Source organism: Luteimicrobium album (genome assembly GCF_030161555.1).
In the GTDB taxonomy this organism is placed as follows: Bacteria; Actinomycetota; Actinomycetes; order Actinomycetales; family Cellulomonadaceae; genus Luteimicrobium; species Luteimicrobium album.
The window spans coordinates 2781304-2838328 of record NZ_BSUK01000001.1 but is presented as its reverse complement, the minus strand read 5'-3'; the positions used below and the strand labels follow the sequence as shown (position 1 = coordinate 2838328).

General features: G+C 72.9%; 51 protein-coding genes, 1 tRNA gene and 10 pseudogenes (2 of these 62 running past the window's edge). 17 read left to right on the top strand and 45 right to left on the bottom strand.

The genetic code is table 11. The features are described 5' to 3' along the window. The 3 genes and pseudogenes from QQK45_RS14525 to QQK45_RS14515 form a co-directional block, all read left to right on the top strand. A pseudogene (locus QQK45_RS14525) lies at nucleotides 1–459 on the top strand (alpha-1,4-glucan--maltose-1-phosphate maltosyltransferase) (it extends 1563 nt beyond the left edge of the window). 110 nt (nucleotides 460–569) lie between these two features. Next, nucleotides 570–2251 (top strand): annotated as a pseudogene (gene treS, locus QQK45_RS14520) (maltose alpha-D-glucosyltransferase). Beyond that, nucleotides 2248–3666: a maltokinase N-terminal cap-like domain-containing protein gene (locus tag QQK45_RS14515; RefSeq protein ID WP_284293914.1), complete on the top strand. Its 1419-nt coding sequence runs from the start codon at nucleotides 2248–2250 to the stop codon at nucleotides 3664–3666. The pseudogene treS and the gene QQK45_RS14515 overlap by 4 nt, the downstream one beginning before the upstream one ends. A 12-nt stretch (nucleotides 3667–3678) precedes the next feature. On the opposite strand, the gene QQK45_RS22415 is transcribed toward QQK45_RS14515, so the two are convergent. Continuing rightward, complete coding sequence (locus QQK45_RS22415; protein ID WP_348525368.1) at nucleotides 3679–4146, bottom strand: GH36 C-terminal domain-containing protein; 468 nt, start codon at nucleotides 4144–4146, stop codon at nucleotides 3679–3681. Nucleotides 4147–4178: 32 nt separating this feature from the next. Continuing rightward, nucleotides 4179–6028, bottom strand: a pseudogene (locus QQK45_RS14510) (alpha-galactosidase); the annotation flags it as partial. Between the two features lie 97 nt (nucleotides 6029–6125). Here QQK45_RS14510 and glgB point away from each other — a divergent pair. Beyond that, nucleotides 6126–8367, top strand: a pseudogene (gene glgB / locus QQK45_RS14505) (1,4-alpha-glucan branching protein GlgB). A 67-nt stretch (nucleotides 8368–8434) separates the two neighbouring features. On the opposite strand, the gene QQK45_RS22410 reads toward glgB, so the two are convergent. The 4 genes and pseudogenes from QQK45_RS22410 to QQK45_RS14490 form a co-directional block, all read right to left on the bottom strand. Then, nucleotides 8435–8767, bottom strand: coding sequence for a tetratricopeptide repeat protein (locus QQK45_RS22410; RefSeq protein ID WP_348525367.1), 333 nt, complete (start codon nucleotides 8765–8767; stop codon nucleotides 8435–8437). 243 nt (nucleotides 8768–9010) lie between these two features. Next, a pseudogene (locus QQK45_RS22405) lies at nucleotides 9011–9193 on the bottom strand (thioredoxin domain-containing protein); the annotation flags it as partial. 189 nt (nucleotides 9194–9382) lie between these two features. Further along, complete coding sequence (locus QQK45_RS14495) at nucleotides 9383–10285, bottom strand: DUF8094 domain-containing protein (protein WP_284293912.1); 903 nt, start codon at nucleotides 10283–10285, stop codon at nucleotides 9383–9385. Between the two features lie 7 nt (nucleotides 10286–10292). Further along, on the bottom strand, nucleotides 10293–11636 hold the full coding sequence (locus tag QQK45_RS14490; protein ID WP_284293911.1) for a hypothetical protein: 1344 nt from the start codon (nucleotides 11634–11636) through the stop codon (nucleotides 10293–10295). Nucleotides 11637–11936: 300 nt separating this feature from the next. Between QQK45_RS14490 and QQK45_RS14485 the strand changes: the two genes are divergently transcribed. Further along, a complete protein-coding gene (locus QQK45_RS14485; RefSeq protein WP_284293910.1) occupies nucleotides 11937–13319 on the top strand; it encodes a coiled-coil domain-containing protein in 1383 nt (460 codons plus the stop codon). A gap of 40 nt (nucleotides 13320–13359) precedes the next feature. After that, nucleotides 13360–13737 carry a hypothetical protein gene (locus QQK45_RS14480; protein WP_284293909.1) on the top strand — a complete coding sequence of 126 codons (378 nt, stop codon included), beginning with the start codon at nucleotides 13360–13362 and terminating at the stop codon, nucleotides 13735–13737. 10 nt (nucleotides 13738–13747) lie between these two features. On the opposite strand, the gene QQK45_RS14475 is transcribed toward QQK45_RS14480, so the two are convergent. Genes QQK45_RS14475 through QQK45_RS14465 form a run of 3 tightly spaced genes read right to left on the bottom strand, consistent with a single transcriptional unit; the run spans nucleotide 13748 to nucleotide 15654 of the window. Continuing rightward, nucleotides 13748–14563 carry an alpha/beta fold hydrolase gene (locus QQK45_RS14475; RefSeq protein WP_284293908.1) on the bottom strand — a complete coding sequence of 272 codons (816 nt, stop codon included), beginning with the start codon at nucleotides 14561–14563 and terminating at the stop codon, nucleotides 13748–13750. After that, nucleotides 14560–15315 carry an alpha/beta hydrolase gene (locus QQK45_RS14470; protein ID WP_284293907.1) on the bottom strand — a complete coding sequence of 252 codons (756 nt, stop codon included), beginning with the start codon at nucleotides 15313–15315 and terminating at the stop codon, nucleotides 14560–14562. The genes QQK45_RS14475 and QQK45_RS14470 overlap by 4 nt, the downstream gene beginning before the upstream one ends. A 45-nt stretch (nucleotides 15316–15360) precedes the next feature. After that, nucleotides 15361–15654: a hypothetical protein gene (locus QQK45_RS14465; protein WP_284293906.1), complete on the bottom strand. Its 294-nt coding sequence runs from the start codon at nucleotides 15652–15654 to the stop codon at nucleotides 15361–15363. A 123-nt stretch (nucleotides 15655–15777) separates the two neighbouring features. On the opposite strand from QQK45_RS14465, the gene QQK45_RS14460 reads away from it, so the two are divergent. From QQK45_RS14460 to QQK45_RS14450, 3 genes and pseudogenes are all read left to right on the top strand, one after another. Further along, nucleotides 15778–16788 carry an FKBP-type peptidyl-prolyl cis-trans isomerase gene (locus QQK45_RS14460; protein WP_284293905.1) on the top strand — a complete coding sequence of 337 codons (1011 nt, stop codon included), beginning with the start codon at nucleotides 15778–15780 and terminating at the stop codon, nucleotides 16786–16788. Between the two features lie 134 nt (nucleotides 16789–16922). Continuing rightward, complete coding sequence (locus QQK45_RS14455; RefSeq protein WP_284293904.1) at nucleotides 16923–17594, top strand: TetR/AcrR family transcriptional regulator; 672 nt, start codon at nucleotides 16923–16925, stop codon at nucleotides 17592–17594. Between the two features lie 30 nt (nucleotides 17595–17624). Further along, nucleotides 17625–18020 (top strand): annotated as a pseudogene (locus QQK45_RS14450) (phosphoribosyltransferase); the annotation flags it as partial. Nucleotides 18021–18197: 177 nt separating this feature from the next. On the opposite strand, the gene nrdF reads toward QQK45_RS14450, so the two are convergent. From nrdF to rpmE, 22 genes are all read right to left on the bottom strand, one after another. Next, nucleotides 18198–19178, bottom strand: coding sequence for a class 1b ribonucleoside-diphosphate reductase subunit beta (gene nrdF, locus QQK45_RS14445; RefSeq protein ID WP_284293903.1), 981 nt, complete (start codon nucleotides 19176–19178; stop codon nucleotides 18198–18200). Nucleotides 19179–19399: 221 nt separating this feature from the next. Continuing rightward, nucleotides 19400–21562, bottom strand: coding sequence for a class 1b ribonucleoside-diphosphate reductase subunit alpha (gene nrdE, locus QQK45_RS14440; RefSeq protein WP_431310283.1), 2163 nt, complete (start codon nucleotides 21560–21562; stop codon nucleotides 19400–19402). After that, nucleotides 21559–21990: a class Ib ribonucleoside-diphosphate reductase assembly flavoprotein NrdI gene (nrdI, locus tag QQK45_RS14435; protein WP_284293902.1), complete on the bottom strand. Its 432-nt coding sequence runs from the start codon at nucleotides 21988–21990 to the stop codon at nucleotides 21559–21561. The genes nrdE and nrdI overlap by 4 nt, the downstream gene beginning before the upstream one ends. Nucleotides 21991–22053: 63 nt before the next feature. Beyond that, nucleotides 22054–22296: a glutaredoxin-like protein NrdH gene (gene nrdH, locus QQK45_RS14430; RefSeq protein WP_284293900.1), complete on the bottom strand. Its 243-nt coding sequence runs from the start codon at nucleotides 22294–22296 to the stop codon at nucleotides 22054–22056. 508 nt (nucleotides 22297–22804) lie between these two features. Beyond that, complete coding sequence (locus QQK45_RS14425; protein ID WP_348525366.1) at nucleotides 22805–23683, bottom strand: N-acetylglucosamine-6-phosphate deacetylase; 879 nt, start codon at nucleotides 23681–23683, stop codon at nucleotides 22805–22807. Beyond that, the gene (locus QQK45_RS22400; protein ID WP_348525242.1) at nucleotides 23575–24144 is read right to left on the bottom strand and encodes a hypothetical protein; all 570 of its coding nucleotides are present in this window, start codon (nucleotides 24142–24144) and stop codon (nucleotides 23575–23577) included. Before QQK45_RS22400 ends, QQK45_RS14425 begins: the two co-directional genes overlap by 109 nt. A 350-nt stretch (nucleotides 24145–24494) precedes the next feature. Then, entirely contained in the window at nucleotides 24495–25190 is a 696-nt protein-coding gene (nucS, locus tag QQK45_RS14420; protein ID WP_284293899.1) for an endonuclease NucS, read from the bottom strand. A 65-nt stretch (nucleotides 25191–25255) separates the two neighbouring features. Then, entirely contained in the window at nucleotides 25256–25675 is a 420-nt protein-coding gene (locus tag QQK45_RS14415; protein ID WP_284293897.1) for a DUF2550 domain-containing protein, read from the bottom strand. A gap of 12 nt (nucleotides 25676–25687) precedes the next feature. Beyond that, the gene (locus tag QQK45_RS14410) at nucleotides 25688–25972 is read right to left on the bottom strand and encodes a F0F1 ATP synthase subunit epsilon (RefSeq protein ID WP_284293896.1); all 285 of its coding nucleotides are present in this window, start codon (nucleotides 25970–25972) and stop codon (nucleotides 25688–25690) included. A gap of 33 nt (nucleotides 25973–26005) precedes the next feature. Further along, nucleotides 26006–27487, bottom strand: coding sequence for a F0F1 ATP synthase subunit beta (gene atpD / locus QQK45_RS14405; protein ID WP_284293895.1), 1482 nt, complete (start codon nucleotides 27485–27487; stop codon nucleotides 26006–26008). 13 nt (nucleotides 27488–27500) lie between these two features. Next, the gene (locus QQK45_RS14400) at nucleotides 27501–28397 is read right to left on the bottom strand and encodes a F0F1 ATP synthase subunit gamma (protein ID WP_284293894.1); all 897 of its coding nucleotides are present in this window, start codon (nucleotides 28395–28397) and stop codon (nucleotides 27501–27503) included. Between the two features lie 3 nt (nucleotides 28398–28400). Next, on the bottom strand, nucleotides 28401–30029 hold the full coding sequence (gene atpA, locus QQK45_RS14395; protein ID WP_284293893.1) for a F0F1 ATP synthase subunit alpha: 1629 nt from the start codon (nucleotides 30027–30029) through the stop codon (nucleotides 28401–28403). Nucleotides 30030–30108: 79 nt separating this feature from the next. Continuing rightward, on the bottom strand, nucleotides 30109–30957 hold the full coding sequence (locus tag QQK45_RS14390; protein WP_348525241.1) for a F0F1 ATP synthase subunit delta: 849 nt from the start codon (nucleotides 30955–30957) through the stop codon (nucleotides 30109–30111). Then, nucleotides 30954–31562, bottom strand: a complete 609-nt coding sequence (locus QQK45_RS14385; RefSeq protein ID WP_284295062.1) for a F0F1 ATP synthase subunit B — start codon at nucleotides 31560–31562, stop codon at nucleotides 30954–30956. Before QQK45_RS14385 ends, QQK45_RS14390 begins: the two co-directional genes overlap by 4 nt. After that, complete coding sequence (atpE, locus tag QQK45_RS14380) at nucleotides 31562–31792, bottom strand: ATP synthase F0 subunit C (protein ID WP_284293892.1); 231 nt, start codon at nucleotides 31790–31792, stop codon at nucleotides 31562–31564. The genes QQK45_RS14385 and atpE overlap by 1 nt, the downstream gene beginning before the upstream one ends. A gap of 92 nt (nucleotides 31793–31884) precedes the next feature. Further along, nucleotides 31885–32688: a F0F1 ATP synthase subunit A gene (gene atpB, locus QQK45_RS14375; RefSeq protein ID WP_284293891.1), complete on the bottom strand. Its 804-nt coding sequence runs from the start codon at nucleotides 32686–32688 to the stop codon at nucleotides 31885–31887. 258 nt (nucleotides 32689–32946) lie between these two features. Then, entirely contained in the window at nucleotides 32947–33210 is a 264-nt protein-coding gene (locus tag QQK45_RS14370) for a Cg1360 family ATP-synthase-associated protein (protein ID WP_284293890.1), read from the bottom strand. 190 nt (nucleotides 33211–33400) lie between these two features. Next, nucleotides 33401–34528 carry an MraY family glycosyltransferase gene (locus QQK45_RS14365; protein ID WP_284293889.1) on the bottom strand — a complete coding sequence of 376 codons (1128 nt, stop codon included), beginning with the start codon at nucleotides 34526–34528 and terminating at the stop codon, nucleotides 33401–33403. Continuing rightward, nucleotides 34525–35217, bottom strand: coding sequence for an L-threonylcarbamoyladenylate synthase (locus QQK45_RS14360; protein ID WP_284295061.1), 693 nt, complete (start codon nucleotides 35215–35217; stop codon nucleotides 34525–34527). Before QQK45_RS14360 ends, QQK45_RS14365 begins: the two co-directional genes overlap by 4 nt. A 115-nt stretch (nucleotides 35218–35332) precedes the next feature. Continuing rightward, on the bottom strand, nucleotides 35333–36280 hold the full coding sequence (locus QQK45_RS14355) for a N5-glutamine methyltransferase family protein (RefSeq protein WP_348525240.1): 948 nt from the start codon (nucleotides 36278–36280) through the stop codon (nucleotides 35333–35335). Beyond that, nucleotides 36273–37397, bottom strand: coding sequence for a peptide chain release factor 1 (prfA, locus tag QQK45_RS14350; protein ID WP_284293888.1), 1125 nt, complete (start codon nucleotides 37395–37397; stop codon nucleotides 36273–36275). The genes QQK45_RS14355 and prfA overlap by 8 nt, the downstream gene beginning before the upstream one ends. A gap of 123 nt (nucleotides 37398–37520) precedes the next feature. Further along, complete coding sequence (gene rpmE, locus QQK45_RS14345) at nucleotides 37521–37739, bottom strand: 50S ribosomal protein L31 (protein WP_284293887.1); 219 nt, start codon at nucleotides 37737–37739, stop codon at nucleotides 37521–37523. Between the two features lie 274 nt (nucleotides 37740–38013). On the opposite strand from rpmE, the gene QQK45_RS14340 reads away from it, so the two are divergent. Further along, the gene (locus tag QQK45_RS14340; protein ID WP_284293886.1) at nucleotides 38014–39279 is read left to right on the top strand and encodes a glycosyltransferase family 4 protein; all 1266 of its coding nucleotides are present in this window, start codon (nucleotides 38014–38016) and stop codon (nucleotides 39277–39279) included. A gap of 132 nt (nucleotides 39280–39411) precedes the next feature. On the opposite strand, the gene rho is transcribed toward QQK45_RS14340, so the two are convergent. The 6 genes and pseudogenes from rho to QQK45_RS23325 all read right to left on the bottom strand — a co-directional run. After that, nucleotides 39412–41382, bottom strand: a complete 1971-nt coding sequence (rho, locus tag QQK45_RS14335; protein ID WP_284293885.1) for a transcription termination factor Rho — start codon at nucleotides 41380–41382, stop codon at nucleotides 39412–39414. Between the two features lie 174 nt (nucleotides 41383–41556). Continuing rightward, the gene (gene thrB / locus QQK45_RS14330) at nucleotides 41557–42630 is read right to left on the bottom strand and encodes a homoserine kinase (protein WP_284293884.1); all 1074 of its coding nucleotides are present in this window, start codon (nucleotides 42628–42630) and stop codon (nucleotides 41557–41559) included. Between the two features lie 24 nt (nucleotides 42631–42654). Then, nucleotides 42655–43754 (bottom strand): annotated as a pseudogene (gene thrC / locus QQK45_RS14325) (threonine synthase). Next, nucleotides 43754–45085, bottom strand: coding sequence for a homoserine dehydrogenase (locus QQK45_RS14320; protein ID WP_284293883.1), 1332 nt, complete (start codon nucleotides 45083–45085; stop codon nucleotides 43754–43756). The pseudogene thrC and the gene QQK45_RS14320 overlap by 1 nt, the downstream one beginning before the upstream one ends. A gap of 60 nt (nucleotides 45086–45145) precedes the next feature. After that, nucleotides 45146–45325: an alpha/beta hydrolase family protein gene (locus QQK45_RS22395; protein ID WP_348525239.1), complete on the bottom strand. Its 180-nt coding sequence runs from the start codon at nucleotides 45323–45325 to the stop codon at nucleotides 45146–45148. An 83-nt stretch (nucleotides 45326–45408) separates the two neighbouring features. After that, nucleotides 45409–45803: pseudogene (locus QQK45_RS23325) on the bottom strand (alpha/beta hydrolase fold domain-containing protein); the annotation flags it as partial. Here QQK45_RS23325 and QQK45_RS14310 point away from each other — a divergent pair. Next, nucleotides 45802–45948, top strand: coding sequence for a hypothetical protein (locus QQK45_RS14310; RefSeq protein WP_284295151.1), 147 nt, complete (start codon nucleotides 45802–45804; stop codon nucleotides 45946–45948). The pseudogene QQK45_RS23325 and the gene QQK45_RS14310 sit on opposite strands and share 2 nt — an antisense overlap. Nucleotides 45949–46138: 190 nt before the next feature. Here the strand turns inward: QQK45_RS14310 and lysA are convergent. Together lysA and argS are read right to left on the bottom strand one after the other, a co-directional pair. Next, nucleotides 46139–47454 (bottom strand): annotated as a pseudogene (gene lysA / locus QQK45_RS14305) (diaminopimelate decarboxylase). Nucleotides 47455–47513: 59 nt separating this feature from the next. Further along, a complete protein-coding gene (gene argS / locus QQK45_RS14300) occupies nucleotides 47514–49190 on the bottom strand; it encodes an arginine--tRNA ligase (RefSeq protein WP_284293882.1) in 1677 nt (558 codons plus the stop codon). A 129-nt stretch (nucleotides 49191–49319) separates the two neighbouring features. Here argS and QQK45_RS14295 point away from each other — a divergent pair. Beyond that, nucleotides 49320–49392: transfer RNA gene (locus QQK45_RS14295), tRNA-Arg, on the top strand. A gap of 101 nt (nucleotides 49393–49493) precedes the next feature. Next, nucleotides 49494–49907 (top strand): annotated as a pseudogene (locus QQK45_RS23320) (GNAT family N-acetyltransferase); the annotation flags it as partial. An 84-nt stretch (nucleotides 49908–49991) separates the two neighbouring features. Here the strand turns inward: QQK45_RS23320 and QQK45_RS14290 are convergent. Next, nucleotides 49992–50471 (bottom strand): GNAT family N-acetyltransferase, encoded by a 480-nt coding sequence (locus QQK45_RS14290; RefSeq protein ID WP_284293881.1) that lies wholly within the window; start codon nucleotides 50469–50471, stop codon nucleotides 49992–49994. Between the two features lie 124 nt (nucleotides 50472–50595). On the opposite strand from QQK45_RS14290, the gene QQK45_RS14285 reads away from it, so the two are divergent. Both QQK45_RS14285 and QQK45_RS14280 read left to right on the top strand, forming a co-directional pair. After that, on the top strand, nucleotides 50596–50988 hold the full coding sequence (locus tag QQK45_RS14285) for a DUF1304 domain-containing protein (RefSeq protein WP_284293880.1): 393 nt from the start codon (nucleotides 50596–50598) through the stop codon (nucleotides 50986–50988). 171 nt (nucleotides 50989–51159) lie between these two features. Next, nucleotides 51160–51765, top strand: coding sequence for a DUF899 family protein (locus QQK45_RS14280; protein ID WP_284293879.1), 606 nt, complete (start codon nucleotides 51160–51162; stop codon nucleotides 51763–51765). A gap of 54 nt (nucleotides 51766–51819) precedes the next feature. On the opposite strand, the gene QQK45_RS14275 is transcribed toward QQK45_RS14280, so the two are convergent. From QQK45_RS14275 to QQK45_RS14270, 3 genes are read right to left on the bottom strand one after another with little or no spacing between them, the layout of a single operon-like run. Then, nucleotides 51820–52368, bottom strand: coding sequence for a response regulator (locus tag QQK45_RS14275; RefSeq protein WP_431310344.1), 549 nt, complete (start codon nucleotides 52366–52368; stop codon nucleotides 51820–51822). Nucleotides 52369–52377: 9 nt separating this feature from the next. Then, complete coding sequence (locus QQK45_RS23315; RefSeq protein WP_431310282.1) at nucleotides 52378–52521, bottom strand: response regulator transcription factor; 144 nt, start codon at nucleotides 52519–52521, stop codon at nucleotides 52378–52380. Then, nucleotides 52518–53306 carry a sensor histidine kinase gene (locus QQK45_RS14270; protein ID WP_284293878.1) on the bottom strand — a complete coding sequence of 263 codons (789 nt, stop codon included), beginning with the start codon at nucleotides 53304–53306 and terminating at the stop codon, nucleotides 52518–52520. The genes QQK45_RS23315 and QQK45_RS14270 overlap by 4 nt, the downstream gene beginning before the upstream one ends. Before the next feature lie 216 nt (nucleotides 53307–53522). Between QQK45_RS14270 and QQK45_RS14265 the strand changes: the two genes are divergently transcribed. Next, nucleotides 53523–55037 carry an MFS transporter gene (locus QQK45_RS14265; RefSeq protein WP_284293877.1) on the top strand — a complete coding sequence of 505 codons (1515 nt, stop codon included), beginning with the start codon at nucleotides 53523–53525 and terminating at the stop codon, nucleotides 55035–55037. Nucleotides 55038–55117: 80 nt separating this feature from the next. On the opposite strand, the gene QQK45_RS14260 is transcribed toward QQK45_RS14265, so the two are convergent. Continuing rightward, nucleotides 55118–55627, bottom strand: a complete 510-nt coding sequence (locus tag QQK45_RS14260; protein ID WP_284293875.1) for a mycothiol transferase — start codon at nucleotides 55625–55627, stop codon at nucleotides 55118–55120. Nucleotides 55628–55729: 102 nt separating this feature from the next. On the opposite strand from QQK45_RS14260, the gene QQK45_RS14255 reads away from it, so the two are divergent. Then, nucleotides 55730–56374, top strand: coding sequence for a CYTH domain-containing protein (locus QQK45_RS14255; protein ID WP_284293874.1), 645 nt, complete (start codon nucleotides 55730–55732; stop codon nucleotides 56372–56374). 42 nt (nucleotides 56375–56416) lie between these two features. Here the strand turns inward: QQK45_RS14255 and QQK45_RS14250 are convergent, their stop codons facing one another. Beyond that, nucleotides 56417–57025, bottom strand: the final stretch of a protein-coding gene (locus QQK45_RS14250) for a D-alanyl-D-alanine carboxypeptidase family protein (protein ID WP_284293873.1). 783 nt of this gene lie beyond the right edge of the window; 609 of the gene's 1392 nt are visible here — the last part of the coding sequence; its start codon lies off the right edge, out of view — the gene reads right to left on this strand; the stop codon is at nucleotides 56417–56419.

The following is a 57025-nucleotide window of genomic DNA, read 5'->3' as shown; positions in this document are numbered from 1 at the left end:
TACGAGTACAAGCCGCGGGACTGGTCGCGCGGCGACGACCTCGGCATCGCGCTCCTGATCGGGCGGCTCAACGAGATCCGCCGGGAGCACCCCGCGCTGCGCCAGCTCCGCAACCTCACGGTGCACCCGACGGCGAACGACCAGGTGCTCGCGTTCTCGCGCCGCCTCCCGCCGTCGTCGGAGTCGGGGGCCAGCACGGGGACCCGCGCGGACGCCGTCGGCGACACCGTGCTCGTCGTCGTGAACCTCGACCCGCACCACGTGCAGGAGACGACGGTGTTCTTGGACCTCGACGCGCTGGGCATCCCCGCGGACAGGCAGCACGACGACCCGTGGTTCCCGGTGATGGAGGCGCACGACGAGCTGTCGGGCGCGTCGTTCACGTGGGGGCGGAACGCGTACGTCCGGCTCGACCCGGCGGTCCAGGTGGCGCACGTCGTGCACGTGAGGCCCTCGTGAGCGCCGACCGGACGACGGGCCTGACGCCCCAGCACCTCGTCTCGGCGCCGCCCACGGCGCCCATCCCGACGTGGGCACTGCCGCCCGCGCAGCAGCCGCACCCGCCGGGCATGGAGCGCAACGGACTGTCCGACGACCCCGAGTGGTACAAGACGGCCGTCTTCTACGAGGTCATCACGCGCGCGTTCTCGGACGCCGACGGCGACGGCACGGGGACCTGCGGGGCCTGATCGAGCGGCTCGACTACCTGCAGTGGATCGGGATCGACTGCCTCTGGCTGCCGCCGTTCTACCCGTCGCCGCTGCGCGACGGGGGCTACGACGTCTCCGACTACACGGCGATCGCGCCGCAGTTCGGCACCATGGCCGACTTCCTGGAGCTCGTGGAGAAGTCCCACGAGCGGGGCATCCGGGTGGTGATCGACCTGGTGATGAACCACACGAGCGACGCGCACCCGTGGTTCCAGGCGTCGCGCAACGACCCGGACGGGCCGTACGGGGACTTCTACGTGTGGAGCGACGACAACACGCGCTACGCGGACGCCCGGATCATCTTCACGGACACCGAGACGAGCAACTGGACGTTCGACCCGGTGCGCCGGCAGTACTTCTGGCACCGGTTCTTCTCCCACCAGCCGGACCTCAACTTCGACAACCCGCACGTGCAGGACGCGATGGTCGACGTCGCGCGGTACTGGCTGCAGGTGGGCGTCGACGGGTTCCGCCTGGACGCGGTGCCGTACCTGTTCGAGCGCGAGGGCACGAACTGCGAGAACCTCCCGGAGACGCACGCGTTCCTGCGCCGCCTGCGCACGATGGTGGACACGGAGTTCCCGGGGCGGATCCTGCTGGCCGAGGCGAACCAGTGGCCCAACGACGTGGTCGAGTACTTCGGCACCGAGGAGGAGCCGGAGTGCCACATGTGCTTCCACTTCCCTGTGATGCCGCGCATCTTCTACGCGATCAAGGACCAGCGCTCGACGCAGCTCGTCGACATCCTCGCGGACACCCCGGAGGTGCCGGCGGGCGGCGCCCAGTGGAGCACGTTCCTGCGCAACCACGACGAGCTGACGCTCGAGATGGTGTCGACGGAGGAGCGCGCCGCCATGTACGGCTGGTACGCGAAGGACCCGCGCATGCGCGCGAACATCGGGATCCGGCGACGCCTGGCGCCCCTGCTCGACAACTCGCGCAAGGAGATCGAGCTCGCGCATGCCCTGCTGCTCAGCCTCCCGGGCAGCCCGTGCCTGTACTACGGCGACGAGATCGGCATGGGCGACAACATCTGGCTGCCCGACCGTGACGCGGTCCGCACGCCGATGCAGTGGACGCCGGACCGCAACGCGGGCTTCTCGACCGCCGACCCGGGCAAGGTGTACCTGCCGCTCGTGCAGTCGCTCGTCCACCACTACGCGCACACGAACGTCGAGGCCCAGCTCGCCCAGCCGACGTCGCTGCTGCACTGGCTGCACGGCATGCTCAAGGTGCGCCGCCTGCACCGGGCGTTCGGGTGCGGGTCGTTCACACAGGTCACGACGACCGAGGAGGCCGTGCTCGCGTACCTGCGGGCGACGGACGACGAGACGATCCTGTGCGTGGCGAACCTGTCGTCCACGGCGTCGTCGGCGACGCTCCGGCTGCCCGGCCACGCGGGCGCCGTGCTCGCGGACGTGTTCGGGGGCGCGACGTTCCCGCCGGTCGGTGAGGACGAGCGCGTCCACCTGACGCTCGGCTCGCGCGACTTCTACTGGCTCGTCCTGACCGACGGCCGGCAGGAGGCGCCCCTGCCGTGACATCACCCCCGGAGCAGTCCCACGACGGCGCGGTCGGGCCGGTGCCCGCCGCGGCCGTCGTGCCGGTCCTCGCGCCGTGGCTGCCGACCCAGCGCTGGTACCCGGTCAAGGGCGTCGCGACGCGCGTGCGGCTCGTGCGCACGGTCCCGCTCGCGCCCGGTGTGGCGTCGCTGCTCGTCGACGTCGCGCGCGCCTCGGACGACGACACCGCCTCCGCCGGCACACCGCTCCTGCACGTGCCCGTGGTCGTCGAGCCCGCCCCGACGGACGGTCGGGCGGCGCCCGCGAGCGCCGTCGGGACGCTCGTCCGCGACGGCGTCGAGCACGTCGTGCACGACGGCGCACGCCACCGGGCGTTCTGGGCGGCGGTCCTCGCGGGGGCGCGCTGGGAGGACGGTGGCGGCGTGCCCGGGGGCGCACCGGGGACGCACGGCGAGCCCGACCTCGCGGGCGCGCGCGTGGTCGCGGGCGAGCAGTCGAACACGTCGGTGCTGATGCCGCAGGTGGCGGGCGGCGCGATCCTCAAGATCCTGCGGACGGTCGCGCCCGGGCCGAACCCGGACCTCGACGTCCCGCGGGCGCTCGCGCGCACGGGCTGGCACGGGGTGCCGCGCCCGCTCGCGTGGTGGTCGGTCGACGAGGCCGGCGCCTCCGACGAGCCCGTCGAGCTGCACCTCGCGATCCTGTCCGAGCTGGTGCCGCGCGCCGACGACGGGTTCGAGCTCGCGTGCGCGTTCGCGGGCCGGGCGGCGTCGTTCGCGGAGCACGCGGGAGCGCTCGGGACGCTCGTCGCGCAGCTCCACGCCGCCCTGCGGCGCGCGTACGGGACGGGTCCGGTCGTGGACGCGGCATGGCTGGTCGACGACCTGCGGGCGCGGGCGGTGCGGGCGGCCGGCGAGGCGCCCATCCTGGCCCGGCGCGAGGACGCGATCGCGCGCGTGCACGCCCGGGCGGAGGCCGCGCTGGCGGCGGCGGGTGAGCGGCACACGCTCCCGCGGCTCCAGCGCATCCACGGCGACCTGCACCTCGGTCAGGTGCTGCACGGGACGGACGGCTGGCGGGTGCTCGACTTCGAGGGCGAGCCGCTGCGGCCGGTCGCCGAGCGGACCCGCCCCGACCTCGCCCTGCGCGACGCCGCGGGGATGCTGCGCTCGTTCGACTACGCGGCCGCCGTCGGGCGCGCGCACGGGACCCGGTGGGCCGCCGACGCGCGGGACGCGTTCTGGACGGCGTACCGGGCGGCGAGCGGCGGGGACGCCCCGACGCCGGGCGGCGCGGGGCAGGACGACCTCCTCGCCGCGCTCGAGCTCGACAAGGCGCTCTACGAGGTGGTCTACGAGGTGCGGAACCGCCCCGACTGGGTGGGCATCCCGCTCGCGGGCGTCGACCGCGTGCTCGAGCGCACCACGGCCTGAGACGTGCACGGCTCAGGTGGGTTGGACCCGCTGAGCCCGCAGCAGCACGGACCGCTCGGGGAACAGCACCGGCAGCGCCACGCCGACGTCGGTGAGGACCGATCCGGGCACCACGACGCCCGCCGTGGCGCGGGCACCACCCGCCGCGCCCCACCACGGCAGGTCGACCCCCCACCGGCTCGCGTTGCCCTCGATCGGGGCGTCCGGCAGCAGCGGCCGGAGCCGGTAGACGGCGGCCGGGTCGAGCCCCGGCAGCGGGACGGCGGGCGGCGGGTACGACGTCGACGACGCCGTCGCGACCCACGCGAAGACCGCGTCCGACCCGTCGGGCGCGACCACCCCGTGGAGCGCGTACGCGGGGTCCACGAGGTCCGCGTGGACGGCGGTCCCCGTGTGCAGCAGGGGCCGGAGCTCGCGGTAGGTCGCGACCCAGCCGGCGAGTTCGTCGAGCTCCCCTCGGACGCCGACGTGAGGTCCCACTCGATCCCCAGGTGCCCGAACAGCGCGGTCGCGCCACGGAACGACAGCGGCAGCGTCCGGTCCGTCGTGTGCGCCACGGGCGCCCCGACGTGCGCGCCCATGAGCTCGTACGGCACGAGCAGGTTCGTCGAGCCCTGGATCTGCTGCCGCTCCACGGCGTCGATGCAGTCCGAGACCCAGATCCGGTCGGTGCGGGCCAGGATCTCGAGGTCGACGCGCCCGCCGCCCGACGAGCACGACTCGATCTCGAGACCAGGGTGACGCCGTCGCAGCTCGTCGAGCAGGGCGTAGACCGCAACCGTCTGGTCGTGGACCCCGGGCACGCCCGACGCCCGGTGCCCCGCCTCCACGAGGTCGCGGTTGTGGTCCCACTTGAGGTACGCGATCGGGTACCGGGTGAGCAGCGCGTCGAGCCGTTCGAGGATCCAGGCGGAGGCGTCTGGGTTGCCGAGGTCGAGCACCTGCTGGTTCCGCGCGCGCCCCGGGAGCCGCTCCCCGGCGCCATGATCCAGTCCGGGTGCGCCCGCGCCAGGTCGGAGTCCTCGTTGACCATCTCGGGCTCGACCCACAGCCCGAACTCCATCCCCAGCCCGTGCACCACCTCGATCAGGGGGTCGAGGCCGCCCGGCCAGGCGTCGTCGGACACGTACCAGTCGCCCAGCGCGCGGCGATCGTCGCGGCGCCCGCCGAACCAGCCGTCGTCGAGCACGAAGCGCTCGGCCCCCACCCGGGCCGCATCCCGTGCGAGCTCGGTGAGCCGCCCGAGGTCGTGGTCGAAGTACACCGCTTCCCAGGTGTTGGCGACGACCTTGCGCGGCGTGCGCGGGTGCCCCGGGCGGGCGCGCAGCATCGCGTGGAACCGCGCGGACACGGCGTCAAGCCCCACGCCGTAGGCGCCGTAGACCCACGGGCCCGCGTAGTCCTCGTCCGCGGCGAGCACCACCTCGCCCGGCAGGAGCAGCTCGCCGCCCGCGACGAGGCTCACGCCGTGGTAGCTCCGCTCGGCCAGCGTCACGTGGTTCCCGGACCAGGCCGTGTGGACCGCCCACACCTCGCCCGAGCGGTGGCCGAAGCCTGCCGTCCCCGCCGCCAGGACGAACGCCGCGTCGTACCCGGTCCGCCCGCGCCGGCTCTCGCGCAGGTGCGTCCCGTGCGTGAACGCGGTGCGCTGCGGGCTGCGCTCGCGCAGGTGGTGACCCGTGAAGTCGAGGATCTCGGTGGCCCGGCCGGGCACCGGGAACGCGACGAGGAGGCGCTCGAGCGCGTAGTCCGGGACCGGGTCGCCAGGCTCGCTGCGCACGGACGCGCGCTGGCGCACCACGCCCGACGCCGCCTGCTCGACCTCGAGCCGGAGCCCCAGGCCGGCGTCCTCGTCGTCCGCGTCGACGACGAGCCGGTGCACCCAGCCGGCCGGCGCGGGCTCGAGCCGGACGTCGCGGACGGTGAAGCACGTCGAGAACCCGGCGCCCCGGCGGCTGCCCGCGAGACCCGGCGTCCCCAGCCAGCCCGACGACTGCTCCGGCACGACCGACACCAGCATCTCGCCGTCGACGGGGTTGCCGATCGGCTGCAGGCGCGTGACCTCGCGGAGGGCGTCGAGGCCGGCGTCGTCGAGCGGGCCCAGGTCCTCGCCCCAGTGCGCGACGCGCGGCAGGCGTGCCTCGTCGTCGAGCGCGAGCACGAGCGAGACGCCGCCGGCGCGCAGGTGGACCGCACGGGCTCCGCGGCGCGCCTCGGCCGGGGCGAGCGCGGGGTCGGGCGCGCTCGTGGGGGTGTGGCTGCTGCGCTCTGAGCGCACGATCGAGCGTGGGGCGTTCGCCACCGAGTCCTCCTCTTCCGTACGGCGTCCGTGCCGCCGGTGCCGGTCCGTCGTCCACCCCATCACGAAAGCCTCGGGGAAGGCGGCCCGACCCACAGGTGGCACGGACCGGATCGTGCCTCGTCGGGCCGTGTCGTCCGCTTTCGAGAGCAGGGCGGGCGTGGCAGGGTGTGGGCATGTCAGGCGCCGATCCGCATCCCTCCCCCGAGGTCCCCCGCTCCCGGCCGACGACGGCGCACTCGACGCCCTCGCTGAGGGCCGCCACCACGACCCGCACGCCGTGCTCGGCCCGCACCTGCACGGCTCCGGGGATCGTGCGACCGTGCGCGTCCTGCGGCCGCTCGCCGACGCCGTGACGGTGCTCGTCACCGGCCCCGACGCACGGACCACCGAGCACCCGGCCCGGCACGAGCGCGCGGGCGTGTGGGTCGCCGTCGTGCCGACGACGGGCGGCCACGCGCCGGACTACCGGGTCCGCACCCGCTACGGGGACGGCGAGAGCACCGAGGACCACCCGTACCGGTTCCTCCCTACGCTCGGCGAGGTCGACCTGCACCTGATCGCCGAGGGGCGGCACGAGGAGCTGTGGCACGTCCTCGGCGCGAACCTCCACCGCTACCCGTCGGTGCACGGCGACATCGACGGCACAGCTTTCGCCGTGTGGGCGCCGAACGCCCAGGCGGTGCGCGTCGTCGGCGACTTCAACGCGTGGGACGGACGGCGGCACGCCATGCGCTCGCTCGGGACCACCGGGGTGTGGGAGCTGTTCGTGCCCGGGCTCGGCCCGGGCGCGCTGTACAAGTTCGAGCTCCTGACGGGCGACGGCTCGTGGCGACAGAAGGCCGACCCGCTCGCGAAGGGGACCCAGGTGCCGCCCGCCACGGCGAGCGTCGTCGTCGAGTCACGGTACGTGTGGGAGGACGCCGGCTGGATGGACGCCCGCGCGCACCGCGACCCGCACAACGGGCCCATGAGCGTCTACGAGGTGCACCTCGGGTCGTGGCGGCAGGGCCTCGGCTACCGCCAGCTCGCCGACGAGCTCACCGCCTACGTGACGGACACGGGCTTCACGCACGTCGAGCTCCTGCCCGTCGCCGAGCACCCCTTCGGCGGTTCGTGGGGCTACCAGGTCACCGGGTACTACGCGCCGACCTCGCGGTTCGGCCACCCCGACGACTTCCGCTACCTCGTCGACCGCCTCCACCAGGCCGGGATCGGCGTCATCCTCGACTGGGTGCCCGCCCACTTCCCGCGCGACGAGTGGGCCCTCGCCCGGTTCGACGGCACCCCCTGTACGAGGACCCCGACCCGCTGCGCGGCGAGCAGCCCGACTGGGGGACCTACGTCTTCAACTTCGGGCGCAACGAGGTCCGCAACTTCCTCGTCGCCAACGCGACCTACTGGTTCGAGGAGTTCCACGTCGACGGGCTGCGCGTCGACGCCGTCGCCTCGATGCTGTACCTCGACTACTCGCGCCAGCCCGGCCAGTGGCGGCCCAACGTCCACGGCGGCCGCGAGAACCTCGAGGCCATCGCGTTCCTGCAGGAGGCCAACGCCACCGCGTACCGGCGCACCCCGGGCGTCGTGATGATCGCCGAGGAGTCGACCGCCTGGCCCGGCGTCACCAAGCCCACCGACGCGGGCGGCATCGGGTTCGGCCTCAAGTGGAACATGGGCTGGATGAACGACACCCTCCGCTACGTGGAGGAGGAGCCCATCAACCGCCGCTACCACCACAACCTGCTGACGTTCTCGCTCGTCTACGCCTACTCCGAGCAGTTCGTGCTGCCCATCAGCCACGACGAGGTCGTGCACGGCAAGGGCTCGCTCGTGCGCAAGATGCCCGGCGACCTGTGGCAGAAGCTCGCGAACGTCCGCGCCTACCTCGCCTACCAGTGGTCCCACCCCGGCAAGCAGCTCCTCTTCATGGGCTGCGAGATCGCCCAGTGGGACGAGTGGTCCGAGGCCCGCAGCCTCGACTGGGCCACCCTCGGCGACCCCGGGCACGCGGGCGTCCTCCAGACCGTGCGCGACCTCAACGCCTTCTACCGTGCGACCCCCGCCCTGTGGGAGCTCGACCACGACCCCGCCGGCTTCCAGTGGCTCGTCGCCGACGACGCCGGGCACGACGTCGTCGCGTACGTCCGGCGCGACAGACGCGGCGGCGAGGTGGTGGTGGCCGTCAACTTCGCGGGCATCCCGCAGGAGGAGTACCGCCTCCCCTGCCCCGGGCCGGCGTGTGGCGCGAGGCCCTCAACACCGACGCGCAGACGTACGGCGGTTCCGGCGTCGGGAACCTGGGCTCCGTGACCGCGGAGGAGGTCGACGCGGACGGGTTCACGCACTCCGCGTCGGTGCGGCTGCCCCCGCTGGGCGCGCTGTTCCTCGTCCCCGAGGAGTGACCGCGAAGTAGTACGGCGGGGACGCCTACCTCGCGAGGTGGGCGCCGTGCTCGACGGCGCGCGACGCTCAGTAGAGCGCGTTCGCGAGCGCTCGGCGGGCCGCCGCGACGCGCGGATCCTGCGTCCCGACGATCTCGAAGTAGTCGACGAGCCGCTTGCGCAGGCGCTCCCGGTCGTCCCCGCTCGTGGTGCGCACGAGGTCGATGAGGCGCCCGAACGCGTCGTCCACCTTCCCGCCGGACAGGTCGAGGTCCGCGACGTCGAGGGCCGCGTCGAGGCTCGTCGGGTCGGCGGCCGCGGCGGCACGCACCGCCTGGAGGTCGAGGTCGCGGGTGCGCTGCAGCAGCTCGACCTGAGCGAGCCCCGCCTTCGCGAGGGCGTCGGACGGGTCCTGCTTCATCGCCTTGGTGTACGCGGCGACGGCGGCGTCGAGGTCGTCGCGCTCGATGGCGTCGTACGCCTCCTGGTGCAGCGGCGGCAGCGGTTCCTCGACGGGCTCCGGCTCGACCTCGGGCTGCGAGCCGTCGCCCGCGGGCACGGTGCCGGTGACGCCGTTCTGCTCGGCGGCGGCGAGCACCTGGTCGAGGACGCCCTGGATCTGCTCGGGCGAGGCGTTCCCCTGAAAGAGCGGCAACGGCTGGCCCTGGAGCACCGCGACGACGGTCGGCACACCCTGGACCTGGAACGCCGCGGCGACCGACGGGTAGGCCTGGACGTCCACGCGGGCGAGGAGGAACCGCCCCCGGTACTGGGTCGCGAGGGAGCCGAGCGTCTGCGCGAGGGTCGCGTTGGCCTCGTCCGTGGGGAGCCACAGCAGGACGACGACGGGGTACCGGGCCGAGTCTTCGACGAGGCGCTGGAAGGTCTCGTCGGTGACGTCGACGACGTAGCCGTCGGCGACGGGCGCACCGCCCGGCTCGCCGGGGGCGGGACGGTGGGCCGCTGGAGGGCGGAGAGGTCCACCGCTCCGCGCACGTCGAACGAGGGTCCGGTCGGCTGGCTCATGGCCACCATCTTAGGAGTGCGTGGCGACCTTCACCGGCACGTGCTCGACGCCCAGGACCGTGACCTTCGTGTCCGACGCTCCGGCCGGCGGGACGTACAGCGCGAACACGTCGCGGTAGGTCACGACCAGCGTGTTCGTGGGCTTGGCGTCCCCGAACAGAGCCTTGGTCGCGGCGGTCGACGGGACGATCTTGGCCTTCGACTCGGCGGACGTCTTCTCGACGGCGGACGCGTCCGCCATCACGAGCGCGCCGCCGTCGGCGGTACGCACCGCGACGGGCGCCGACTTCGCGGCGGTGAAGGTCTCGCCGTACTTGCCCTTCGCGGACTTGAAGTTCTTGTTCTTGTCGAGGCCGGCCGCCTTCGTCGCCAGGCCCGTGCGGAACGCGTCCTGGGCGAAGCTCGTGGCGTACTTCGACTTGCTGCCCTTGTTGAGCACGTCCACGTAGTGCGACACGGCCGACTTGGGCGCGAGGACGAGCGACGCGTCGTCGGACGCGACCGCCGCGCTGCCCGTGCCGGGTGCGGCGAACGTCGGCATCGTGATGCCGGGGAACAGGCGCGCCCAGCCCCAGAGGGCGTAGTTGTCGCGCGCGGTGCTCTGCTCGAACGCCATGAGGCGCGGCGGCTCGGTGTTCGACGGCTGCGCGGACACCGCGAACGCGGCTCGCGGCCACGCCGTCGACGTCGGCACCACGACCGTCTGCACCTTGGTGGGGAGCGCGGTGACGTCGTCGTCGGACTTCGTGGCCTTGGCGACCTGGAGCTCTGCGGTTCGCATGGCGAGCGCCGGCCCGGACAGGCGCTGCGAGAGCGCCTTCGAGTCGCGCTTCTTGTCCGCGACGGTGAGCACGTCGCCGACCTTGCCGAGGATCTCGGTGTCCTGGTCGAGACTGAGCGCGGGCTGCGTCACGGTCGCCTCAGGCGTGGGCTTGGGCACCGGGGTCGCGCACGCGGTCGCGACCAGGCCGACGGCGACCGCGACGGTGGTCGGGAGCGCGAGGCGGCCGAGCCGGCGCGCGGGGCGCGGCCGGCGGCCGTGGGCTGCTGCGTCGTGGTTCACGGGGTTGCTCATGGAGTTCTCGCGGTCCTGTGGGGGTGCGGTGGTCACTTGCGTGCTCGACGTCGCTGCTCGCCGCCGCCGACGATGTCGTCCCAGCCGGGGACGCCGGGGGCGCCGGCGGGGGCGCGGGCTGGTCCGGGTGCGGCGCGGTCCCGGGGGCCGGCGCAGCGGACCCGGCGCTCGGGCCAGAGACGTCCTGCGGAGCGCTCGGTGCACCGGGCTGCTGCCGCGCACCGGGCTGCTGCTGGATCGGCGGGATGCGGGCCGGGACGTTCCAGCGGCGGCGCCACGCGTCGGCGGCACCCTTCGCGGTCTCGTCCACGGGGATCGCGACGGTGGACGTCGCGGGCTCGTCGGCGGGCGGGGCCGGGACGCCGGCCGCCGGGTCGAGCGGGGCCTCATCACCGGTCTTGCCACGCCGGCCGCCGCGACGACGCTGCTGGTTCTGGGCCTCGCGCAGCGCCTGCTCGCGCAGCTCGCGCCGGGTGAGGGTCGTCGTCGTGCTCGGGGAGGCCTCGCCGACGCCCGCCGGGGCGGGCGCGGGCGGTGCGTTGGTCCGCGCGGCCGCGAGCACCGCCTCCTGGTGGCGGTTGCGCGTCCGGAGCCGGCCGAGGGACATCACGACCAGCCCCACGACGACGAGCACCAGACCGACGAGCACGAGCGGCCACAGCCAGGGCGTGGTCACCTCACGGTCCCAGGTGAGGGCGAGGGTCGGCGCCTGGGCGTCGTCCCCGACGGCCGCCACGAGCACCGACCACCGGCCGTCGCGCGCGGTCCACGGCAGCGTCACCTCGCCCGAGCCGGACGTCGAGGAGACCCACATGTCCGACGACGACGGGTCGGGCGCCGTCTTGGGCGCCTCGCCGCTCGTGGTCTTCGTGGCGAGCGTCGACCAGTCGGTCATGCCGGTCACCTGGGTGACCGGGTCGTCGCCGACCCAGCCGGCGACGTCGTCGGCGCGGCCGACGGCGATCACGACGTCCCCGCCGTCCGCGGCGCGCGCCGTGATGCTCACCTTGTCGTCGACGAGCCCGAGCACGCCCGGGCCGGTCGTGACGAGCGTGGGCGCGTCGGAGGCGGGGTGGGTGCTGGCGGTGACGGTGGAGTCGGCGCGCCACACGGTCGCGGAGGCGACGCCGAGGGCCGCGGACACCACGCCGAGGACGACGAGGGCGAGCCCGATGATGCGGTACGGCACTCGTTTCCTTCCGGTCGGGGGTCTCGAGGGTGCTCGAGGCTCAGGGCGGGACACCTCAGGATAGGGGCGCCGCGCGGAGGCTCGTCCCGTATGCCCGATCCACGAGGTCGCGCGCACACCCTTCGGCGCTGACGTTCACGGCCCCTCCACAGGCGCAGGCTCGCCATGTATCCTTCCCAATCGGGCCGTACGAACACGACCGAGCCGGCAGATCCGGTGCAGCCGCTCGCGCGCGGAGGTGGGCGCGCGGCCGGTCCGGGGGACGTAGCGTGCGGCCGTCACGCACCCGTGGAGGTCTTCGTGTCCGACGAGCAGTCCCTGTTCCCGATCGTCATGCGCGGTTACGACCGCGGTCTGGTCGACAACCGCATCGCCAACCTCGAGAAGTCGCTCGACGAGGCCCACGGCCAGGTCGAGTCCCTCGACGTCCGGGTCCAGCAGCTCACTGCCGAGGTCGCCGACGCGCAGCGGCAGGCGCGCGAGGTCGAGCGCCCGTCCTACTCGGGCCTGGGCTCCCGCATCGAGCAGCTCCTGCGGACCGCGGAGGAGCAGTCCTCGGACATCCTCGCGCAGGCCAACCAGCAGGCGTCCGACATCATGGCGCGCGCCAACCTCGCCGCGGGACAGATCCGCAACCGCGCCGAGACGGAGGTCGCCGAGCTCGTCGCCGACGCGCGGCGCGAGTCCGACGAGATCCGATCGGCCGCGACCAGCGAGGCCGAGACGACGCTCGTGAACGCACAGCGGCGGGCGGAGGAGCTCGTCGGGTCCGCGGAGCGCGAGGCCTCCCGCATCCAGAGTGCGCTCGCCACCGAGGAGCACGAGCGCCGCACCACGCTCGAGCGTGAGCTCGCGCAGGCCAAGGCGGTCACCGAGCGCGAGACCACCGAGCTCCGAGTCAAGACGGAGAACGAGGCGGCGGCGCTGCGCGCGGAGGTCGCCGCGGAGACGACGGCGCTGCGCGAGGCCGCGGAGAAGGAGACCAGCGAGCTGCGCGAGCGGACGCGCGCCGAGGCCGAGCGCCAGCTCGCGGACGCGAAGCGCGCCGGCAAGGAGGCTGCGGCCGCTGTCACCGCGGAGACCGAGGAGCTGCACGAGAAGGCGCGCGTCGCGCTCGCCGAGGCCGAGATGGCCATCGTGTCCCGGCGCGAGGAGGTCGAGCGTGAGGCCGCCGAGCGGCACGCGAGCGCCCAGAAGGAGACCGCGGCGCTCGTCGCGGCCGCCGAGTCGCAGGCCGCGGAGGCCGAGGAGCGCGTGGCCGCGGCCCTCGAGCACGCCGAGAAGGTGCGCAGCGAGTCCGACGAGTACGCGAAGGACCTGCTGGCGACGGCCCGAGCCAACGCGGACCGGATCCTCGCGGATGCTCGCACGTTCGCCGACCAGACGGTTGCGGACGCGACGCTCGAGGCCGAGCAGCACCGCCTCGCAGCGACGCGGCAGCTCCAGGACCTCAGCCGCCAGCACGAGTCGATCACGACGTACCTCGACGAGCTGCGTGCGCTGCTGTCCGAGCGGGTCGAGACGCCCGCGATGCTCACCCCGCCGCTGCCGCCCAAGCCGCCGACCGCGTCGGGCACCCGGGCCCAGCGCGCGCGCGCCGCGGCAACCGTCGTGACGGCGGACGACACCGACGACGCCGGGGAGCCCGTGAAGGACGAGGCGGAGGAGCAGGCTCACGCCTGACGCGCCCGACGCCTCCGAGGAGCGGGCCCGCCGTGCGCGCATGGCGCACGAGCTCGCGGCGCGGCTCGACGCCCGCCGGGCCGCCGAGTCGGCTGCCGCGCGACGGATGGTCGAATCGTTCGTCGAGCGGGCCCGCGAGCGCGGGATCGCCCCGGCGCCGCTGCGCGTCCGGGCGTACGGCGGGCGCGGCTCGTACCGGACGCCGCTGCACGGCTGGTACCTGCGCGCGGACCGGACGGCCGCCGTCGGCGAGGACGGGGAGTTCTACGTCCTGACGGCGCCCCGGAGCCTCCGGGCGCGGCTGGCGGGGACCACACCGGTGCCGAGCGACCCGCCGCTCGTGCTGGGCGCGGGCGGTCGGGACGGCGAGTCGGTCGACCTGGACGTGGCGCTCGAGCGCGCGCTCCGGCCCTCCTGACCGCTCGGGATCAGGCTGACGCTCGCCGGTGCAGGCGCTCGAGCGCGCCCGCGACGTGCGCGGGGGCCTCGAGGGGCGCCAGGTGCCCGGCCTCGGGCGCGAGCACGAGAGCCGCGTCGCTGGCCGCGCTCGTGTGCTCGAGCGTGTGCTCGGCGTCCTCGACGGGCGTGAGCTCGTCCTCCGTCCCGACGACGACGGTCACCGGCCCCTCGTACGCCTCGAGGACGGCGGTGCGGTCGGGCCGGGCGGCCATGGCACGCTGCGCCCAGGCGACCGAGGCGGGCCGCTGCGCGTCGATCCAGCCCGCGACGGTCGAGACGAGGTCGGGGCGGGTGCGCCGGGACGTCTCGCCGAGCATGGTCTCGCTCATGCCGCGGACCGCGTCGACGGTACCGCTCGCCTCCGCCTCGGCCGCGATGCGGAGGCGGTTCTCGCGCGCGGCGGGCGCGTCGTCGACGGTCTTCGTGTCGACGAGCGCGAGGCCGGCGACCAGGTCGGGACGTCGCTCGGCGAGCGCCAGCGCGACGTAGCCGCCCATGGACATGCCCGCCACCACCGCACGGCCGACGCCGTGCGCGTCGAGGGCCGTCGCGACGGCGTCGGCGAACGCCTCGACCGACGGCTCGCCCGTCGCGTCGGGCGCGTCGCCGAACCCCGGCAGGTCGACCGCGAGGGTCGCGACGCCGAGCTGGTCGATCGTCTCGTCCCACATGCGGTGGTCGACGGGGAACCCGTGCACGAGGACGACGGGCAGCTCGTCGCCGTCCGTCGCGCCGCTCGCGTGGAGCACGGCGGTGAGCACGTCGTCGGGGTGCTGGTCGGTCATCGGTCTGCTCCGTTCGGGACGTACTCGGTCGGGACGTACTCGGTGGACAGCGGCACGGGGCACGCCGGGTTGACGCGCCGGACGATCTCGTCGAGCACACGGCGCACGTGGCTCTCCCCCACCCACAGGTGCTTGCCGCCGTCGACGGCGATCACCTCGGCCTGCGGGACGCGCGCGAACCGCCGGCGCGCCTCGTCGGGGCGCAGGTAGTCGTCGTGCTCGGGGGCGAGGACGACCAGCGGGCGCCCGAAGGCGGCCCAGGCGTCGAGGTCCGCGTCGGTGGCACGGTGCAGCGGCGGCGAGAGCAGGATCGCGCCCTCCACGGCCGGGTCGGCGCCGTGCCTGAGCGCGAGCTCGGTGCCGAACGACCAGCCGACGAGCCACGGGTGCGGGAGGTCGCGCTGCTCGACGAGCTCGACGGCCGCCTCGACGTCGAACCGCTCCGCGTCGCCGCCGTCGAACGCGCCCTCGCTCATCCCGCGAGGGGACGACGTGCCGCGCGTGTTGAACCGGAGGACGGCGAGGTCCGCGAGAGCGGGCAGCCGCCAGGCGGCCTTCCGGAACACGTGCGAGTCCATGAAGCCACCGTGCGTGGGGAGCGGGTGGAGCGTCACGAGCGTCGCCGCGGGGTCCCGGTTCGCCGGGAGGGCGAGCTCGCCCACGAGCGTCAGGCCGTCGGCGGTGTGCAGCTCGACGTCCTCGCGGCGCGCGGGCAGGACGGTCATGGCCCGGACGGGCTCGGTGCTGGTCATCGCCCCCGAGCCTACCGACGACGGCGCGCCGGGCCCGGTCGTGGGCTACCGCCGACGCAGCCGGGCGGCCCAGCAGGCGGTGTGCCAGTGGCGTCGAGCGTCGAGGGCGGCGTCGGCACCGAACATCCCGTCGTTGGCCCAGGCCACGACGTGCTCGACGCCGGGCGGGATCACCTGCCGGCAGCCGGGGCACGTGTAGCTCTTGTCGGCCGACCGGACCGTCCGCACGGTCCACTCGCCGTCGGGCCCGTGCTCGACGCGCGCACCCCCGCGGGCGCGCGTCTCGTCGAGCGGGCGGTGGCCGGGCTGGTGCCGGCGCGAGCGACGGGAGGTGGGCACCCACCGATTCTGGCAGACGCCCCGTCCCCGGTTCGCGGCCAGGGACCTCACAGACTGGGCCGCTAAGGTAGCCCGAGCCTCGCAGCCGGAAGGCCGCGTCCACGACCCGAAGGATCACCCCTCGTGAAGAACCGCACCGTGCTCCGCGCCCGGAGCGTGACGGGCCTCGCCGCCGTCGTCGCGCTCGCCGGGTCGCTCGCCCTGGCCGGCTGCTCGAGCGACAGCGACGGCGGCTCGTCGTCGACGCCGTCCGGCACCTCGACCACCGCCGCTGCGAGCGACACGGCCACCGCGAGCGCCGCCGACGTGGCCGCGCTCAAGGAGGTCACCGTCAAGGGCGACGTCGGCAAGAAGCCGACCGTGACCGTCCCGAAGAACTTCTCGGTGACGGGCGCCGTGGCCCGCGTGGACACGCCCGGCACGGGCGCCACGATCAAGGAGGGCGAGGTCGTCCTCCTGAACAGCATCGCCCTGCAGGGTGACGGCACGGCGCTCGGCGACACGTACTCGGGCAAGCCGCAGGCCATGTACTTCGACAAGACGACGATCGTCCCGCAGCTCGCCGCGGCCCTCGACGGCCAGAAGGCCGGCGCGCGCATCGTCTACGCCGCGCCGTCGCAGGACTCGTCGGGCAACCCGACGACCTATGTGTACAGCCTGGACGTGGCGTCCGTGAAGGAGGTCGGCACGCGCGCCGAGGGGACGGCCGTGAAGCCGAAGTCGGGCCTTCCCACCGTGAAGGTCGACTCCAAGACCGGCGAGCCGAGCATCACCATCGCCAAGGGCTACAAGGCACCGTCCAAGGTCACCGCGCAGACGCTGATCAAGGGCGACGGCGCGAAGGTCAAGGCGACGGACACCGTGATCGCGCAGTACTCCGGCTGGACGATGGACGGCAAGTCCTTCGACTCGAGCTGGTCGCGTGGCGCCAAGCCCGCCACCTTCTCGCTCGCCGGCGGGGTCATCGAGGGGTGGACCACGGGCCTCACCGGCCAGACGGTCGGCAGCCAGGTCCTGCTCGTCATCCCGGCGGACAAGGCCTACGGCGCCAACCCGCCCGAGGGCTCGAACATCCCGAAGAACGCGCCGCTGGCCTTCGTGGTCGACATCCTCGACGCCGAGCCCGGCGCCTGATCGCAGGCCGGCGCCCGACGGCGCCGTTCCCCACCCGGGGAGCGGCGCCGTCGTCGTCTCCGGGACCGTGTCGTCGGCGACGGCCGCACGGCGCGCGCTTGGAACGTGATTCCAGTGGTGCCACGATGGTGGGCATGGCGACCACCACGCGACGCACGGAACGACGGACGGACGCACTCTCCCGCGCGCGCATCGTCGAGGCGGCGATCGAGATCCTCGACGCCGACGGCGAGAGCGCGCTGACGTTCCGTGCGCTCGCTGCGCGGCTCGCCACCGGCAGCGGGGCGATCTACTGGCACGTGGCGAACAAGAGCGAGCTGCTCGCGGCCGCGACCGACGACGTCGTCGCTCGCGCGCTGGGCGGAGCCGCGAGCGAGGCGGACCCCGAGCAGGAGGTCCGGACGCTGGCGCTGCGGATCTTCGACGCCATCGACGCCCACCCGTGGGTGGGCAGCCAGCTCGCGCGCGAACCTCTCCAGCTCGCGATGCAGCAGATCCTCGAGGCCATCGGGCAGCGGCTCGAGTCGTTCGGCACGCCCGACCGCGCCCTCTTCGACGCCGCCTCCGCGCTCACGAACTACATCGTCGGGGTCGCCGGCCAGAACGCGGCGAACGCACGCCTCCACGTCCACGACGAGGGCCGGACCGCGTTCCTCGAGCAGGTCGCGACGCGCTGGACCGACCTGGACGCAGAGCAGCACCCCTTCCTCAGCAAGGTCGCGCCCCAGCTCGCGGACCACGACGACCGCGAGCAGTTCCTCGCGGGGGTCGACCTCATCCTCGCGGGCATCAGGACGCCGCACTGACGCACCCGCCGCGGCCGATAGGGTCGGGGCATGACGGTGTCCTTCGAGCGAGAGGTCCTCACCTGGGACCTGTTCGGCCGCGCATCGCGCGAGCTCGCCCTCCAGGTGACCGACAGCGGGTGGTTGCCCGACGTCGTCGTCGCGGTCGCGCGCGGCGGCCTCGTCCCGGGCGGCTCGCTCGCCTACGCGCTCGGCTCGAAGGGCGTCGGCACGCTCAACGTCGAGTTCTACACCGACATCGGCCGTACGCTCGACGACCCGCGCGTGCTCCCGCCCCTCATGGACGTCGAGGACCTGGGCGGCAAGCGCGTGCTCGTGGTCGACGACGTCGCCGACTCCGGGCGGACCCTCCGGCTCGTCCTCGACATGCTCGCGGGGCACGGCGCCGACGTCCGTTCCGCGGTGCTGTACACGAAGCCGCGATCGATCGTGAAGCCCGAGTACTCGTGGCGCGACACGGACCTCTGGATCACGTTCCCGTGGTCCGCGCTCCCCCGGTCACGGAGGATCGTTCGCTCGCCTGATCGGCTGGACTCCTGGGCCACCGGCCCGCCGGAGGGGCGGGCGGCCGAGCGCGCCGCCCCTCCGGGGAGCGCGAGGGTGTCAGAACTCCCAGTCCTCGTCCTCGGTGGCCACGGCCTTGCCGATGACGTACGAGGAGCCGGAGCCGGAGAAGAAGTCGTGGTTCTCGTCGGCGTTGGGGCTCAGCGCGGCGAGGATGGCCGGGTTGACGTCGGTCTCGTCCTTGGGGAACAGCGCCTCGTAGCCCAGGTTCATGAGGGCCTTGTTGGCGTTGTAGCGCAGGAACTTCTTGACGTCCTCGGTGAGCCCGACACCGTCGTAGAGGTCCTCGGTGTACTGGACCTCGTTCTCGTAGAGCTCGAAGAGGAGCTCGAACGTGTACGCCTTGAGGTCGTCGCGCTCGGCCTCCGTGAGGAGCTCGAGGCCCTTCTGGTACTTGTAGCCGATGTAGTACCCGTGCACGGCCTCGTCGCGGATGATGAGGCGGATGAGGTCGGCGGTGTTGGTGAGCTTGGCGCGGCTCGACCAGTGCATCGGCAGGTAGAAGCCGGAGTAGAACAGGAACGACTCGAGCAGCGTCGAGGCGACCTTGCGCTTGAGCGGCGAGTCGCCCCGGTAGTACTCGAGGACGATCTCGGCCTTGCGCTGCAGGTTCGGGTTCTCCTCGGACCAGCGGAACGCCTCGTCGATCTCCTGCGTCGAGATCAGCGTCGAGAAGATCGAGGAGTACGACTTCGCGTGCACCGACTCCATGAACGCGATGTTCGTGTAGACGGCCTCCTCGTGCGGCGTCAGAGCGTCCGGGATGAGGCTCACGGCCCCCACGGTCCCCTGGATCGTGTCGAGCAGCGTCAGGCCGGTGAACACGCGCGTGGTGAGCTCCTGCTCCTGCGGCGTGAGGCTGTGCCAGCTCTGGATGTCGTTCGACACCGGCACCTTCTCGGGCAGCCAGAAGTTCCCGGTCAACCGCTCCCAGACCTCGAGGTCCTTGTCGTCCTCGAGCCGGTTCCAGTTGATCGCGGTGACACGATCGATGAGCTTGAGCTTCCCAGAGGGTGACATCTTCGACTTCTTCTTTCCTCTGCCCCCGGGGAACCGAGGCGGCTGACGATCTGCGGACCTGTGCTGCGTCGTCGTGCACGAGGGTGACCGGACGGGCGAGCGGTGACACGGGGACGATGTGCCCGGTCGTGGTGGGACTGACGGGGGCCGCGAGGAACGAGCGGCCGGATGGAAGACCCGGCGCATCGTTCCCCGCGGCACCGCGGACCCGATTTAGTTGCTCAGAGCATGCACGAGACGCAACCGTCCACCTCGGTCCCCTCCAACGCCATCTGGCGGACCCGGATGTAGTACAGGGTCTTGATGCCCTTCTTCCAGGCGTAGATCTGCGCCCGGTTGACGTCGCGCGTGGTCGCGGTGTCCTTGAAGAACAGCGTGAGCGACAAGCCCTGGTCGACGTGCTGCGTTGCGGCCGCGTAGGTGTCGATGATCTTCTCGTAGCCGATCTCGTACGCGTCCTCGTAGTACTCGAGGTTGTCGTTCGTGAGGTAGGGCGCCGGGTAGTAGACGCGCCCGAGCTTGCCCTCCTTGCGGATCTCGATCTTCGAGGGCACCGGGTGGATCGACGACGTCGAGTTGTTGATGTACGAGATCGAGCCCGTCGGCGGGACGGCCTGCAGGTTCTGGTTGTAGAGGCCGTGCTCCATGACGGAGGCCTTGAGCGCGCGCCAGTCGTCCTGGGTCGGGATGCGCACGCCCGCCTCCGCGAAGAGCTCGGCGACGCGCGGCGTCGCGGGCTCCCACACCCGGTCGGTGTACTTGTCGAAGTACGCGCCGCTCGCGTAGGTCGACTTCTCGAAGTTGTAGTACTTCTGGCCGCGCTCGATGGCGAGCTTGTTGGAGGCCGCGATCGCGTGGAACGCGACCGTGTAGAAGTAGATGTTGGTGAAGTCGACGCCCTCCTCGGACCCGTAGTGCACGCGCTCGCGGGCGAGGTAGCCGTGGAGGTTCATCTGGCCGAGGCCGATGGCGTGCCCGAGGTCGTTCGCGCGGCGCACGGACGGCACCGAGTCGATCGCGGTCTGGTCGGCGACGGCCGTGAGCGCGCGGATCGCGGTCTCGACGGTCTTCGCGAGGTCCGGCGAGTCCATCGTCTTCGCGATGTTCAGCGAGCCGAGGTTGCACGAGATGTCGCGGCCGGTGTGCGCGTAGGACAGGTCGTCGTTGAACGTCGACGGCGTCGAGACCTGGAGGATCTCCGAGCACAGGTTCGAGTGGGTGACCTTGCCCTCGTTGGGGTTGGCCTTGTTCACCGTGTCCTCGAACATGATGTACGGGTACCCGGACTCGAACTGCAGCTCGGCGAGCGTCTGGAAGAACTGGCGCGCGTTGATCTTCGTCTTCTTGATGCGCGGGTCGTCGACCATCTCGTCGTACTTCTCGGTGACCGAGATGTCGGCGAACGCCTTGCCGTAGATCCGCTCGACGTCGTACGGCGAGAACAGGTACATGTCCTCGTTCTTGCGCGCGAGCTCGAACGTGATGTCGGGGATGACGACGCCGAGCGAGAGCGTCTTGATGCGGATCTTCTCGTCCGCGTTCTCGCGCTTGGTGTCGAGGAACCGCATGATGTCGGGGTGGTGCGCGTTCAGGTAGACCGCGCCCGCGCCCTGGCGTGCGCCGAGCTGGTTCGCGTAGGAGAACGAGTCCTCGAGGAGCTTCATCACGGGGATGACGCCCGACGACTGGTTCTCGATCTTCTTGATCGGCGCGCCGTGCTCGCGGATGTTGCTGAGCAGGAGGGCCACGCCGCCGCCGCGCTTGGAGAGCTGCAGCGCGGAGTTGATGCCGCGCGCGATCGACTCCATGTTGTCCTCGATGCGCAGCAGGAAGCAGGACACGGGCTCGCCGCGCTGCTTCTTGCCGGCGTTGAGGAACGTGGGCGTCGCGGGCTGGAACCGGCCCGAGATGACCTCCTCGACGATCTCGGTCGCGAGCTGCTCGTCGCCGGCGGCGAGGCTCAGCGCGACCATGCACACGCGGTCCTCGAACCGCTCGAGGTAGCGCTTCCCGTCGAAGGTCTTGAGCGTGTAGCTCGTGTAGTACTTGAACGCACCGAGGAACGTGTCGAAGCGGAACTTCTTGGAGTAGGCGAGCTCGAAGAGCTGCTTCACGAACTGCCGCGAGTACTGCTCGAGGACCTCGGACTCGTAGTAGTCGTTGTCGACCAGGTAGTCGAGCTTCTCGTCGAGGTCGTGGAAGAAGACCGTGTTCTGGTTGACGTGCTGCAGGAAGTACTGCCGCGCGGCCTGACGGTCACGGTCGAACTGGATCTTCCCGTCCGCGCCGTAGAGGTTCAGCATCGCGTTGAGCGCGTGGTAGTCGAGCTCCACGAGACCGGGGGCCGAGACCTCGCCCGGGGCGGTGGCGAGGCTGGTGCTCACGCCGGGATCTGCTGCTGTCGTTGCCAAAATCGCCCCAATCCGTCGCGGACGCGTGTGACGTCCTCGGCTGTCCCAAGCAGTTCGAAGGCATACAGGTACGGGACCTGGCACTTCGCGGAGATGATGTCGCCGGCGATGCAGTACGCCTCGCCGAAGTTGGTGTTCCCGGCCGCGACGACGCCGCGGATGAGGGAACGGTTGTGCGGGTCGTTGAGGAACTTCACGACCTGTCGCGGCACCGCGCCGCCCTCGTTCCCCCCGCCGTACGTCGGGACGAGGAGCACGTAGGGCTCGTCGACCCGCAGGAAGCCCTCGGTGGGCCGCAGCGGGATCCGCCGGACGCCCATCCCCAGCTCGGAGAGCCGCAGCTTCTGGACGAAGCGGTGCGTGTTCTCCGAGACGCTGGAGAAGTAGACGAGGTCACCCATGGTGTCCTCCCTGCGACGGCGGTGGATCAGGTGGTGCGGTGCCGCTCGGGCGAGCGGTGCGCGTCAGGCGAGCGTGGCGACCTTCACGGCGAGCGCGGTGATCTGGTCGGGGCGGAAGCCCGACCAGTGCGTGTCGTCCGCCACCACGACGGGCGCCTGGAGGTAGCCGAGCTCACGGACGAGGGCCAGCGCCTCGGGGTCCTCGGTGACGTCCACGACGTCGTACTCGAGGCCCTTCTTGTCGAGCGCGCGCTTGGTCGCCTCGCACTGGACGCACGCCGGCTTGCTGTAGACCGTGATGCTCATCGCTGTCCCCTTCGTGTCTTCGTGGTGCCCGACTGTGGTGGCGAGGTCGGCCGACGGTTCGCGGTGGGTCGCTTCCCAGCCCCTCGTGGGGTGGCCGGGAGGCCCTCTGACCTCGAACGACGCCGGTGGAACTACGTCTGTGTCATTCGTTCGGGAGTGTGATGCTCCCTCGGTGCAGAACACTATACCTAGGGGTCGATGGCCGCGCGGGCACTAGATGCTGTGGTCGAACTTCACCCATCGGCGTTCGTCACCACCTTCCGACGCGGACTTCAAGGGCCCTGTCGAGTCCTTCTTCGAGGGTCCCAGGAGCCACTGACACACCGCGTTGTCCACCGCTCGATCGGCGTCCCTCTGCGCCCCGACCGGCACCGTCCACAGGGTGTGCAGGATGGTGTTCCACACCCTGTGGGGTGCTGCGTCCGGGGCGATTTGCCCCGTTCCGCGGAGCACGACGAGGCCGCCGTAGATCCGGACATAGCGGACCTGCGACGGCCTCGAGGGCGGCTCAAATTCTTCTCGCCGACCGGCGTGTCGCACGTGTCGGCGTGTCGCGGGTGCTGCCAGGGTCAGGCCACGGCCTCCCCGCCCGCACGACCGCGCGCACGGTGAGGTCGGCGTCGGTCACCACGAGGTCGGCACGCCGGCCCGCCTCCAGGGCGCCGACGTCGGCCCGGCCCAGGACGCCGGCGGGCGTCAGCGAGGCCGCACGGACGGCGTCGGGCAGGGCGATGCCCGCCGCCACGGTGTGCCGCACGACGTCGATCAGGTGCGCCGTGCCGCCCGCGATCGCCCCGCCCTCCGCGGTGCCGTCCGCCAGGCGCGCCACGCCGTCCGCGACGACGACGGCCATCGGGCCGAGCTGGTACGAGCCGTCGGGCATCCCCGCGGCCGCCATGGCGTCCGTCACGAGGGCGATCGCGTCGGCCCCGACGAGCTCGAAGACCGTCGCGACGGTCCCCGGGTCGAGGTGCGTGCCGTCGCCGACGAGCTCGACGACGACCTTGCCGCGCTTCGCGGCCTCCAGGCAGGCCGCGATCGGGCCGGGGTCCCGGTGGTGCAGCGGACGCATGCCGTTGAACAGGTGCGTGGCCGTCAGCCGGCCGGAGCGAGCGGTGACGCCCGCGCCGTCCAGCGCGGCGGACCCGACGGCGATGGCGGCCTCGGTGACGCTCCAGTGCGCGTCGGTGTGCCCGACCGACGGGACGGCACCGACCTCGACGAGCGTCTCGATCACCCCGCCCGGCTCCTGGACGCCCACGACCTCCGGCGCCACGGTCATGGTGACGAGGTGCCCGCGCGCCGCGGCGGCGATCGCGCGGACGAGCTCCGGGTCGCCCGCGAGCATGTCGGCGGGGTTCTGGGCGCCGCAGCGGTCCGGGGACAGGAACGGGCCCTCGAGGTGGATGCCGGCGACCTCCCCGCGTCCGCGAGGTCGGCGAGCATCGCGGTCCGTTCGAGGAGCACGTCGCGGGGGGCCGTGACGAGCGAGGCGACGAGGCTCGTCGTCCCGTGCGCCAGGTGCTCGCGGACGGCCACACGGGCGGTGTCGGCGTCGCCCGCGTCGGGGAAGCTCGCACCGCCGCCGCCGTGGTCGTGCAGGTCCACCAGTCCCGGCAGCACCGTCGTGCCGGGCTCCGGCTGCCCCGCGGCCGCGACGGCCTCGCCGTAGCCCGCCGCACCGGCATCAGCGGTGCGTCCCACCCAGGCGATGGTCGCCCCGTCGACGATGACCGCACCGTCGTCGAGCACCTCGTGCGGCAGGACGACACGGCCCCGGAACGCGCGCCTCCCCTCGGCCGAGGTCGACGTGGGAGCGGGCACGGACGGAGCGGCGTCGGACGTCATGGTCCGATTCTCGCGCATTCGGCAGGGGTCCTCACAACCCACGTGGGTACAGTCCGGCGCCCGTGGTCCAGTCCGGGGCGGGAGGGCGACGCTGCGAACGCCGACGGTGACGCGGGCAGGGTGCTGAGCGGTCATGATCGGCACCGTTGAAGCCGATTCGATGCCGATCGTGCCCGGACACGCCGCGCGACGTGTCGGCGATGGAACGGTCGAGCGGGTGGGTGCGGGGAGGTGGTGAAGGGCGTAAGAGAGTGCGCACGGCCCCCAGGGCCGAAGCACGACAGCCCGAACCACCTCGCCGCACCCACCCGCGAACCCGACCACAACACGTACCGTCGGCGAACAGGCGCTCAGAAGAGCCGCGACTCCACGTCGTCGACGCCGCGCATCGCGTCGTAGTCCAGCACGAGGCACCGGATGCCCCGGTCCGTCGCGAGGACGCGCGCCTGCGGCTTGATCTCCTGCGCGGCGAACACGCCTCGCACCGGCGCGAGCAGCGGGTCACGGTTGAGCAGCTCGAGGTACCGCGTGAGCTGCTCGACGCCGTCGATGTCGCCCCGTCGCTTGAGCTCGACGGCCACCGAGCCGCCCTGCGCGTCGCGCGCGAGGATGTCGACCGGGCCGATCGCCGTCGGGTACTCGCGGCGCACCAGGGTGTGCCCCGAGCCCAGCAGCTCGATCTGCGCGGCCAACAGCTCCTGCAGGTGCGCCTCGACGCCGTCCTTGATCAGCCCCGGGTCCACGCCCAGCTCGTGCGCCGAGTCGTGGTGGACCGCATGGAGCTCGATCTCGAGGCGGTCGTCGGACTTGTGGTGCTGGACCGTCCACACCTGTGTGACGCCCTGCGCGGCCTGCTCCTCGGACGGCTCGTGCACGAGCAGGGTGCACGGCGGGCTCATCCAGTTGAGCGGCTTGTACGAGCCGCCGTCCGAGTGGAGCAGCACGCTGCCGTCCGCCTTGACCACGAGCAGGCGGGTCGCGAAGGGGAGCTGGGCGGCGAGCCGGCCGCTGTAGCGTGCCGAGCAGTCGGCGACGACGAGACGCACGGAGGATCCTTCCGGGGAGGTTCGGCGGGGCGGACGGGACGACGAGGGACCCGCAGCCGTCGAGCCTAGACGACCATGCCGTGGACGGACGGCGGCGCCGCCTCGAGCCACGCCGCGAGACCCGCGTACGCGCCGGGCGCCATGGTCAGCTCGAACGCGACGCCCTCGTGCTCGCACCGGACGACGACGACGTCGCCCCGCGGGCCTCCCGTGACGAGCGCACGGGAGACGACGTGCAGACGGTCGCGCCGCCACGACCGCTTCGGCCGCGGGAACAGCGACCAGCACCGCCACCAGTCGACGCGCTGCGCGCGGAACTGCGCGAACCCGAGCGACACGTGGCTGCCGCGTCGCGTCGTCGTGCGGAAGCCGCACTCGAACGTGCCCGTACGGCCGGCGAGGGTGCGCAGACGAGACGCCCCCAGTCCGATCACCGCGAACGCTGCGACGAGCAGCGCGAGCAGGATCCAGACCAGGGGCGTCACGTCAGGCGGTCCTCAGTGCGCCTCGGTTACCGAACCGGTGCGCAGGGTGGCGCCGTCGACGACCGCGGTGAGGCGGTTGGAGTCGACGGAGATGAAGCCACCCTCGATGTCGGCCTCGACCGAGCCGCCCTCGGCGAGGCGGACCCGGATGGTGCCCGGCTTGAGCACCGACAGGAGCGGCGTGTGCCCTGCGAGCACGCCGATCTCGCCGTCGGCCGCGGGCGCCACCACGAGCCGGGCCTTGCCGGCCCAGATCGTGCGGTCCGTGGTCACGAGGTCCACGTCAAGCTCTGCCACTGCTGCTCCTCAGTCGATGCGGTCCGGACGGCGTCAGACGCCGTACTCCTTCTGGATGCGGGCCCAGTTGCGCTCCAGGTCCTCGAGGCCACCGATGTTGAAGAAGGCCTGCTCGGCGATGTGGTCGAACTCGCCGGCCGCGATCTTCTGGAAGGCCTCGACGGTCTCCGAGAGCGGCACGGTCGAGCCGGGCACATTCGTGAACTGCTCCGCCATGTACGTGTTCTGGGAGAGGAACTGCTGGATGCGGCGCGCACGCGCGACGATCGTCTTGTCCTCCTCCGAGAGCTCGTCCACACCGAGGATCGCGATGATGTCCTGGAGCTCCTTGTTGCGCTGCAGGATCGACTTCACCTGGGTCGCGACCTCGTAGTGGTCCTTGCCCACGTAGCGCGGGTCGAGGATGCGGCTGGTCGAGGCCAGCGGGTCCACCGCGGGGTACAGACCGCGCGAGGCGATCTCGCGGCTGAGCTCCGTGGTGGCGTCGAGGTGCGCGAACGTCGTCGCCGGCGCCGGGTCGGTGTAGTCGTCCGCCGGCACGTAGATCGCCTGCAGCGAGGTGATCGAGTGGCCGCGCGTCGAGGTGATGCGCTCCTGGAGCACGCCCATCTCGTCGGCGAGGTTCGGCTGGTAGCCCACCGCGGACGGCATGCGGCCGAGCAGCGTCGACACCTCGGAACCCGCCTGGGTGAAGCGGAAGATGTTGTCGATGAACAGCAGCACGTCCTGCATCTGCACGTCGCGGAAGTACTCCGCCATCGTCAGGGCGGACAGCGCGACGCGGAGGCGCGTGCCCGGCGGCTCGTCCATCTGGCCGAACACGAGGGCCGTCTGCTTGATGACGCCCGAGTCGGTCATCTCCTCGATGAGGTCGTTGCCCTCACGGGTGCGCTCGCCGACGCCCGCGAACACCGACACACCGTTGTGGTTGTTGGCGACGCGGTAGATCATCTCCTGGATGAGGACGGTCTTGCCGACGCCCGCACCACCGAAGAGGCCGATCTTCCCACCCTGCACGTACGGGGTCAGGAGGTCGATGACCTTGATGCCCGTCTCGAACATGGTGGTCTTCGACTCGAGCTGGTCGAAGGCCGGGGGCTTGCGGTGGATCGGCCAGCGCTCGGTGACCTCGATCTTCTCGCCCGGCTCGGCGTTCAGGACCTCACCGGTCACGTCGAAGACGTGGCCCTTGGTGACGTCGCCGACGGGCACCGAGATGGGCGCGCCCGTGTCGGTGACGACGGCGCCGCGGACGAGGCCGTCGGTCGGCTTGAGCGCGATGGCGCGCACGAGCGAGTCGCCCAGGTGCTGCGCGACCTCGAGCTTGAGCGTGAAGGCCTTCTCGCCCTCGCCCTGCGAGGAGAGGTCGATCTCGACCGTCAGCGCGTTGTAGATGTCGGGGATGGCGTCGACGGGGAACTCGATGTCGACGACGGGGCCGATCACACGCGCGACGCGACCCGTGGCGGGTCCGCTGGCGTGCTGGGCCGTGGCTTCCACGGTGGTGGCGGTCATGATGTCCTCTTCCTCACGACGCAGCGAGCGCGTCGGCGCCCGACACGATCTCGCTGATCTCCTGGGTGATGTCTGCCTGACGGGCCTGGTTCGCGAGCCGCGTGTACATGCGGATCAGGTCCTCGGCGTTCTCGGTCGCGGTGTGCATCGCCCGCTGGCGCGCGGCGAGCTCCGACGCCGCCGCCTGCAGCAGGCAGTTGAAGATCCGGGTGCGCACGTAGCGCGGCAGGATCGCGTCGAGCACCGCCTCGGCGGACGGCGCGAAGTCGTACACGGGGAGGATCTCGCCCTCCTGGGCCGGCACGACCTCCTCGACGACCTCGAGCGGCAGCAGCCGGATCACGCGCGGCGTCTGCGTGACCATGTTGACGAACTGCGTGTACGCGACGTGCAGCTCGGCGACCCCGCCCTCGTCCGCCGGCGCACGGAACGCGCGCAGGAGCTCGGTGGCGATCTCCTCCGCCGTCTCCGGCGTCGGGGCGTCCGAACCGCCCACCCACTGGCCCGCGAGCTCGCGCCCACGGAACGCGTAGTACGAGACCGCGCGGCGACCGGCGACGTAGAGCCGCACCGTCTTGCCCTGCGACTGCAGGTGGTCGATCAGGCGCTCCGTCTCGCGGATCGCCGACGCCGCGTAGGCGCCCGCCATGCCGCGGTCCGACGTGACGATCAGCACGGCCACCGCGTCGGTGTCCGTGCGCGGCGTCGTCAGCGGGTGCGAGACGCGAGCGTGCGTCGCGACCGCGGACACCGCGCGCGTGATCGCGCGGGCGTACGGGGTCGAGTCCGCGACCCGGTCACGCGCCTTGCCGATGCGCGAGGCCGCGATCAGCTCCATCGCCCGGAAGATCTTCTTGAGCGACTGCGTCGACTTGATGCGCGCCTTGTAGACGCGCTGGGAACCTGCCACGGGTCACGCCCTCTTCTGGCGGACGATCTGCTCCTGCTCGACCTCGGGCACCTCGTCCTCGGCGGCCTCGCCGACGAGCGGCGTGCCGTCACCCTTGAGGAACGTCTCGCGGAACGCGTCGACGCCCGCCGCGAGGGACTCCTCGGTGTCCGACTCGAGCTTGCCCGTCCCACCGATGATGCTCAGCACCTCGGTGTGGCGGCGCAGGTAGTCCAGCAGCTCGGACTCGAAACGACGCACGTCCTCGAGCGGGACGTCGTCGAGCTTGCCCTTGGTGCCGGCCCAGATGGACGCGACCTGGTCCTCGACCGGGTACGGCGAGTACTGGCCCTGCTTGAGCAGCTCGGTGAGGCGGGCGCCCCGGGTGAGCTGCGCGCGGGACGCCGCGTCGAGGTCGGACGCGAACATCGCGAACGCCTCGAGCGAGCGGTACTGCGCCAGGTCGAGCTTCAGCGTGCCGGAGACCTTCTTCATGGCCTTGACCTGCGCCGAGCCGCCGACGCGGGACACCGAGATGCCGACGTCGACCGCGGGGCGCTGGTCCGCGTTGAAGAGGTCCGACTGCAGGAAGATCTGGCCGTCGGTGATGGAGATGACGTTGGTCGGGATGTACGCCGACACGTCGTTGGCCTTGGTCTCGATGACCGGGAGGCCCGTCATCGAGCCCGCGCCCAGCTTGTCCGAGAGCTTGGCACAGCGCTCGAGCAGGCGGGAGTGCAGGTAGAAGACGTCGCCCGGGTAGGCCTCGCGGCCCGGCGGGCGGCGGAGCAGCAGCGACACGGCACGGTAGGCCTCGGCCTGCTTCGACAGGTCGTCGAACACGATGAGGACGTGCTTGCCGCCGTACATCCAGTGCTGGCCGATGGCCGAGCCGGTGTAGGGCGCCAGGTACTTGAAGCCCGCCGGGTCGGACGCGGGGGCCGCGACGATCGTCGTGTACTCGAGCGCGCCGGCCTCCTCGAGGGCGCCACGCACGCCCGCGATGGTGGAGCCCTTCTGGCCGATCGCGACGTAGATGCAGCGGACCTGCTTCTCGGGGTCGCCCGAGTCCCAGTTCGCCTTCTGGTTGATGATCGTGTCGATCGCGATCGCCGTCTTGCCGGTCTGGCGGTCGCCGATGATGAGCTGGCGCTGGCCGCGCCCGATCGGGATCATCGCGTCGATGGCCTTGAGGCCGGTCTGGAGCGGCTCGTGCACGCTCTTGCGGTCCATGACGCCGGGCGCCTGGAGCTCGAGCGCACGGCGGCCCTCGGTGGCGATCTCGCCGAGGCCGTCGATCGGCTGGCCGAGCGGGTCGACCACGCGACCGAGGTAGCCGTCGCCGACGGCGACCGAGAGCACCTCGCCGGTCCGGCGGACCTCCTGGCCCTCCTCGATACCGGTGAACTCGCCCAGGACGACCACACCGATCTCACGCACGTCGAGGTTCAGCGCGAGACCGAGGGTCCCGTCCTCGAAGCGCAGGAGCTCGTTCGCCATGGCGCCGGGCAGGCCCTCGACCTGCGCGATGCCGTCCGCGGCGAGGGTCACACGGCCGACCTCTTCGGCGACCGCGTTCTCGGGCTCGTAGGACTTCACGAAGCTGTCCAGCGCGGCCCGGATCTCGTCGGGCCGGATCGTCAGCTCAGCCATGGGTTCTTCTCCTGTCGTGACCGCACGGGCTGTGCGGCCTGAGTTCTGTCGGGGTGCCGTGAGGCGGTGGGCACCCGGGTCAGCTCACGAGCCGCCGACGGGCGTCGGCGAGGCGCGAGAGCATGGTCGAGTCGATGACGTCGGCGCCGACCTGGACCCGCAGTCCCCCGAGGACTGCGGCGTCGACCGTGACGTTGAGCTGGACGGGGCGGCCGTATGCACGCTCGAGGATCCCGGCGAGCCGGTCGAGCTGCGCGGGCGTGAGCTCGACCGCCGACGTGACGCCGGCGACGAGGCGACGACGTCGCTCGGCCGCGATGTCCGAGTACGCCAGCAGGTTCGGCACGAACCGTCGGTGACGCAGGTTCGTCGTCGCCCGGTGCGCGAGCAGCAGGGTGACGTCGTCGACCTTGCCCGCGAGGAGCGTGTCGACGAGCGTGGTCCGGTTCTCCAGGGTGGCCTGCGTGTCGGAGAGCGCCGTCCGGAGCTCGCGCTGGCCGGAGAGCAGCCGCGTGATGCGGAACAGCTCGTCCTCGACCGTCACGAGCGCCTCGCGGGCCTGGGCCGACGCGAGCACCGCCTCGAGGGCGAGGTGCTCGACCGCGTGGCCGAGGTCCAGCTCGTGGGTCCAGCGCGCGGACACGAGGGACTCCACGAGGTCGCGGACGCGCTCGTCGAACGCACCGAGGAGCTGGCGGGCCACCGCGGCCTTGGCCTCGGCGGGCAGCGACGGGTCGGTGAGCGTGCGGCGCAGGCTCCCGGACCCGTCGAGCGCGTCGGAGAGCGCGAAGAGCTGCTCGCCGAGCGCCCTCGCGTCCGCGCCGGCAGCTCCGAGCACGGGCTCGAAGCGCTCCTGGGCGCCCGCGAGCGAGGCGCCCGAAGCGCCGCGCATGACGGCGTTCGTGGTGCTCGTCGCGTCCGTGGTCATCGCGCTTCCCCACCCGTCGTCGTCGCCTCGGCCTCGACCTCGGCGGCACCGCTCTCGAGGTCGTCGAGGAAGCGGTCCACCACGCGGGACTGGCGCGCGCTGTCGGCGAGCGACTCGCCGACGATGCGCGACGCGAGCTCGGTGGCGAGCTGGCCGACGTCGTTGCGCAGCGAGACCGACGCAGCCTGACGCTCCGCCTCGATCTGCCGCTGGGCGGAGCCCACGATGCGCTCGGCGTCGGCGGACGCCTTGCGGCGCAGGTCCTCGATGATGGCCGAGCCCTCGGCGCGCGCCTCCTCGCGGATGGTCGCGGCCTCGGTGCGGGCCTCCTGGAGCTGCTGGTGGTACTGCGCCAGCAGAGCGTCGGCCTCCTCCTGGGACTTCTCGGCCTTCTCGAGGCCGCCCTGGATCTTCTCCGCGCGCTCGTCGAGCACGGCCTGGAACTTCGGCAGGACGTACTTGATGAAGACGAAGCCGATCACCAGCACGATGACCAGCGACCAGATGATGTCGTAGGTCTCGGGCAGGAGCGGGTTCTGGTCCGAACCGGAGTCCTCGGCGGCGAGCGCGAGGCCGCTCGCGGCGGAGGACAGCTGCGCGCCGATCACTTCAAGAAGAACGGCGTCACGATGCCGAGGAGCGCGAGCACCTCGATGAACGCCAGGCCGATGAAGGTGAACGAACGCAGCTGGCCGGACATCTCGGGCTGGCGCGCCATGCCCTCGATCGTCTTGCCGAACAGGATGCCGAGGCCGATGCCCGGGCCGATCGCGGCGAGGCCGTACCCGACCGTCGAGAGGCTACCCGTGACGGCGGCGATGTTCGTCGTGTCCACTGGTTCTGTTTCCTTTCGTCAGCGCGCCGCGCGGCGCGTCGAGTGGTGCGCGACGGCCCGTCCGTCGGCCCGTCGTTGTGTCTGGCGAGCCGTCAGTGCTCGGACTCGATCGACATGTTGATGTACACGGCGGCGAGGATCGCGAAGACGTACGCCTGCAGGCAGGCCACGAAGACCTCGAGGAGGAAGGCCGCGAAGCCGCCGACGAACGTCACGAGACCGAACGCCTTGAGCGCGGGGGTCGCGGAGAAGAGCAGGTACTGCGTCGCGGCGAAACAGAGCGCGATGAGCAGGTGCCCGGAGATCATGTTCGCCAGGAGTCGGATGACCAGCGTGGCCGGGCGGATCACGAAGACCTGGAGGAACTCGAGCGGCGTCAGCAGGATGTAGATGGGCCACGGGGTGCCGGCCGGGAACAGGTTGTTCTTGAGGAACCCGCCCACGCCGAACTTCTTGACGCCCGCGCCGAGGTACATGCCGTAGACCCAGAGGGCGAAGACGAGCGGCAGACCGACGACGCCCGTTCCGGCGATGTTGAGGAAGGGCACCACGCCGGTGAGGTTGAAGAAGAGGATCCCGCAGAAGATCGTCGTGATCACGGGGACGTACTTCTTGCCCTCCTTCTCGCCGAGGATCTCGTAGACGATCTGGCGACGGGCGAAGTCGAGGACGAACTCGACGCTCGCCTGGAACCGGCCCGGGACGAGCTTGGCGCGCTTCGCTGCGAGCACGAACACGAGGAGGAGAGCGACGACCGCGACGAAGCGGACCAGCATGATCCGGTTGATCTCGAACGCGGTCCCCTCGAAGAGGAAGCCGTTCGGGAAGAAGTCGTCCAGGCTCGGGGCATGGAAACCGTCCGCGGCGAGGGTAGGCGTCGTCGCAAGGAAGGACAAGACATGCTCCCGGTTGGTCGTGCGGTCCGGACATGGGTGCGGCCGACCCCGGTACACCACACCTCGAAGGAGGGTTCAGCGCTCACGGGATGGCACGACGTCGGACCTAGGCCGTCATGGATTCGGGCATCATCCTAACCCATGCTGTGCCTCGGTCATGACGGGAACCTCACCAACTCCGCCCGTCCGCCGAGGGGTGTGAGCCACCCCACAGGCCCCCACCACGAGGACTGTCGAATCCTTTGCCGGCAGGCAATCTCACTGCGGTTCGACGTAGGGGACGCGTGCGCGCTGGTAGTTGATCGTGTCGAGCGCGACCGAGCCGAGGACGCCCACCAGGACGACCACGAGGAAGACCGGCTTGGAGTAGAAGTCGTGACTCTGCAGCGCCACCAGCGAGACGATGAGGACGATCATCTTGGCGAGCCACGAGCCGGCCACGATGCCCAGCATGGCCGCCGGCGAGCTGTGCGACGACCGCCACATGGACCACACGGTCGTCCCCGAGAAGACCAGTGCCACGGCGGCGCCCAGGAGCGCCCCCAGACGCCCTTCGTGCCGGCGAAGATCGCGCCCAGGACGACGCCGACGACCGTCACGGCGGCCAGGAAGACGAGGACGTCGCGCAGCGCGCGCCGGAACAGCGCCGTCGCGGCCTCCGAGCTCACGACCTTGCGCGCGGGGTTCGGGGCGGGGGTCTCGTCGGGACGGCTCATCGGATGCCTCCGGGGTTGGTGCGGCGGGCGCGGACACGGCCGCGCAGCGGGCCGAGGGTCAGGACCAGGGCGAGGACGACGGCGACCACGAGGCCGACGGCGACCTTCCGGGCCGGCCACACGGCCAGCGCGGCGGCGCCGAACGCGAACACCGCGGTCCACAGGTACATGATGACGACCGCGCGCTGGTGCGAGTGACCGAGCGCGAGCAGCCGGTGGTGCATGTGGAGCCGGTCGGGGTGGAACGGCGACTTGCCAGCCGCGAGCCGTCTGACCACGGCCATCGTCATGTCGAGGAGCGGGAGCAGGATCACCGCGAGCGGCAGCAGGATCGGGATGAAGGCCGGCAGCTGCTGGCCCACCGACACCTTCTCGGGGTCGATCTGCCCGGTCACGATGATCGCGGCGGAGGCCAGGACGAGCCCGAGCAGCATCGAGCCGGAGTCGCCCATGAAGATCCGGGCCGGGTGCGTGTTGTAGGGCAGGAAGCCCAGACAGACGCCGACCAGGCCGGCCAGCACGACGGTCGCGCGGTTCGAGTAGTCGCCGGGGTTCTGGGCCTGCGTGAGCAGGTAGGTGTAGAGGAAGAACGCCGTGCCGCCGATCGCGATCATCCCCGCGGCCAGGCCGTCGAGGCCGTCGACGAAGTTCACGGCGTTCATCGCGACGACGATGACGATCACCGTTGCGAACAGGCTCAGGCGAGCCGACGCGATCGTCACGCCCCCGATGGGCACGGTGATGAGCTGGACGCCGCGCCACGCCACGAAGCCCGCGGCGAGCACCTGTCCGACGAGCTTGGTCAGCCAGTCGAGGTCCCAGATGTCGTCGGCCATGCCGAGCGCGCACACCATGCCCGCGGCGATGACGATCGCCCACAGCTCCTGACCACCGGGCCCCGCGAACGTCGAGCGCAGGAACGGGGTGCCGGACGCGAACGTGACCGCCACCGCGAGGCCGCACCACATCGCGAGGCCACCGAGCCGCGGCGTCGGGATGGTGTGGACGTCGCGGTCGCGGACCGCCGTGATGGCGTTCGTGCGCAGCGCGACCCAGTGCGCGAGGGGAACGGTCAGGAGCGTGACCGCCAGGGCGACGAGCAGGACGAGCAGGTAGACCCTCACGCGCCCGGGGCCCCCACCCCGCCCGCGTCGGACGTACCCGCGGCGTCCTCCGTCTCGCCCGGGCCGAGCACGCCCGGCACGACGGCGCGCAGGGCCTCGAGCGAGAGCGCACCCTGGCGCACGACGCGCGGACGGGTCCCGGTCGCGTCGACGATGGTCGACGCGACGCCGCCGGGCGCCTGGCCGCCGTCGAGGTAGAGGGTGACGGAGTCACCGAGCTGGTCGCGGGCGTCCTGCGCCGTCATCGCAGCCGGGTTGCCGGTGAGGTTCGCGCTCGAGACCGCGAGCGGCCCGGTGCGGCGCAGCAGCGCGAGCGCCGCGGGATGGTCGGGCATGCGTAGCGCGACGGTCCCGTGCGTCTCCCCCAGGTCCCACATGAGCGAGGGCTGGGCCGCGAGGATGATCGTGAAGCCGCCGGGCCAGAACGCCCCGACGAGCGCGCGCGCGTCGTCGGACACGTCGGTCGCCAGGCCGTCGAGGGTGCGCACGTCGGGCACGAGGACGGGAGGCGGCATCTGGCGGCCGCGACCCTTCGCGGCGAGCAGGGCCGCGACGGCCTCGGGGCTGAACGCGTCCGCGCCGACCCCGTACACCGTGTCCGTCGGCAGGACGATGAGACCGCCCCGCCCGACGACGTTGACCGCCTCGTCGATCCCGGGGCCCCGCGAGGCCTCGTCGCTGACGTCCATGAGGGTGCTCGAGGTCACGGTGCCCAGTCTCCCACGCCGTCGGTGGTGGCCGTGCGCGGGTTCGTCTGATTCGTCCCGGCCGTGCGCCGTGCCACGACGGCCCGCGCGCGGCCCGTCAGGTCGTCGACCGTCCGCACGTCGGTGAAGCCACCCGTGCCCGTGACCGCCGCGCGCACGGCGGCGGCCTGCACCTCGGCGTGCTCCATGACGAACAGGCCCCCCGGCACGAGCAGCCGGGTCGCCGCCCGCACGACGGCGCGCGGGACCTCGAGCCCGTCCGTCCCGCCCCCGTACAGGGCCAGGTCGGGGTCGTGGTCGCGGACCTCCGGGTCGCGCGGGACCGCGTCGGGGGGATGTACGGCGGGTTCGAGACCACGACGTCGACCGTGCCGTCGAGCTCCGCCAGGAGCGTGTCGTCCCGCACGTCGCCGACGAGCGTGCGCTGGGTCCCCGAGCCCACCGCCGCCGCGTTCGCCGCCGTCGCCCGGACCGCGGCCTCCGACGCGTCGGCCGCGACGACCCGCGCCCCCGGCACCTCCACATCCACGCTGATCCCGATCACGCCCGACCCGCAGCACAGGTCCACCACGAGCGGCCCGGGTGCGTCCGTGCCGGCGCGGCCCGCCGCGAGGCGCGCAGCCTCGTCGACCGCGACCTGCGCCACGACCTCGGTCTCGGGCCGCGGCACGAACACGTCGTCGAGCACCCGCACCGTGACGTGCCGGAACACGGTCGACCCCACGATCCGCTGCAACGGCTCGCGCGCCCGACGACGCTCCACGACCTCGGCGAGCTCCGCGAGGAACGCGGGCGCCGCCGCGTCGCCGACGACCGGTCCCGCCGCGGGCAGGCGCACCCACTCCAGGCGCGGCAGCCCCAGCGACCAGGCGACGAGCGCCTCCGCGTCGACGCGCGGCGACGGCACCCCGGCGTCCTCGAGGAGGTCCGCCACGCGGGCGACCAGCCCCCGCAGCCCGCGCGCGGAGAGGTCGACCGCGGCCGCACCCGCGACCGCGGCTGCGTCGTCGGGCACGGGAACGGCGGCGCCGCCGGTCTCAGGCACGCCCGTCCCCGCCGCCCGCGGCCGCGAGGCGCGCGGCCTCGTCCGCGTCGATCGCCGACCGGACCACCGGGTCCAGGTCGCCGTCGAGCACGTGGTCCAGGTTGTAAGCCTTGTAGCCCGTGCGGTGGTCCGCGATCCGGTTCTCCGGGAAGTTGTACGTCCGGATCCGCTCCGAGCGGTCCACGGTGCGCACCTGCGAGCGCCGGATGTCCGCCGCTGCGGCGGCCGCCTCCTCCTGCTGGGCTGCGAGGAGCCGGGCGCGGAGCACGCGCATCGCCTGCTCACGGTTCTGCAGCTGCGACTTCTCGTTCTGCATCGAGACCACGAGGCCCGTCGGCAGGTGCGTGATCCGCACCGCCGAGTCCGTCGTGTTCACGGACTGGCCGCCCGGGCCCGACGACCGGAACACGTCGATCCGCAGGTCGTTCGGGTCGATCTCGACCTCGCCCGGGTCGTCGACCTCCGGGAACACCAGCACCCCCGCCGCCGACGTGTGGATCCGCCCCTGCGACTCCGTCACCGGCACCCGCTGGACCCGGTGCACGCCGCCCTCGTACTTCAGGCTCGCCCACACGCCGTCCGCCGGGTCCGACGGGACACCCTTCGACTTCACCGCGACCTGGACGTCCTTGTAGCCGCCCAGGTCCGACGGCGTCGCCTCCAGGACCTCCGTCTTCCAGCCGCGTCGCTCCGCGAACCGCAGGTACATGCGCAGGAGGTCGCCGGCGAACAGGGCCGACTCCTCGCCGCCCTCCCCCGCCTTGACCTCGAGGATCACGTCGCGCGCGTCGTCCGGGTCACGCGGCACCAGCACGCGCCGCAGCCGCTCCGACGCCGCCTCCTCCGCCTCGCGTAGGCCCGGCAGCTCCGCCGCGAAGTCGTCGGCTCCCTCGTCCCCCAGCTCGACGAGCTCGGCCGCCGCAGCCGCGTCGTCCGCCGCCGCACGCCATGCCCGGTACGCGCCCACCACCTGGTTCAGCTCCGCGTACCGGCGCCCCAGCCGGCGCGCCCGCGACGCGTCCGCGTGCACCGACGGGTCCGCGAGCTGACGCTCGATCTCCGCGTGCTCCACCAGCAGCGGCTCCACGGCCTCGAACGGGCCGGTCGCGTCAGTCACAGGGAAGCTCCTCGCTCGAGGGGGTGTCGCAGGATCCGGACAAAGCAACAGCGCCGGTGGTGCGGCCGTCCGACTGTCCCTGGAGAGATTGTCGGACGCCGCACCACCGGCGCTGCGAAGACGCTACTTGCCGGCGTCGCGCTTGCCGTAGCGAGCCTGGAACCGGGCCACGCGGCCACCGGTGTCGAGGATCTTCTGCTTGCCCGTGTAGAACGGGTGGCACGCGCTGCACACGTCGGCGTGGATCTCGCCGGTCTCCGACGTGCTGCGGGTCGTGAACGTGTTGCCGCAGGTGCAGGTCACCTGGGTCACGACGTACTCGGGGTGGATGTCAGCCTTCACGGTTCTCCTTGGTCGTCTTCCCCCGGGTCGGAGCACGAGGTGTCGCGCGACCGTGAACCGGAGGCCAGCCAACGGGCCATTCTGCCAGATCGTCGGTCGTGGTCCCAAACCCGCACGGTTCAGTCCGGGGCGGGAGGGCGGGGATGTGCGCCGTGTCGCCTTCGCCTGCTCGTCGAGCAAGCGGGTTTCACCTCGAGCAAGCAGAAGGCGTCCGCTTGGTCGGCGCGAGAGGCGCTTGCTCGGCGTCGGGCGCCGCGTTCGTAGGATGGGAGCGATGAGCACCACGCCCCGCACCCGCCCCCACGACGACGCCCGCCTCCCCCGGACCGAGGGCGTTCCCGACGACGGCGGGGCGGCCGCGGACGGCACTCCGCCGCTGACCGTCGGGCTGCTGATCGACGACTCGCTCGACCGGCCCGACGGCGTGCAGCAGTACGTGCTGACGCTCGGCGCGTGGCTGGCCGCGCGAGGGCACACCGTGCACTACCTGACGGCGTCGAGCGAGCGCACGGACCTCGAGAACCTGCACGTGGTGGGGCGGACCGTGAACGTGCGGTTCAACGGGAACCGGCTGGGCACGCCGCGCCCCGTGCCGCGGGCCGAGGCACGCGAGCTCGTGGAGCGCCTCGGGCTGGACGTCCTGCACGTGCAGATGCCTTACAGCCCCTTCCTCGCCGGGCGCGTGATCGCCGCGGTGACCCAGCAGGACGGGCACCGGGCCGCCGTCGTCGGGACGTTCCACATCTACCCGCAGTCCCGGCTCGTGTCCGCGGGCACGCGGGTGCTCGGGGTTCTCGAGCGCAGGCGGCTCGCCCGGTTCGACGCCGTCCTCGCGGTCTCGGAGGCCGCGCAGGAGTTCGCGCACGACGCGTTCGGCCTTGATCCGCGTGTCGTCGGGAACCCGGTCGACACGGCGCGGTTCGTGCCAGCGCCCGACCGTCCCCTGGTCCCTCATCGCCCCGAGGGCGCCGTCCCGCACGTCGCGTTCCTCGGTCGGCTGGTCGACCGGAAGGGCCCGCGCGAGCTCGTGGACGCGCTCGTGCGCCTCCACGCCGGCGTCCCCGGCCTCCCGTGGCGCGCCACGATCGCGGGCCGCGGCCCGCTGCTCGACGAGCTTCGCACCGCCACCGAACGCGGGGGGATCGGCGACCGGGTCACGTTCCCCGGATTCCTCGCCGAGGAGGACAAGGCCGCGTTCCTCCAGGACGCCGACGTCGTCGCGCTGCCGTCGACGGGCGGTGAGAGCTTCGGCATCTCCGTCGTCGAGGCGCTCGCGGCGTCGCGCGGCGTCGTCCTCGCCGGCGACAACCCCGGCTACCGAACCGTCATGCGCGGCCTCGAGGACCAGCTCGTCGACCCGCGCGACACCGCCATCTTCGCCGGGACGCTCGCGACCTGGCTCGCCGACCTCGACGACGACGTCACGCGCGAGCAGACCGTCGCTCGCCAGCGCAGCGCGGCGGCCCGGTTCGACGTCGACGTGATCGGAGCCCGGGTCGAGGAGACCTATCGGGCCGCGCTCACCGCCGTCGTCCGCTGACCCGAGCACCCCGGCTCCCACCCGCCCCCTCCCGCGTGCGGGCGCGGCGGAAGTGCCGGCCCACGAACGGCGGGAAGACGAGAACGGCCGCCCCGGTCGGAACCGGAGCGGCCGTCGTCGTGCGCGGGGACGTCAGATGGTGCGTCCGGCGTTCTCGTCGCCGAGCGCGCCCGGCGTCGTCTTCTGCACCTGGAGCAGGAACTCCACGTTGGACTTGGTGTCCTTGAGCTTGCCCAGCAGGAGCTCGATGGCCTGCTGCTGGTCGAGCGCACCGAGCACGCGGCGCAGCTTGTAGACGATCTGCAGCTCGTCGCGCGGCATGAGGATCTCCTCGCGCCGGGTGCCCGAGCCGTTGACGTCGACGGCCGGGAAGATCCGCTTGTCCGCGAGCGAGCGGGAGAGCCGGAGCTCCATGTTCCCGGTGCCCTTGAACTCCTCGAAGATGATCTCGTCCATCTTCGAGCCGGTCTCGACGAGCGCCGAGCCGAGGATCGTCAGCGAGCCGCCGTTCTCGATGTTGCGCGCCGCGCCGAAGAACTTCTTGGGCGGGTACAGCGCCGCGGCGTCCACACCACCCGACAGGATGCGGCCCGACGCCGGCGCGGCCAGGTTGTAGGCGCGCGACAGACGGGTGATCGAGTCGAGCAGCACGACGACGTCCTGGCCGAGCTCCACGAGGCGCTTGGCGCGCTCGATGGCGAGCTCCGCGACGATCGTGTGGTCGGACGCGGGGCGGTCGAAGGTCGAGGCGATGACCTCGCCCTTGACCGTCCGCTCCATGTCCGTGACCTCTTCGGGCCGCTCGTCGACCAGCACGACCATGAGGTGGACCTCAGGATTGTTGGTCGTGATCGCGTTCGCGATCTGCTGCATGATGATCGTCTTGCCGGCCTTGGGCGGCGCGACGATGAGGCCGCGCTGGCCCTTGCCGATCGGAGCGACGATGTCGATGACGCGCGGCGTGAGGCGCGTGTTCTCGGGGTTCTCGAGGCGCAGGCGCTCCTGCGGGTACAGCGGCGTCAGCTTGGAGAACTCGGCGCGCTGACGCGCCTCCTCCGGCGTCTGGCCGTTGACGGTGTCGAGACGGACCAGGGCGTTGAACTTCTGGCGGTTGGTGCCGCCCGCCTGCTGCTCGCCGTCGCGGGGCTGGCGGACCGCGCCGGTGACGGCGTCACCACGGCGCAGGCCGGACTTCTTGACCTGGCCGAGCGAGACGTAGACGTCGTTCGGGCCGGGCAGGTAGCCGCTCGTGCGCACGAACGCGTAGTTGTCGAGGATGTCGAGCACACCGGCGACGGGCAGCAGCACGTCGTCCTCGGCGAGCTCGACGTCGTCGAGGCTCGCGAGGTCCGCCGGGGCGCCGCCGCGGCCCGTGCGGCCCCGCTTGTTGCGGTCGCGGTTGCGCTCGCGCGCCCGACGACGACGGCCGGGCCGCTCGTCGTCCTGGACGTTGCCGCCCCCGCCGCCCTGGCCGGCGTTGCCGCCCTGCTGGCGCTTCTCGCCGCCCTGGCCGGAGCCCTGACGGTCGCGCTGCCGCTGCGAGCCGTCGCCGTCGCGGCGCTCGGCCTGGCCCGTGCTCGCGTCGTCGCGGCGCTCGGCGCCGTCCCGCTTCACGGGCAGGGTGTCCAGCAGGTCGCTGGTGTCGACGTTGCGGGGCGGCGCGCCCGCGTCGCGGCCGGAGCGGCGCGAACGACGCTCGCCGGTCACGCCGGCCGCGGCCGCAGCAGCGCGCGCCGCACGCTCGTCGGTGTTCTCGCCGTCGGCGAGGCGTGCCTCGACCGGACGGCTCGCGGTCTCGGTCAGCGCGGCCGCGACGGCCACGCGCGCCTTGTCGGCGCCGGACGCCGGCGCGCTGCGACGCTCACGCGGCGCGCGCTCGGCCTCGTCGGTGGTCTGCGCGGGCTCCGCGGCACGGCGGGTACGGCGCGCGGGCGCGTCCTCGGTCCGTGCGGGAGCGCCGGAGCGCGCCGACGAGATCGCGTCGACGAGGTCGCTCTTGCGCATCTTGGAGGTGCCCTTGACGCCGAGCTCGGTCGCGAGCGCCTGCAGCTCGGGCAGGCGGAGCGCGGACAGCGAACCGGATCGGGCGGTGGTGTCAGTCACGAAGGACCCTTCCCCTTGAGTCGTGCCTGCCGCTCAGAGGGCGGGCACCGGGAGTCGGTGTGCGAGCCGCGGAGCGGGCTGCACGGGTGAATCCGAGAACCAGGCGTACGGCGACGTGTGCTGGTGCTGGATGAGGTGAATCCGAAGGCACGGTGACCGTGGACGGCCACATCACTACACGCATCTGGTGATCGCGTCGTGTGCGAGGGATCGGCGCCAGTCTAGCACCGGCGTCGTGCCGATCTTGCCATCGCCCGCGACGCGACACGCCGCGGGACACGGCCCGACGCCGGACGTCAGAGCCGCTCCACGCTTGCCCTCCGGGGCGATCGCGGGGCGTTCGACGCGCCAACGGCGCAGGTCCACCTCGGACTCGAGGGCGGCGTCCAGCTCGGACGTCGCGGGCGGCGTCGTGAGGACGAGCGCCGTCGGGCCTGCGCCGGACACGACCGCCGCGAGACCCTGCCGACGTAACGCGTCGACGAGCCGCCATGTTCCCGGCATGACGTCGGCGCGGTAGCGCTGGTGCAGGAGGTCGTGGGTCGCGTCGAAGAGCAGGTCCGGCCGGTGGGTCAGCGCCTCGACCAGGAGAGCGGCGCGCCCGGCGTTGGCGGCGGCGTCGGCGTGCGGCACGTGCGTGGGCAGGACCCCGCGGGCGTGGCTGGTGGCGAGGCGGGTCGTCGGGATCACGACCGTCGCGACGATGTCCGGGTGGACCTCGAGGCGCACCGCGCGCGCCGGCGCGGGACCGTCGTCGTCCGCCGCGGACCCCGGCCGGGCGTCGGGCGTCCACGCGACCGTGGCGCCGCCGAGGATCGCCGGCGCGGCGTTGTCGGGGTGACCCTCGAGCTCGGTCGCGAGCGCGAGGACGGTCGCGTCGTCGAGCACGGAGGGGTCGGCGACGAGCCCGCGCGCGGCCACGAGCCCGGCGACCGCGGCCGCGGCAGAGGACCCGAGCCCACGCCCGTGCGGGATCACGTTGCGGCACACGAGGTGCAGGCCCGTGACCGGCGCCCCGACGGCGTCCAGCCCGACCCGCACGGCACGCGCGACCAGGTGGCTCGCGTCGGTCGGGACCTCGCCCGCGCCCTCCCCGTCGACCTCGACGACGACGTCCTCGGACGCGAGCAGGCGCACCTCGACCTCGTCGTGGATCGCGAGCGCGAGCCCGAGCGCGTCGAACCCCGGTCCGAGGTTGGCGCTCGTCGCCGGCACCCGCACCCGGACGTGGTCGGCACCCAGCTGCATCGGCGGTCTCCCCGCGTCCGGTCGCTACTCGAGGCCGAGCGCGGTCGCGATGGACACGACGTCGGCGCCCACCCGCTGCGGCACGACCTCGCTGCCGTCGGGGGTGCGCAGGGCCCACTGGGGTCCTTGAGCCCGTGCCCGGTGACAGTGACGACGACGCGCGCACCCGCGGGCACGTGGCCCTGCGCGGCGCGGCGCAGCAGCCCCGCGACGCCCGCCGCGGACGCCGGCTCGACGAACACCCCGACCTCGGCGGACAGGACACGGTGCGCGGCGAGGATCTCGTCGTCGGACACGGCCTCGATGACGCCGCCCGAGTCGTCGCGCGCGGCCTCGGCCTGCGCCCAGGACGCCGGGTTGCCGATGCGGATCGCGGTAGCGATGGTCTCGGGCTGGTCGACCGGGTGGCCCAGCACGATGGGCGCGGCGCCCGCGGCCTGGAAGCCCCACATGGCGGGGGTGCGGGTCGCGACGGCCGGCAGCGTGCCGCCGGGCGCCTCGGGAAGCCGGCCCGCGTACTCGCGGTAGCCCTTCCAGTACGCCGTGATGTTGCCCGCGTTGCCGACGGGCAGGGCGTGGATGTCGGGCGCGTCGCCCAGCGCGTCCACGACCTCGAACGCCGCAGTCTTCTGGCCCTCGATGCGGTCCGGGTTCACGGAGTTCACCAGCTCGACCGGGTAGACCTCGGCGAGCTTGCGTGCCGCGACGAGGCAGTCGTCGAAGTTCCCGTCGACCTGCAGGAGGCGCGCGCCGTGCGCGATCGCCTGGCTCAGCTTGCCCATCGCGATCTTGCCGTCCGGCACGAGCACCGCGCAGGTCATCCCCGCGCGGGTCGCGTACGCGGCGGCCGACGCGGACGTGTTGCCCGTCGAGGCGCACACCACGGCCTTCGCGCCACGGCCCGCTGCCGCGGAGATCGCGGTCGTCATGCCGCGGTCCTTGAACGAGCCCGTCGGGTTCATGCCCTCGACCTTGACGTACACGTCCGCGCCCGTGCGCTCCGACAGCACCGGCGCGGCGACGAGCGGCGTGCCGCCCTCGCCGAGCGTGACGACGCGCTCGCGCACGTGCTCGGGCAGGCGGTCGGCGTACTCGGCGACGACGCCCCTCCACTGGTGGGCCATCAGACTCCTTCGACTCTCAGGACGGACGTGACCTCGCGCACGGGCGCGAGGTCGCGGGCGGCGCGCGTGGTCGACGCGAGCGCCGCCTCGGGCGCAACGTGGGTGGTGATGAGCAGCTCGGCCGACCCGCCGGAGCCGGCGTCCGCACGGTCGCCGTCGGGGACCTGGCGGACCGACTCGATCGACACGCCCTGCCCGGCGAACGTGCTCGCGACCTGCGCGAGCACGCCCGGGCGGTCGTCGACGACGAGCCGCACCTGGTAGCGCGTGAGCGCGGACGCGTGCGGCAGGAGCGGCAGGTCGGCGTAGGTCGACTCCTCGGGGCTCTTGCCGCCGAGCACCCGGTGCCGGGCCGCCGAGACCACGTCGCCGAGCACCGCGGAGGCCGTGGGGGCGCCGCCCGCGCCGCGGCCGTAGAACATGAGCTCGCCCGCGGCCTCCGCCTCGACGAACACCGCGTTGTACGCGCCGCGCACCCCGGCGAGCGGGTGGTCCAGCGGGACCAGGGCCGGGTGCACGCGCACGGACACGCCGTCGTCGGTGGCCTCGGCGATGGCGAGCAGCTTGACCGCGTGGCCCGTCCGCTCGGCCCACGCCACGTCCGACGCCGTCACGGACGTGATGCCCTCGCGGTAGACGTCGTCGAGGTGCACGCGCGTGTGGAACGCGAGGCTCGCGAGGATCGCCGCCTTCGACGCCGCGTCGTAGCCCTCGACGTCGGCCGTCGGGTCGGCCTCGGCGTAGCCGAGCCCCTGCGCCTCCTTGACGGCGTCGTCGAGCTCGAGCCCGTCGGTCGCCATCCGGTCGAGCACGTAGTTCGTGGTCCCGTTGACGATGCCGAGCACGCGGCGGACCTTGTCGCCCGTGAGCGACTCGCGCAGCGGCCGGACGATCGGGATCGCGCCCGCGACGGCCGCCTCGTAGTACACGTCGACGCCCGCCGAGTCGGCCGCGCGGTAGAGCGTCGGGCCGTCCTGCGCGAGCAGCGCCTTGTTCGCGGTCACGACGGATGCGCCGTGCTCGATCGCGCGCAGCAGGAGCCCACGGGCCGGCTCGAGGCCGCCCATGAGCTCGACGACGATGTCCGCGCGGGCCACCAGCTCGTCCGCGTCGGCGGTCAGGAGCGCGCGGTCGACGACCGGGTCACGGGGCGCATCGACGTTCCGGACCGCCACCCCGACGAGCTCGAGCGGCGCGCCCACCCGTGCCGCGAGGTCGTCGGCCTGCTCGGTGAGGAGCCGCACGACCTGCGTGCCGACGACGCCGCACCCCAGCACGGCGACGCGCAGCGGCGAAGGGGCGGGACGAGGCGAGGTGACGGGCGGAGGCACGCGCACAGGATACGTGGCGCCCACGCTCCGGACACCGTGCGTCCGCCTGACGGGCGGCGGTCAGCTCCAGCCCGCGGCGCCTCGGAGGAACGCGGCTCCCCGGTCCGTCGCGGCGACCGCCTCGGGCGCGTCGGCGACCGCCTGGTAGTCGTGCAGCATGCCCTCCCCGACGTCGAGCGTCGCGTCGACGCCGGCCGCGCGCGCCGCGTCCACCAGCCGCTCCGCGTCCGAGTAGAGCACCTCCTCCGACCCGACCTGCACGAGCAGCGGGGCAGTCCGTCGAGCCGCGCAAACAGCGGCGAGACGCGCGGGTCCGAGACGTCGGCGTCGCCCGCGTAACCGGCGGCGATCCGCTGCTGGAAGGCGAGCGTGAACAACGGGTCGCGGTCCTCGCGCTCGGTCATGGACGCGCCGGAGCACGTGAGGTCGACGAAGGGCGACATGAGGAGCGCGGCCGCCGGCAGGTCCTCCCCGGCGTCGCGCAGGGCGACCAGCAGCGCAGGCACCAGGTTGGCTCCCGCCGAGTCCGCGGCCACCACGACCGACGACGCGGGCACGCCGGACGCACGCAGCGCGCCCCACGCCACGTGGACGTCGCCGAGCCCGGCCGGGAAGGGATGCTCGGGACCAGGCGGTACGCGGGGAGGACCGCCCGCGCGCCCACCGCCCCGGCGAGCCGCGCGACGAGCTCGGCGTAGCTTGCGATCGATCCGAGCATGAAGCCGCCGCCGTGCACGAAGAAGAGCACGCGGTCGTCGGCCACGCCCGGCGGGACCACCCACGACGCCGGCACGCCGCCGAGCCCGGCCGGCTCGATCGTGACGTCCGACGGCGGCGCGAAGGGCCGCAGACCGGGCGCGTAGGTCGCGCGTCGCTCAGCGAGCGACGGCCCCGAACCCTCGCTCCGCCGGCCCTTGCTCGCGCGTGCTCCCGCGATGGCGCGCTCGATGACCTCGCTCGGCATGGTCGTCCTGCCTCTCCGTCGTCCTCGTGCCGCTGCGGCGGCGCCGACGCTACGCCGGGCCACCGACGACGGCGAGGCGTCCGGGGTGGTCAGCCGAGGTCGAGCGCGAGCAGGTCGTCGACCGTCTCGCGCCGCACGAGGACGCGGGTGCCGCCGTCGAGCACGGCCACCACGGGCGGCCGCGGGAGCAGGTTGTAGTTGGACGCCATCGAGCGGCCGTAGGCGCCCGTCGCGGCGACCGCGAGCAGGTCGCCCGCCCGCACGTCGCCCGGGAGCTCGACGTCGTGCACGACGATGTCGCCGCTCTCGCAGTGCTTCCCGACGACGCGCGCCAGGACGGGCGCCGCGTCGGAGACCCGGTTCGCGAGCTCCGCGTGGTACCGGGCGCCGTAGAGCGCGGGACGGATGTTGTCGCTCATGCCGCCGTCGACGGACACATAGGTGCGCACGAACGTCGCGTCGTCGGACCCGGTCACGACGACCGGCTTGACCGTGCCGACGGTGTAGAGCGTCAGGCCGGCCGGCCCGACGATCGCCCGCCCCGGCTCGATCGAGAACCGCGGCAGCGGCGTCCCGAGGCGTGCGGCGATGCCGTCGACGGCGCCCGCGACGTCCTTCGCGATGCGCTCGGGGTCGAGGGCCACCTCGCCAGGCAGGTAGGCGATGCCGTAGCCGCCGCCGAGGTCGACCTCGGCCACGAGCACGCCCGTCGCCGCGGCGAGGTCGGCGCGGAGCTGCAGGACGACGCGGGCCGCGACCTCGAAGCCGTCGGGGTCGAGGATCTGCGAGCCGATGTGCGAATGGATGCCGAGCAGGTGCAGCTCCGGGCGCGCGAGCACCGCCCGCAGGGCCGCGAACGCGGGGCTCTCGCCCCCGTCGGCCCCCGGGGCCACGGAGAGCCCGAACTTCTGGTCCTCGTGCGCCGTCGAGATGTACTCGTGGCCGCCCGCGTGCACACCCGTGGTCACGCGGACCATGACGGGCGCGGGGTCCCCGCCGCGCGCCGCGACGAGGTCCGCGAGCCGCTCGATCTCGACGAGCGAGTCGACGATGATCCGCCCGACGCCCGCGTCGAGCGCCTGCTCGAGCTCGGCGTCGGACTTGTTGTTGCCGTGCAGGCCGAGCTCGGCCCCGGCACGCCGGCGCGCAGCGTGACGGCGAGCTCGCCGCCGCTCGCGGTGTCGACGCGCAGGCCCTCCTCACGTGCCCAGCGCGCGACGGCGACCGTCAGCAGCGCCTTGCCCGCGTAGTACACGTCGACGCCGGACCCGACCGCCGCGAACGCCTGCTCGAACGCCGTCCGGTACGCCCGGGCCCGCGAGCGGAAGTCCGCCTCGTCGAGCACGTACGACGGTGTCCCCTGCTCGGCCGCGAGTTCCCGCAGGTCGACGCCGCCGACGCTCATCGCGCCGTCGGCTCCGCGGACCGTGCCGCGCGACCAGGGCTCGGGCAGCGCGCCCGCGGTCACATCCGCTCCGGCGCGCTGACGCCCAGGAGACCCAGCCCGTTGGCGAGGACCTGGCGGGTCGCGTCGTTGAGCCACAGGCGCGTGCGGTGCAGGTCGGTGACCTCCTCGTCGCCCAGCGGGGTGACGCGGGTCGCCGCGTACCAGGAGTGGTACGCGCCCGCGAGCTGCTCGAGGTAGCGGGCGACGCGGTGCGGCTCGCGCAGCTCCGCCGCCTGTGCGACGACGCGCGGGAACTCGGTCAGCACGCCGAGCAGGGCGGACTCCGTCTCGTGCGTGAGCAGGGCCGGGTCGAACGCGTCGCGCGTGACACCGTGCTCGGCCGCGTTCCGGTCGACCGCCGCAGTGCGGGCGTGCGCGTACTGCACGTAGAACACGGGGTTCTCGTTGGTCGCGCGGGCCAGCAGGTCGAGGTCGAGGTCGATGTTGGTGTCGGACGACGACCGCACCAGCGCGTAGCGTCCGGCGTCCACGCCGACCACGTCCACCAGATCCTCGAGGGTGATGATGGTGCCGGCGCGCTTCGACATGCGGACCGGCTCGCCGTCCTTGACCAGGTTGACCATCTGGCCGATGAGGATCTGCAGGTTCTTGCCGGGTGTGTCCCCGAACGCGGCGCAGACCGCCATCATGCGGCCGACGTACCCATGGTGGTCGGCGCCGAGCATGATGATGACGTCGTCGAAGCCGCGCTCACGCTTGTCGAGGTAGTAGGCGATGTCGCCTGCGATGTACGCGGCGTCCCCGTCCGACTTGATGACGACGCGGTCCTTGTCGTCGCCGAACTCCGTGGTGCGCAGCCAGGTCGCGCCGTCCTGCTCGAAGACGTGGCCGGCCTCGCGCAGCCGCGCGATGGCCCTGTCGACCGCGCCCGACTCGTGCAGCGCGTCCTCGTGGAAGTACACGTCGAAGTCGACGCCGAACTCGTGCAGCGCCTGCTTGATCTCGCCGAACATCCGCTCGACGCCGCGCGCCCGGAAGACCTCCTGGGCATCGGCGTCGGGAAGCTCGCGCGGGTCGGTGTCGCCCGCGGCGACCGCGTCCGCGATCACCGCGTTCGCGATGTCCTCGATGTACTGGCCGCCGTAGCCGTCCTCAGGTGCTGCCTGGCCACGCGCCTTTGCGAGCAGCGAGCGGGCGAAGCGGTCGATCTGCACGCCGTGGTCGTTGAAGTAGTACTCGCGCGTCACCTCCGCGCCCGAAGCCTGGAGGATCCGGGCGAGCGAGTCGCCGACGGCCGCCCAGCGCACACCGCCGATGTGGACCGGACCGGTCGGGTTCGCGGAGACGAACTCGAGGTTGATCCGGGTGCCCGCCTCGGCCTCGCCGCGACCGTAGGCCGTGCCCTCCTCGACGATCGTGCGCGCGAGCTCGCCCGCGGCGGCCGCGTCGAGCGTGATGTTGAGGAAGCCCGGGCCCGCGACGTCGACCTTCGCGACGCCGGGCGTGGCAACGAGCCGCGCCGCGAGGTCCTCCGCGAGCGCCCGCGGGGTCGTGCGGGCCTTCTTCGCGAGCTGCAGCGCGACGTTCGTGGCCCAGTCGCCGTGCTCGCGCTGCCGGGGTCGCTCGACGTGGACGGTGTCGGGCAGGGCGTCGGCAGGCAGGGCCAGCGTGCCGTCGGCCACCGCGGCGGCCAGGGCAGCGCGCAGCGCGTCGGAGAGCTCGGTGGGGGTCACGGGGGCCATCCTATCGGCGGGCTCACCGTCGCCCCGCAGTCTATTCGTGTCCGACGGCGCCGGTCGGGCTGGTAGTCTCGTGGCCGTGCCGCACCGGGCGCCCGTGAGGGCGTCGGTACCGGTCACCGCGCGCCCGTAGCTCAGTGGATAGAGCGTCTGCCTCCGGAGCAGAAGGTCGTAGGTTCGAATCCTATCGGGCGCACCCCCTCGCAGGCCCCTGACCAGCAGCGATGCCGGTCGGGGGCCTTCGTCGTGCTCCCGAGCACCCCCGCCCGCTCGCGGCCCGCGGCTACGCTCCGGAGCATGGAGGCAGCGGACCTGCTCCGACCGATGACGCACGACGACGTCCCGGAGGACGTCCTGGCCGTCCAGGAACCCGGCGCCGTGCGTGCGCTCGCCACGGTGTTCCCGCAGGACCGGTACCCGTTCCCCCGTGACGTGCTGGCTCAGCGCTGGCACGCCGAGCTCGACGACCCGGAGGTCGACTGCCTCGCCGCGCTGACGGGCGGCGCCGTCGGCGGATTCGTGGCGCTGCGCGGCGACGAGCTCCTCCACCTGGGGATCGCCGTCGAGCACCGGGGCACGGGCCTCGCGGACCGGGTGCACGACGCCGCGCTCGGCCGGGTCGCGCTCGGCGGGTTCGACCGGGTGTGCGCTCACGTCTACACCGGCAACGGGCGAGCTCGCCGCTTCTACGAACGACACGGCTGGGACGCGACGGGCGAACGGTCCCGCGGCGCTCCGCCACCGCACGCCGAGCTCCTGCGGTACGAGCGCGCGCTTCCCGGAGCCACAGCTCTCCTACGACTGCGGGACGGTCAGCCGCATGATGCAGTTCTTGGTGCCCTTCGGACGGACGTAGGCGAACCCGGCCTTCTCGAACATCGGCCGTACCCCGTTGTACAGGAACGACGCGGAGGTCTTGCCGGGTGCGTCCCGCGGGTAGGTCTCGACGACCCCGCCGCCCGCTTGCGCGATCAGGGCCAGGGCGCCGCGCAGCGCGGCGGACGCGACGCCGCGGCCGCGGTGCCGGCGGTCGACGAATAAGCACGTGAGCCGGTAGTCGGGCAGCGGGTCGCCCGACGCCGCGAGCTCCTTCGCGTGGTAGACGCCGGGCAGCTCGTCGGGCGGACCGTACTCGCACCAGCCCACGGCGTCGTCGCCCTCGAAGACGAGCGCCGCGTGCGCGCACCCGTCGAGGACCCGCTGGTGCTTGTACTGCTCGTTGCCGCCGCAGGCGCGGATCTCCGTCTCCCGCTCGACCGTCGCTCGCGCGCCCACGCTGACCCCCTGCCGTCGGACCCTGAACCAGCCGCGGTCCAGCATGCCGTTCCGCACAGGCCGCGGCAAGAGTCGGGTCCCACCCGAAGGGCTCGACGGCGCCCAGCACGCTAGCCTCGCGACCATGGACGTCGTCGGCACGGTCTTCGTCGCGCTCGCGGCGCTCCTGCACGTGTACATCTGGTGGATGGAGTCGGTCGCGTGGCGGCGGCCCGCGGTGTGGCGCCGGTTCGGCCTCGCGTCGCAGGCCGACGCCGACACGACGGCGCCGCTCGCGTACAACCAGGGCTTCTACAACCTCTTCCTCGCGGCGGGCGCCGTGGTCGGCGTCGCCCTGTACTGGACGACGTCCGAGCCGGCCGGCTTCGCGCTCGCGGTCTTCTCCGCGGGCAGCATGGTCGCCGCCGCCGCGGTGCTCCTGTCGACCGGCCGCGAGCGCCTGCGCGCCGCCGCGACGCAGGGCACCCTCCCGCTGCTCGGGGTGCTGTTCTTCCTGCTCTCGCTGCCGCTCTCGTGAACCGTCGACCATGGAGCCGATGAGTTCGAGGGTGCGGCTCGGTCGGACCGGGTGACCGCACCGTCCGACCCGACTGAGGAGCCCACATGACCGACACCCCCACGACGACCGACGTCCCGGCTCCCCGGTCGGGGCCTCGCGGCCTGGCGCGACGCCCACGACGAGCTCCTGGTGCAGGAGAAGGCCCACACGCACGCGGGCGACGCCCTCGCCGCGGCGCGCCGGCGCATGCCCATGACCGAGCTGCCCGACGTCGTCGTCGAGGGCGACGAGGGGCCCACGCCACTGCTGGACCTGTTCGGGGACCACGACCAGCTCATCCTCTACAAGCACATGTGGCACGGCGGTCAGCCGATGGAGGCGCAGTGCGAGGGCTGCACGCTGACCGTCTGGGACGCCACGTACCTGGACTCGCGGGGCATCGCGTTCGCGGTCCTGTTCGAGGGACCCTGGGCCGAGGCGCGCGAGCTGCGCGACCTCATGGGCTACCCGGTCCCCTGCTACTCGGTGCACGACGTCGACGACCCGGTCCTCGGCACCGGGTTCGGCGAGTTCCTCTTCCTCCTGCGGCACGGCGGCAAGCCGTACCTGACCTACGCGGTCACGGGCCGCGGCACCGAGGCGATGATGTCGTCGGTCCAGCTGATCGACCGGACCGTCCACGGCCGCGGCGAGCGCTGGGAGGACTCCCCGCCGGCTGGCCCCAGGACCACGGCCCGGGCTGGTGGTGGCGCAAGGACGGGCGGCCGGCGGCGCAGTGGAGCCGGCCCGGCGTGACCCCCGTCGACCCGCACGCGCACCACCACCACGGCTGACCCGCGCTCGACGGGTCTACGCCGGCGGGTCGTCCCGAGGCGTGACCAGGCGCGACTCGTACGCGAACACGACGAGCTGCGCCCGGTCGCGCGCCCCGACCTTCGCCATCGCCCGCGAGACGTGCGTCTTGGCGGTCGCGGGGCTGATCACCATGTGGGCGGCGATCTCGTCGTTGCTCAGGCCCTGCCCGACGAGGGCCACGACCTCCTGCTCCCGGTCCGTGAGCCGGTCGAGGTCGCGCCCCAGCGGCTCGACCGCGGGCCGCGCCACGTACTCGGCGATGAGCGTGCGGGTCACGGCGGGCGACAGCAGCGCGTCCCCGGCCGTGACCACCCGCAGCGCCTGGAGGACCGCCTCGGGCTCGGTTTCCTTGACGAGGAACCCGCTCGCGCCCGCCCGGAGCGCCGCGAACACGTACTCGTCGAGGCCGTAGTTGGTGAGGACGACGATCCGGACGGCCGCGAGCGCCGGGTCGCCCGCGATCCGGCGGGTGGCCTCGATGCCGTCCAGCACCGGCATCTGGACGTCCATGAGGACGACGTCCGGCCGCAGGTCGCGCGCCAGCTCGGCCGCCTACTCGCCGTCGCCCGCCTCCCCGACGACCGTGACGCCGTCCTCGGCGTCGAGCAGAGCGCGGATCCCGCTGCGGATGAGGGGCTGGTCGTCGCACAGGAGCACGCGGACGGGCGCCGCAGCGGGCGCGTCGACCCCGGTCACGCGCCCGCACCCGCGTCCGCGACGAGCGCCGCCGTCGGCAGCTCGGCGCGCACCCGGAACCCGCCCGTCGGCCCGGGCGCGACGTCCAGACGGCCGCCGAGCGCCGTCGTGCGCTCACGCATCCCGACGAGCCCCCGACCGGGCCGGACGGGGCCCGAGGTACCGGTGCCGTCGTCGTCGACCTGGACGGTCAGCGTGTCGCCCCGGTAGTCGAGCAGGACGGACACGGTGGCGGGTCCGGCGTGGCGGGCGGCGTTCGTCAGCGCCTCCTGGACGATCCGGAACGCGGCAGCGTCGACGTGCGGCGGCACGGGGCGCTCGCGTCCGGTCACGGACACGCGCGTCGGGAGGCCCGCGGCGTTCGTCCGGCTGACGAGGCCCGGCAGGTCGGCGAGCCCGTGCCCGGCCGCCTGGTCCGGGCTGCGCAGCGTCGCGAGCGTGTCCCGCAGCTCACGCATCGCCTCGCCCGCGGCCTCCTGGATCGCGACGATCGACTCGGGCACGTCCTCGCCGCGCTTGCGCGCGAGGTGGGTGGCGACGTTCGCCTGGATCGAGACGACCGAGATCGAGCGGGTCAGCGAGTCGTGCAGCTCGCGCGCGATCCGCAGCCGCTCCTCGACGGCCAGCCGCCGCGCGAACTCCTCCTGGGTGCGCTCGGCCTCCTCGGCCCGCTTCACGACCTCGTGGACGTGCATCTTCCACTGGTGGAACGCCGCCGCGAACGCCGCCGCGGACACCAGCCACCCGACGGCGTAGAACCTTCTCCAGCCCCCGTCGGTACGCACCCGGGCATCGTAGGCACCCGGCGTCCGCCACGTCGTCACCCGACGGGCGTACGTCGCGGACGGTCCCGCGGGAGTACGCGGGCCGGGCCCCTGGTGCCGGGGCGGCAGCGCGAAGTGACCACGCCGGGCCGACGCGGACCCACCCTCCCTGGGAACACGCTGAGCCCTGAGCACGTCGACCGCACCGTCCCGCACCACGACTCTCAGGGAGCGACCATGTCCGAACCGACCACCACGACGGCGGAGCCGCCGTCGCCCGGCACGACGACCGGCCCCGCGCCGGCCGAGTCGGCCGCCGGCCACCCGCGACGCTGGGCGGCGCTCGCCGTCATCGCCGTCGCGCAGCTCATGCTCCTGCTCGACACCTCGATCATGAACATCGCGCTGCCGTCCGCGGCGCGCGACCTCGGGATCTCCGACGCCGACCGCCAGTGGGCGATCACCGCGTACACGCTCGCGTTCGGCGGGCTCCTGCTGCTGGGCGGCCGCGTCGCCGACTACGTGGGCCGCAAGCGGACGCTCGTGGTCGCGCTCGTGGGCTTCGCCGCGACGTCCGCGCTGGGCGGCGCCGCGACGAGCGGCGGGATGCTCTTCGCCGCCCGGGCGCTGCAGGGCGCGTTCGGCGCGCTCCTGGCACCCGCCGCGCTGTCGCTCATCACGGTCATGTTCACGTCGTCCCGTGAGCGGGCGCGGGCGTTCAGCGTATTCGGCGCCGTGTCGGGCGCGGGCGGCGCGATCGGCCTGCTCGCGGGCGGCGCGCTCACCGAGTACCTGGACTGGCGCTGGTGCCTGTACGTCAACGCGCCGATCGCGGTCGTCGCGGCCGTGCTCGCGGTCCGCCTCGTGCCCGAGTCCCGCGCGCACGGCAGCACCCGGCTCGACGTCCCGGGCGCCGTCCTGGTCACCGGCGGGCTCGTCGCGCTCGTCTACGCGTTCACGCAGGCCGCCAAGCAGACGACGGGCGCCGACGGCCTGCCGTCGACCGTGGGCTGGGGCGACCCGACCGTCGTCACGCTCCTCGCCGTCGCCGCGGCCGCGCTGATCGGGTTCGTGGTGCTGGAGACGCGCGTGAAGAACCCGCTCCTGCCGATACGCGTGGTGCTCGACCGCAATCGCGGCGGCTCGTACCTCGTGTTCCTGCTCATCGGCGCCGGGCTGTTCGCGATGTTCCTGTTCATGACGCTGGACTTCCAGCTCGTGCTCGGCTGGACGCCGCTGCGCGCCGGGTTCGCGTTCCTCCCGTTCGCGCTCGCCGTGATCGCGTCGGCAGGCCTGGTCGCCCGGCTCCTGCCGCGCGTCGGGCCGCGACCCCTGCTCGTGACGGGGCTGGCGATGGCCAGCGCCGGGATGTTCCTGCTCACCCGCACCACGCCCGACTCGTCCTACGCGACGACCGTCCTGCCGTCCGCCCTGATCATCGGGACGGGTCTCGCGATGGTGTTCGTGCCGGCGTCGTCCACGGCGCTCCTCGGCGTGCGCGAGCACGACGCGGGGGTCGCGTCCGCGGTCCTCAACACCGCGCAGCAGGTCGGCGGGTCGCTCGGCGTGGCCCTGCTCAACACGGTCGCCATCTCCGCGGTCACCGCGAAGCTCACCGACCTCGTGGCCAGCGGCGGCGACCCCGGTCGGCGGCGGTGCAGGCGGCCGCCCAGGTGCACGGCTACCACGTCGCCTATGCGTGGGGCGGCGGGCTCTTCGCCGCAGCGCTGGTCGTGGCTCTCGTCCTCATGACCGCGCGACGCAGCTCGCTGCCCGCCGGCGAGCCCGCGCTCGCCGTGGCCTGACCGAGGACCGGCAGCGGGCGTCGCGCGCTACGACGCCCGCTGCCACAGGCCCTTGACGTACGAGGCCTGGCCGAGGTGCTGGGTCGCGTCCCCCACGACGCTCACGAGGCGGACGCCCAGCGTGACCGGCGGGTCCCACCGCTCGTCGACGACCCGGTCCAGGGCGTCGTCGGACAGCGTCGCCACGTACGCGAGGGCGCTCTGCTGCGTCGCGTCCACATAACCGCGCAGCAGCTCCGCCGACGCCCGGACCTGGCCCACCTGCTCCGGCGTCTGGCCGTAGCCCGTCGCGCCGTCGTCGAACGGGAGCCCGAAGCGGTCCGCCCAGCCCTGAGACGTCCACACCTCCTCCGCGTCCGCGACGTCGGCGACCTGCGCGTCGACGCCGCGCCCGATGTGCCACACGAGCCACGCGACCGTGTTCGCGCGCGGGTCGGGGCGCCAGGCGAGGGCGTCGTCGTCGAGCCCGTCGAGGAGGCGTGCCACGCCGTCCCCGACGCGGGAGAAGGAGTCGGTCAGGATGTCCGTCGATCGCATGCGGCCAGTCTGCGACGCCGGCCACGACTTGTCAGAACCTGGCAGCCGTATACCGCCGCGAGAGTCTGACAGCTCGGGGAACGGGCACGCTAGGGTCGGGGCGTGAGCGACTCCGGCTACGGCGACTTCGAGTTCGAGCGCCGCTTCGTCGCGCGCGGCGTCCCCCGCGAGCTCCTCGACGAGAACCCGCCCACCCTGATCGTCCAGAGCTACTACCTCGCCGACGACGGCTACGCCCTCCGGCTACGGGTCCAGTCGTCCACGGCGCGGGTCGCGCTCGACGGCCGGTCGGACGCCGTCGACGTCCTCGACGCGCACGCCGACGCGTTCGACTTCTGCGCCCTCACCGCCAAGGGGCCGATGGTCGGCGGCACCCGCTACGAGGCCGAGCGCGAGCTCGACGTGAGCGTCGGCGTGGAGATGGTGCGCCGCGGCGGCCTGCGGATCGTCAAGAACCGGCACGCGGTCTGGCTCGGTGCGGACGGTTGGGTGATCGACGTCTTCGGTGGCGCCAACCACCCGCTCGTCGTGGCCGAGTGCGAGCGCTCCGGACCGGTCGTCGACCTGCAGATCCCGTCGTTCTGCGTCACCGAGGTCACCGAGGACCACCGGTTCGCCAACGATGCGCTCGTCCACGAGCCCTTCGCACGCTGGGCGGCGACCTTCGAACGGGAGCTCGACGCGCAGGGGCCCCGCTTCCTCCAGGGCTTCGGGCGCAACCAGACACTGCCGGGCGATCAGCGCTGAGCCGTGAGCCCGCGCTGAGCCGTCACGCGTGGATCCGTCGGATCAGGTGCCCATGATCGTGGTGAGCGGCGTGTAGTCGAAGTGCCACGGCTCGTACGAGCCGCCACCGCCCGGGCGGGCCCACGCCGGGTTGTCCCACCCGTAGCTCGGGCCGTTCGCACGCAGCCACTGGTACACCTCGGCGTTGCCCGTCTCGCTCGAGCAGAAGTCGACCGCCAGGCCCAGACCGTGGTTCGAGGTCCCGGGCTTCGCCGCGAAACCCGCGCGGGTGACCGCGAGCGCGTACTGCTCCGCGATCGGCCGGTAGGCAGCCACCAGGCACATGTTCCGGCCGAAGCGCGCCTTGAAGGCCTCGTTCATGGCCGTGATCGCCACCGCTGCGGGGTTCGCGAGGTAGTAGCCCTTCTGCCACAGCTCGCAGAGCTGACTCTTCGGCAGCTGGCCGTTCTGCCCGTGCGGCAGGACGTCGGCGTCGCAGTCCCGGAGAGAGTCACGGCTCTCGCTGCGGCTCGCGGCCTTTGCGCGCACCGCACCGTCGCCCAGCGACCTGATCGTGTCGGGCAGCTTCGTCGTCCCGCCGGACGCCGAGACCGCGTCGAGGAGGCTCGGGCCCTGCGGACGCCCACCGTTGTCGGCAGCAGTGTCGCCGTT

Excerpts from the sequence above, each read along its gene's own strand:
- QQK45_RS22410 (WP_348525367.1), bottom strand. The coding sequence starts at position 8,767 with ATGAAGCAGGACCCGTCCGACGCCCTCGCGAAGGCGGGGCTCGCTCAG.
- QQK45_RS14480 (WP_284293909.1), top strand. The coding sequence starts at position 13,360 with ATGGCGCACGAGCTCGCGGCGCGGCTCGACGCCCGCCGGGCCGCCGAG.
- QQK45_RS14475 (WP_284293908.1), bottom strand. The coding sequence starts at position 14,563 with ATGACCGACCAGCACCCCGACGACGTGCTCACCGCCGTGCTCCACGCG.
- QQK45_RS14470 (WP_284293907.1), bottom strand. The coding sequence starts at position 15,315 with ATGACCAGCACCGAGCCCGTCCGGGCCATGACCGTCCTGCCCGCGCGC.
- QQK45_RS14455 (WP_284293904.1), top strand. The coding sequence starts at position 16,923 with ATGGCGACCACCACGCGACGCACGGAACGACGGACGGACGCACTCTCC.
- nrdF (WP_284293903.1), bottom strand. The coding sequence starts at position 19,178 with ATGTCACCCTCTGGGAAGCTCAAGCTCATCGATCGTGTCACCGCGATC.
- nrdI (WP_284293902.1), bottom strand. The coding sequence starts at position 21,990 with ATGGGTGACCTCGTCTACTTCTCCAGCGTCTCGGAGAACACGCACCGC.
- nrdH (WP_284293900.1), bottom strand. The coding sequence starts at position 22,296 with ATGAGCATCACGGTCTACAGCAAGCCGGCGTGCGTCCAGTGCGAGGCG.
- QQK45_RS22400 (WP_348525242.1), bottom strand. The coding sequence starts at position 24,144 with ATGACGTCCGACGCCGCTCCGTCCGTGCCCGCTCCCACGTCGACCTCG.
- atpD (WP_284293895.1), bottom strand. The coding sequence starts at position 27,487 with ATGACCGCCACCACCGTGGAAGCCACGGCCCAGCACGCCAGCGGACCC.
- atpA (WP_284293893.1), bottom strand. The coding sequence starts at position 30,029 with ATGGCTGAGCTGACGATCCGGCCCGACGAGATCCGGGCCGCGCTGGAC.
- QQK45_RS14390 (WP_348525241.1), bottom strand. The coding sequence starts at position 30,957 with ATGACCACGGACGCGACGAGCACCACGAACGCCGTCATGCGCGGCGCT.
- QQK45_RS14360 (WP_284295061.1), bottom strand. The coding sequence starts at position 35,217 with ATGGACGTCAGCGACGAGGCCTCGCGGGGCCCCGGGATCGACGAGGCG.
- QQK45_RS14340 (WP_284293886.1), top strand. The coding sequence starts at position 38,014 with ATGAGCACCACGCCCCGCACCCGCCCCCACGACGACGCCCGCCTCCCC.
- thrB (WP_284293884.1), bottom strand. The coding sequence starts at position 42,630 with ATGCAGCTGGGTGCCGACCACGTCCGGGTGCGGGTGCCGGCGACGAGC.
- QQK45_RS14310 (WP_284295151.1), top strand. The coding sequence starts at position 45,802 with ATGAAGCCGCCGCCGTGCACGAAGAAGAGCACGCGGTCGTCGGCCACG.
- QQK45_RS14285 (WP_284293880.1), top strand. The coding sequence starts at position 50,596 with ATGGACGTCGTCGGCACGGTCTTCGTCGCGCTCGCGGCGCTCCTGCAC.
- QQK45_RS14265 (WP_284293877.1), top strand. The coding sequence starts at position 53,523 with ATGTCCGAACCGACCACCACGACGGCGGAGCCGCCGTCGCCCGGCACG.
- QQK45_RS14260 (WP_284293875.1), bottom strand. The coding sequence starts at position 55,627 with ATGCGATCGACGGACATCCTGACCGACTCCTTCTCCCGCGTCGGGGAC.